The organism is Sodalis sp. dw_96 (genome assembly GCF_018449575.1).
Taxonomy (GTDB): domain Bacteria; phylum Pseudomonadota; class Gammaproteobacteria; order Enterobacterales; family Enterobacteriaceae; genus Acerihabitans.
The window spans coordinates 401,896-446,610 of the sequence record NZ_JAAVUT010000004.1; the positions used below are offsets into that span (position 1 = coordinate 401,896).

36 protein-coding genes (1 of these 36 only partly in view) are annotated in these 44,715 nt (G+C 54.1%); 21 read left to right on the top strand and 15 right to left on the bottom strand.

Features of this window, described 5'->3' with window-relative positions; translation table 11 throughout:
- The 3 genes in view from aaeB to aaeX are tightly spaced (at most 17 nt apart) and all read right to left on the bottom strand, a layout consistent with a single transcriptional unit that may run on beyond the window.
- On the bottom strand, nucleotides 1-1,387 hold the 5' portion of the coding sequence (gene aaeB, locus HB631_RS09550) for a p-hydroxybenzoic acid efflux pump subunit AaeB (protein ID WP_213990903.1). Its footprint begins 572 nt before the window's first position; 1,387 of the gene's 1,959 nt are visible here — the first part of the coding sequence; it begins with the start codon at nucleotides 1,385-1,387; its stop codon lies off the left edge, out of view.
- A gap of 17 nt (nucleotides 1,388-1,404) precedes the next feature.
- Nucleotides 1,405-2,337 (bottom strand): p-hydroxybenzoic acid efflux pump subunit AaeA, encoded by a 933-nt coding sequence (aaeA, locus tag HB631_RS09555; protein ID WP_213990904.1) that lies wholly within the window; start codon nucleotides 2,335-2,337, stop codon nucleotides 1,405-1,407.
- A 7-nt stretch (nucleotides 2,338-2,344) separates the two neighbouring features.
- Nucleotides 2,345-2,548 carry a p-hydroxybenzoic acid efflux pump operon protein AaeX gene (aaeX, locus tag HB631_RS09560; protein WP_213990905.1) on the bottom strand — a complete coding sequence of 68 codons (204 nt, stop codon included), beginning with the start codon at nucleotides 2,546-2,548 and terminating at the stop codon, nucleotides 2,345-2,347.
- Between the two features lie 351 nt (nucleotides 2,549-2,899).
- On the opposite strand from aaeX, the gene aaeR reads away from it, so the two are divergent.
- On the top strand, nucleotides 2,900-3,826 hold the full coding sequence (aaeR, locus tag HB631_RS09565; RefSeq protein WP_213990906.1) for an HTH-type transcriptional activator AaeR: 927 nt from the start codon (nucleotides 2,900-2,902) through the stop codon (nucleotides 3,824-3,826).
- Between the two features lie 519 nt (nucleotides 3,827-4,345).
- Here aaeR and tldD read toward each other — a convergent pair.
- The 8 genes from tldD to csrD all read right to left on the bottom strand — a co-directional run bounded on the left by tldD (nucleotide 4,346) and on the right by csrD (nucleotide 16,950).
- Nucleotides 4,346-5,791, bottom strand: a complete 1,446-nt coding sequence (gene tldD, locus HB631_RS09570; protein WP_213990907.1) for a metalloprotease TldD — start codon at nucleotides 5,789-5,791, stop codon at nucleotides 4,346-4,348.
- Between the two features lie 277 nt (nucleotides 5,792-6,068).
- Nucleotides 6,069-9,890 (bottom strand): AsmA2 domain-containing protein YhdP, encoded by a 3,822-nt coding sequence (gene yhdP / locus HB631_RS09575; protein ID WP_213990908.1) that lies wholly within the window; start codon nucleotides 9,888-9,890, stop codon nucleotides 6,069-6,071.
- A gap of 101 nt (nucleotides 9,891-9,991) precedes the next feature.
- Nucleotides 9,992-11,461: a ribonuclease G gene (gene rng / locus HB631_RS09580; RefSeq protein ID WP_213990909.1), complete on the bottom strand. Its 1,470-nt coding sequence runs from the start codon at nucleotides 11,459-11,461 to the stop codon at nucleotides 9,992-9,994.
- Between the two features lie 18 nt (nucleotides 11,462-11,479).
- The gene (locus HB631_RS09585) at nucleotides 11,480-12,055 is read right to left on the bottom strand and encodes a Maf family protein (RefSeq protein WP_213990910.1); all 576 of its coding nucleotides are present in this window, start codon (nucleotides 12,053-12,055) and stop codon (nucleotides 11,480-11,482) included.
- A gap of 8 nt (nucleotides 12,056-12,063) precedes the next feature.
- The gene (gene mreD, locus HB631_RS09590) at nucleotides 12,064-12,552 is read right to left on the bottom strand and encodes a rod shape-determining protein MreD (RefSeq protein WP_213990911.1); all 489 of its coding nucleotides are present in this window, start codon (nucleotides 12,550-12,552) and stop codon (nucleotides 12,064-12,066) included.
- Complete coding sequence (mreC, locus tag HB631_RS09595; RefSeq protein ID WP_213990912.1) at nucleotides 12,549-13,574, bottom strand: rod shape-determining protein MreC; 1,026 nt, start codon at nucleotides 13,572-13,574, stop codon at nucleotides 12,549-12,551. The genes mreD and mreC overlap by 4 nt, the downstream gene beginning before the upstream one ends.
- Before the next feature lie 94 nt (nucleotides 13,575-13,668).
- Complete coding sequence (gene mreB / locus HB631_RS09600; RefSeq protein ID WP_004385136.1) at nucleotides 13,669-14,712, bottom strand: rod shape-determining protein MreB; 1,044 nt, start codon at nucleotides 14,710-14,712, stop codon at nucleotides 13,669-13,671.
- Nucleotides 14,713-15,021: 309 nt separating this feature from the next.
- Nucleotides 15,022-16,950 (bottom strand): RNase E specificity factor CsrD, encoded by a 1,929-nt coding sequence (csrD, locus tag HB631_RS09605; RefSeq protein ID WP_213990913.1) that lies wholly within the window; start codon nucleotides 16,948-16,950, stop codon nucleotides 15,022-15,024.
- A 277-nt stretch (nucleotides 16,951-17,227) separates the two neighbouring features.
- Here csrD and msrP point away from each other — a divergent pair, with 277 nt between their 5' ends.
- The 11 genes from msrP (at nucleotide 17,228) to HB631_RS09660 (ending at nucleotide 26,686) form a co-directional block, all read left to right on the top strand.
- Nucleotides 17,228-18,229 (top strand): protein-methionine-sulfoxide reductase catalytic subunit MsrP, encoded by a 1,002-nt coding sequence (gene msrP / locus HB631_RS09610; protein WP_213990914.1) that lies wholly within the window; start codon nucleotides 17,228-17,230, stop codon nucleotides 18,227-18,229.
- Nucleotides 18,230-18,829: a protein-methionine-sulfoxide reductase heme-binding subunit MsrQ gene (gene msrQ, locus HB631_RS09615; protein ID WP_213990915.1), complete on the top strand. Its 600-nt coding sequence runs from the start codon at nucleotides 18,230-18,232 to the stop codon at nucleotides 18,827-18,829.
- A 241-nt stretch (nucleotides 18,830-19,070) separates the two neighbouring features.
- Complete coding sequence (aroQ, locus tag HB631_RS09620) at nucleotides 19,071-19,523, top strand: type II 3-dehydroquinate dehydratase (RefSeq protein ID WP_213990916.1); 453 nt, start codon at nucleotides 19,071-19,073, stop codon at nucleotides 19,521-19,523.
- A 20-nt stretch (nucleotides 19,524-19,543) separates the two neighbouring features.
- The gene (gene accB / locus HB631_RS09625) at nucleotides 19,544-20,008 is read left to right on the top strand and encodes an acetyl-CoA carboxylase biotin carboxyl carrier protein (protein ID WP_213990917.1); all 465 of its coding nucleotides are present in this window, start codon (nucleotides 19,544-19,546) and stop codon (nucleotides 20,006-20,008) included.
- Between the two features lie 11 nt (nucleotides 20,009-20,019).
- On the top strand, nucleotides 20,020-21,369 hold the full coding sequence (gene accC / locus HB631_RS09630) for an acetyl-CoA carboxylase biotin carboxylase subunit (protein WP_213990918.1): 1,350 nt from the start codon (nucleotides 20,020-20,022) through the stop codon (nucleotides 21,367-21,369).
- A 248-nt stretch (nucleotides 21,370-21,617) separates the two neighbouring features.
- On the top strand, nucleotides 21,618-21,860 hold the full coding sequence (locus HB631_RS09635) for a YhdT family protein (RefSeq protein WP_213990919.1): 243 nt from the start codon (nucleotides 21,618-21,620) through the stop codon (nucleotides 21,858-21,860).
- Nucleotides 21,850-23,295: a sodium/pantothenate symporter gene (gene panF, locus HB631_RS09640; protein WP_213990920.1), complete on the top strand. Its 1,446-nt coding sequence runs from the start codon at nucleotides 21,850-21,852 to the stop codon at nucleotides 23,293-23,295. The genes HB631_RS09635 and panF overlap by 11 nt, the downstream gene beginning before the upstream one ends.
- An 18-nt stretch (nucleotides 23,296-23,313) precedes the next feature.
- Nucleotides 23,314-24,198 carry a 50S ribosomal protein L11 methyltransferase gene (gene prmA / locus HB631_RS09645; protein WP_213990921.1) on the top strand — a complete coding sequence of 295 codons (885 nt, stop codon included), beginning with the start codon at nucleotides 23,314-23,316 and terminating at the stop codon, nucleotides 24,196-24,198.
- Nucleotides 24,199-24,647: 449 nt separating this feature from the next.
- Nucleotides 24,648-25,613: a tRNA dihydrouridine synthase DusB gene (dusB, locus tag HB631_RS09650; RefSeq protein ID WP_213990957.1), complete on the top strand. Its 966-nt coding sequence runs from the start codon at nucleotides 24,648-24,650 to the stop codon at nucleotides 25,611-25,613.
- Between the two features lie 23 nt (nucleotides 25,614-25,636).
- A complete protein-coding gene (gene fis / locus HB631_RS09655) occupies nucleotides 25,637-25,933 on the top strand; it encodes a DNA-binding transcriptional regulator Fis (RefSeq protein WP_132923611.1) in 297 nt (98 codons plus the stop codon).
- Nucleotides 25,934-26,011: 78 nt separating this feature from the next.
- Nucleotides 26,012-26,686 (top strand): MarC family NAAT transporter, encoded by a 675-nt coding sequence (locus tag HB631_RS09660; protein WP_213990922.1) that lies wholly within the window; start codon nucleotides 26,012-26,014, stop codon nucleotides 26,684-26,686.
- A 26-nt stretch (nucleotides 26,687-26,712) separates the two neighbouring features.
- Here HB631_RS09660 and HB631_RS09665 read toward each other — a convergent pair whose 3' ends face one another.
- Together HB631_RS09665 and cspE are read right to left on the bottom strand one after the other, a co-directional pair.
- Nucleotides 26,713-30,546 (bottom strand): DUF6543 domain-containing protein, encoded by a 3,834-nt coding sequence (locus tag HB631_RS09665; RefSeq protein ID WP_213990923.1) that lies wholly within the window; start codon nucleotides 30,544-30,546, stop codon nucleotides 26,713-26,715.
- 332 nt (nucleotides 30,547-30,878) lie between these two features.
- Entirely contained in the window at nucleotides 30,879-31,091 is a 213-nt protein-coding gene (cspE, locus tag HB631_RS09670; RefSeq protein ID WP_213990924.1) for a transcription antiterminator/RNA stability regulator CspE, read from the bottom strand.
- Between the two features lie 541 nt (nucleotides 31,092-31,632).
- Here cspE and HB631_RS09675 point away from each other — a divergent pair.
- The 4 genes from HB631_RS09675 to HB631_RS09690 all read left to right on the top strand — a co-directional run bounded on the left by HB631_RS09675 (nucleotide 31,633) and on the right by HB631_RS09690 (nucleotide 35,807).
- Nucleotides 31,633-32,658, top strand: a complete 1,026-nt coding sequence (locus HB631_RS09675; RefSeq protein WP_213990925.1) for an amino acid ABC transporter substrate-binding protein — start codon at nucleotides 31,633-31,635, stop codon at nucleotides 32,656-32,658.
- Nucleotides 32,659-32,736: 78 nt separating this feature from the next.
- Nucleotides 32,737-33,915 carry an amino acid ABC transporter permease gene (locus HB631_RS09680; protein ID WP_213990926.1) on the top strand — a complete coding sequence of 393 codons (1,179 nt, stop codon included), beginning with the start codon at nucleotides 32,737-32,739 and terminating at the stop codon, nucleotides 33,913-33,915.
- Nucleotides 33,916-33,930: 15 nt separating this feature from the next.
- Nucleotides 33,931-35,037 carry an amino acid ABC transporter permease gene (locus HB631_RS09685; protein WP_213990958.1) on the top strand — a complete coding sequence of 369 codons (1,107 nt, stop codon included), beginning with the start codon at nucleotides 33,931-33,933 and terminating at the stop codon, nucleotides 35,035-35,037.
- An 8-nt stretch (nucleotides 35,038-35,045) separates the two neighbouring features.
- A complete protein-coding gene (locus HB631_RS09690) occupies nucleotides 35,046-35,807 on the top strand; it encodes an amino acid ABC transporter ATP-binding protein (RefSeq protein ID WP_275955686.1) in 762 nt (253 codons plus the stop codon).
- 278 nt (nucleotides 35,808-36,085) lie between these two features.
- Here the strand turns inward: HB631_RS09690 and HB631_RS09695 are convergent, their stop codons facing one another.
- Nucleotides 36,086-37,258 carry an ROK family transcriptional regulator gene (locus HB631_RS09695; RefSeq protein ID WP_213990927.1) on the bottom strand — a complete coding sequence of 391 codons (1,173 nt, stop codon included), beginning with the start codon at nucleotides 37,256-37,258 and terminating at the stop codon, nucleotides 36,086-36,088.
- A 338-nt stretch (nucleotides 37,259-37,596) separates the two neighbouring features.
- Here HB631_RS09695 and HB631_RS09700 point away from each other — a divergent pair, with 338 nt between their 5' ends.
- Genes HB631_RS09700 through ugpC form a run of 5 tightly spaced genes read left to right on the top strand, consistent with a single transcriptional unit; the run spans nucleotide 37,597 to nucleotide 42,677 of the window.
- Entirely contained in the window at nucleotides 37,597-38,850 is a 1,254-nt protein-coding gene (locus HB631_RS09700) for an extracellular solute-binding protein (RefSeq protein ID WP_213990928.1), read from the top strand.
- Between the two features lie 10 nt (nucleotides 38,851-38,860).
- Nucleotides 38,861-39,763 (top strand): sugar ABC transporter permease, encoded by a 903-nt coding sequence (locus HB631_RS09705; protein ID WP_213990929.1) that lies wholly within the window; start codon nucleotides 38,861-38,863, stop codon nucleotides 39,761-39,763.
- On the top strand, nucleotides 39,760-40,599 hold the full coding sequence (locus HB631_RS09710) for a carbohydrate ABC transporter permease (RefSeq protein WP_213990930.1): 840 nt from the start codon (nucleotides 39,760-39,762) through the stop codon (nucleotides 40,597-40,599). Before HB631_RS09705 ends, HB631_RS09710 begins: the two co-directional genes overlap by 4 nt.
- Before the next feature lie 23 nt (nucleotides 40,600-40,622).
- On the top strand, nucleotides 40,623-41,573 hold the full coding sequence (locus HB631_RS09715) for a carbohydrate kinase family protein (protein WP_213990931.1): 951 nt from the start codon (nucleotides 40,623-40,625) through the stop codon (nucleotides 41,571-41,573).
- 3 nt (nucleotides 41,574-41,576) lie between these two features.
- The gene (gene ugpC / locus HB631_RS09720; protein WP_213990932.1) at nucleotides 41,577-42,677 is read left to right on the top strand and encodes a sn-glycerol-3-phosphate ABC transporter ATP-binding protein UgpC; all 1,101 of its coding nucleotides are present in this window, start codon (nucleotides 41,577-41,579) and stop codon (nucleotides 42,675-42,677) included.
- A 48-nt stretch (nucleotides 42,678-42,725) separates the two neighbouring features.
- On the opposite strand, the gene HB631_RS09725 is transcribed toward ugpC, so the two are convergent.
- Nucleotides 42,726-44,327: a hypothetical protein gene (locus HB631_RS09725; RefSeq protein ID WP_213990933.1), complete on the bottom strand. Its 1,602-nt coding sequence runs from the start codon at nucleotides 44,325-44,327 to the stop codon at nucleotides 42,726-42,728.
- Nucleotides 44,328-44,715: the final 388 nt, after the last annotated feature.

Sequence of the window (44,715 nt, forward strand, 5' to 3'; positions counted from 1 at the left end):
TACCCGCCATCAGGCCGATGGACCCCAGCACTTGTTTTTGTACCGCGAAACCGACAATAAACGTCAATACCCCCAGGGAAATAAACAGCAGCAGCAGGCTTTGCTGAGTCGCCGGCATGATATACATATAAAAAACAGCGCCGACCGGCAGCGCCGCCGTCATGCCGTAAAGCAAATCTTTACATACCATCATCGGATTAGGCGCCCGCATCGCCAGGGCGGTGATAACCGTAATCATCACCACAGCGCCGCTGCCCGATGACCAGCCGGTCCATAACCAGAACAGAAAGCCTATCGCGGTGGCGACAGCGGTTCGCAAACCATTGATCATCGCATGATGATGTTCCGCCGACGGCGCGGTGACAATAATCTGATCCTCCAGGATCTGCTCTTCTATTCCGCTGATGCGGGTATTGTTTTTAACCCCTTTCAGCAACAGCAGGAAACGCGTGGCGGTGCCGACCCAGGTATATAGCGTATGCGGGGTCCGTCTGGCAGGGGCATCGGCAATCACCTGACGCATCAGCTTCATGCGCTTATGAATATCCGCCACCGTCACCACCGGCTCGTTAAACAACAGCAGCAATTGGGTGTTGACGAATTCAGGGTGGGTTTGCAAAATCAGGAAGGTCTCGCAGGCCTGGGTAATCAGCGTCAGAGACAGGGTGTTAATGGCCCTCAGGCGCCGGTTACAGCGCGTCCAATGGGAGGACTCCATCATCAGATTACTGCGCATGCCGTCCAGGGCGGTGGTCCGCTTCACCAGTTCGCCCCAGGATTTATCGATATCCTCTCTCGGCGCGTTATTAAGGCACAGCAAAAGCAATTGATATTGATCCAGCAGCAGCTGATCCACCGCCCGATCAATATCCTGCTTGATGGACCGGGGGGAGAACAATATGTCCGCCAGGATAGCGCAGATGATGCCCAGCACTATCTCGCTGCAACGTTCGATAGCGAGTTGCGGCGCCGTCAGGGGTGCGGTCTGGATGCCGACAATGATAATCAGCGCGGTGTAGCCGGACAGCGCCAAGGCATAGGAGTTTTGTACCCGTACCAGGGAAGAATACCAGGTGCAGAGCCCCGCCCAGATGCAGCTCAGTAATAACATGACCACCGGTGCCCGGATGGTGGTGGTGATAATCACCAGCGCGCCGATGCAGCCGATAAAGGTCCCGACGATACGCAGCATGCCGCGATATTTAATAGCGCCGGCAAACGGTTCGCCGCCGGCGGCGAAGGCCGGTCCTCCCGCGACGATGGCCGCGGTCAACGCCGACCAGCGCGGGGTCACCAATTGGAAATGAAACCCGAGAAACAGCGCCAGCAGCACGGCGAAGGTCAATTTAATCGCGAATCGGCAGCGTATGAAAATAGGATAAAGCATGGTTATTAACCCTTCGCTTAGCCGAATTCCCGAAGACGACGTATCAATTGCATCATCGGCGATAACGTGGCGGGACGGCGGTCCTTAGTGCCGGTTATCACCACCGTCGCGGTGGTGCCTGTGGGGTAGAGATCTCCTTGCTGCTCATCAAGGCGTATTTTCACCGGCACACGCTGTGCCAGGCGCACCCACTCAAGGTTGGAATCCACCGTGGCCAACCCTTTACTGTCCGCTGCGGCGTTGGTGTTAGTCACCCCGGCGGCAATGCTGTCGACGGTGCCGTAAAACACCACGTTACTGCCCAAGGGGGTAATTTCCGCCCGATACCCCGGACGCACCCTTTCAAGCTTGGTCTCTTCCAAATAGGCCAACAGGTAAAACGAGTTTCGTTTCACCAGCGCCACCGACACCGTACCGCGGGTAATAAATTCACCGGTATGAACATTCAGATTGGTGATCCACCCCTCCGCCGGCGCGCGAATAGTGGTGCGATCCAAATCGATCTTCGCCAGATCCCGTGCGGCGACCGCTTTGGCCAGTTGATGGCTTACGGTGGTGAAGTCGTTATTGGACTGATCAATTAACTCCTGCGACATGGCATTGGTACCCAATCGCACCCGCCGCCCCGCTTCGCGGCGCTTCTCTGCCGCCAGCGCCTGATAATAATCCACGTCGGCCTGCGCTTCGTCCAATGCCTGCTGATAACGCGGCTGATCCACCACAAACAGAACCTGCCCTTTCTGCACCAGTTGATTATCGGTAACCCTAACGTCGGTGAGCAGCCCGCTGACATCCGGGGCTATCGCCACCACATCGGCGGTAAATTTAGCGTCTCTGGTCCAGGGCGACTCGGTATAAAACACCCAAGCACGGAAAATGGCGATGGCAGCGATCAGGACCAATACAAGCGTAATCGCGATTCTGATTATTTTTGTTACAACAGTTTTCACAGCGGCCTCAGACGAAAAGACAAGAAATCAAGTAGTACGTGCAGCAGTACAACGCGGTATTGAACAGGGCGGGATGCCAGACAAAATCATATATACCCGTGGGCTGTAGCAGTCGGCGCAACACAAAAAACAGCGCCATCGACACCAGTAGTTCAAAAAATACCGGCGGAAACGACAGGCCGAATATCACCATAACCGGGAGCAAACCCATTACTTTTTCCTTAACCTTTCCTTTTGATTGACTCCGGAGGTCCGACCGCATCTTGACCTGCCATGGGCAAAAACCCGTGCCACGGGACTTTTCACCCGCACTACACAAGGTTAGTCAAAAGCAGGAAATTTACCGATGGATATTTTAAATAGACTTAAACGGCCTTAATAGGTTGCGACAGAGGGGCAACAACGCATCCCAAATGTAACTGTTTATTAAAAGCTCATAAAAGTAATGAACGTACAGGGATGCCGCAGTGCGATCTGATGAACCGACAGGTATATAATAGTCCCTAAGGTAAAGGGTTTTCAACTTTATGTGATCTAAATCACTTTTAACTCAGAGTTAATAATGGAAAGACTTAATCGTATGCAGGTGTTTGCCAAGGTGGTGGAGGGGGGATCTTTTACCGCCGCCGCCAGACAGCTGCAAATGAGCGTGTCGTCCGTCAGCCAGACCGTGGCCAAGCTGGAAAGCGAGCTGCAGGTGAAATTGATGAACCGCAGCACCCGCAGTATCGGCCTGACGGAGGCCGGCAAGATTTATTACCAAGGTTGCCGCCGCATGCTGATTGAGTTTAACGAGGTGCATGAGCAGCTTTATGCCTTCAATAATACGCCCATAGGCACGCTTCGCATCGGCAGTTCATCCACCATGGCGCACAATGTCCTGGCCACCATGACCGCCGACATGCTGAAAGAGTATCCCGGTTTATCGGTTAATCTGGTCACCGGCATCCCGGCGCCGGATATCATTGCCGACGGACTTGATTTGGTGATACGGGTCGGGGCGCTCCATGATTCCAGCCTGTTTTCAAAACGGCTCGGCGCCATGCCGATGGTGGTGTGCGCCGCCAAAAGCTATCTCGCCGCCCACGGAACGCCGGAAAAGCCCGGCGACATGGTGAATTTTTCCTGGCTGGAATACGACGTCAGGCCGGACAGCGAATTTGAGCTTATCGCACCGGAAGGCATTACCCTGCATCTTGCGCCGCAGGGCCGTTTCGCCACTAACGATTCCCAAACCCTGGTCCGCTGGCTCACCGCCGGCGCCGGCATCGCTTATGTACCGATAATGTGGGTGCTGGATGAAATCAAGCAGGGCAACGTCGAAATTTTGTTTAACCGTTATCTTTCCGATCCCCGCCCGGTATATGCGGTCTATACCCAAAAGGATAAGCTGCCGCTGAAGGTTCAGGTGTGCATCAATTATTTGCAAGACTACTTCAAAAACGTGGCCACGGTATATCAGGCGTTCCGGCAGGATAATAATACTTGAATAGAGAAGCAATACCCTTTGTGAAGACGTTATCGAGCCTAAGATGCTTTACGGTTGCGCTTGTTGCCCGGAAGGCCTACTGGCAAAGGCTCGCCAACCTTGCCGAGAGTACCGGCCACCTTGATAGACGCAGACAGTCTTGCAGAGGAAATATAAACTCTATAACAGAAGGACTTGTGACTGAACACTGGCCTCGGCCCGCTATCACTGAACGTGCAGCGAGCCTGTTAAAGGGAGACCGTGCCAATGAGGTCGAATCGGGCATGGTTTTTCTGCCCGACTGAGTGCCTCATGGCTCGGTAGGCCCGCTATCACTGAACGTGCAGCGAGCCTGTTAAAGGGAGACCGTGCCAATGAGGTCGAATCGGGCATGCTTTTTCTGCCCGACCGAGTGCCTCATGGCTCGGTAGGCCCGCTATCACCGAACGTACAGCGAGCCGGTTAAAGGGAGAGCGAGCCAATGGCCGCCGGAGCACACAAAGCAGCCCAGGCCCGCTGCCCCCGGGCCAAACCCAAACCTCAGGCTGTGCCGCCCACGGTCAGCTTATCCAGCTTCAGCGTCGGTTGGCCGACGCCCACCGGCACGCTCTGCCCTTCCTTACCGCACACGCCGACGCCTTTATCCAGCGCCAGATCGTTACCCACCATGGAAATCTGCCGCATCGCCTCGATGCCTGAGCCGATAAGCGTCGCGCCTTTCACCGCGCTGGTGACCTTACCTTTTTCTATCAGATAGGCTTCCGAGGTGGAGAAGACAAATTTGCCTGAAGTAATGTCCACCTGGCCGCCGCCGAAATTCGGCGCATACAGCCCATATTCGACGCTGGCGATAATATCTTCCGGCGTCGACTGGCCGGCCAGCATATAGGTATTGGTCATACGCGGCATCGGCAAATGGGCATAGGATTCACGCCGGCCGTTTCCTGTGGGGGGAACCCCCATCAGCCGAGCGTTCAATTTATCCTGCATATAGCCCTTAAGAATGCCGTTTTCAATCAGCATGTTATATTGCCCCGGCACCCCTTCGTCATCAATGGCCAACGAGCCGCGCAAACCGGTCAGCGTGCCGTCGTCCACCACGGTACACAGCGGCGAGGCCACCAGCTTGCCCATTTGCCCGCTGAATACCGAACTGCCGCGACGGTTGAAATCGCCTTCCAGGCCATGACCCACCGCTTCGTGGAGCAATACGCCGGGCCAGCCGGCACCCAGCACCACCGGCATGGCGCCGGCGGGCGCCGAAATGGCGGAAAGATTCACCAGCGCGACGCGCACCGCTTCCCGCGCCCAATTGTCCGCGCGCACATCGCCGCCGTCGTCCGCCAGGAAAAAATCATAACCGAAACGACCGCCGCCGCCGCTGGAACCGCGTTCGCGTTTACCGTCCTGTTCAACCTGCACGCTGATGGATAACCGCACCAGCGGGCGCACATCCGCCGCCAGGGTGCCGTCGCTGGCGGCAACCAAAACCTGTTCATACACCCCCGACAGGCTGGCGTTGACTTCCTTCACGCGCGCATCGGCGGCCCGGGCAACCTGGTCCACCCGATGCAATAAGGCGATTTTTTCTTCTCGCGGCAAACTGTTCAGAGGGTCCAGCAACGGGTAAAGCTTTTTATAAGGCACTTCACCCAGGGTATGTACCCGACCGTTACCCTGGTCTTTGACAATGCTGCGCGCCGCGTTGACACTCAGTTCAAGGGCATTCAGCGTCAATTGGTCGGCATAAGCGAAGCCGGTTTTTTCACCGCTTACCGCCCGTACGCCCACCCCCTGATCAATATTGTAGGAACCGTCTTTGATGATGCCGTCTTCAATCATCCAGGCTTCATGATAGCTGGACTGGAAATAAAGGTCGGCGTAATCCAGGCGACGCTCCGTCATTTGACCCAAAAGGGTAAAGAGATCGTTGTGACTCAGGTTGTTGGCCGCGAGTAATTGCTCACTGACAAATGTCAGACTCATAGGTTTTCACTCTTATATATGATGGAATGGCCAGCAACGGCTGGAACGCTTTGCTACATGCCCTGCAGCTTGATATCTATTAGGTATAGACTGCGGCAATTCCCCGCCGACGTCAAATGGGTAAAACGATTTCAGTCATCGGTGGTTAGCAGCGCAACATACCCGCTAGATGTCGAGTAGCCGGCGGGCGCATCCGCGGCTTGAAAGATGCCGGGTATAGAACCGGATGCGCACAGGTTTACCCTATCCCGGGGGTCACCGCCCGGAAAACCACGGCCTATTGGGCTTTGGCGGCCGGCTGGCGCGGCTGGCGCAATACTTCCTGGATTTTCGGCTGGTCCAGGCTGCCGCTGATATGGTAGCGTATTACCGAAATTTTATTCCACAGCGGCCCCAGGACTTTACTGGCGGCAAAAACCGCCGCGCCAACCACCGGATTGATGGCAAAGGCGGTGGCGACCCCGACGGTGGCGGAGATTTCAGGCGCCACCACCGCTTCCATATCGATTTTCTGTACATTGAAATTCACGTCGCCGGACATGGCGATATCCGCCTCCAGCCCGTCCACCAGCAAATCATTTGTATGCAACACGCCCGATTTAAGCCAGGCGGTGCCTTTGATGGAGTCGAAGTAGAAACCTTTACCGAAGGTATCGCTGAAATCAAACTGCAGTTTACGCAGCAAGGCGTCAAAACTCACCAGGCGTAATAATCGTCCGGCCCGGCCGCTGCTGATATTATCAATCTTTCCTTTGCCCAGATTGGTGTGCAATACCCCGTTTAAGGTGGGGATATCCACATTCCAGGGGAATGACTGCCAGTGCAGATCGTAATCCACAGTAAACGGCGCGTCGCGTAGCGGCGTATCGATACCGAGATAATCATTGGCCACACCGATATCCTTGCCGCTGAGCTTGCCTTTCACATCGGTCTGGTTCTGCGCGCCGTGCCTTGACCAGGCGCCGGTGAGGGTCAGCCGGGACTTGCCGGTATCCACCACGCCGTTGGTCACCTCTAGGGAATCCTGGCGGGGAGTGATATCCGCCGCTACTCTCCCCAAATTTTGTCCCATTATCCAGCACTCTTGGCAGCGCAAGGCGATGGACGGCCAGTTGCTGAAGGAGTGTGCCGGATCGTCGCCGCTGAGCAGGCTATTCTGATCGTTATCGCCAGCGGTCGACGGCGTCTTCGGCCACAGCGGATTGTAATAAAGATATTGGATATCCGCTTGCCAAGGCCCCCGATCCGGTAGGGTCAGTTTCCCGTTGATTTCTTTGCCGCGGGCCACGACGGCGCTGCCGCCGGGAATATTGGCCCGGGTCAGCGCCAGGTCATGCCACTGCTGTCCCCCCAGGGTCAATAGCGGCGTATTGAGCGTAAGCGCATCGGGGAAACGGAATCGGCTGACCACCGCTTTGCCCTCCGATCGCGATTCCGGCGTCATCAGCGCCAGCCACTGCTCGCCGTCCAGGGAAGGCAAATTGAGCGTCAGGCTATCGTCGGCAGGCAATGGCGGCACTTTGCCGCCCGCCGCCGCCCAGGCGCCCCGTTTCAGGGTGACCTGTTTACCCATTAACCACTCGGTATTGAAGGTATTCTTGCCGGCGCTGCCGCTCAGGGTAAAACCGGACAGGGTGCCGCTGGCCTTTACCGCCAGTGGGAAGGGTTGTCCGTTGCGTTTATCCAGCGGAGGAGGTAAGTGACTACTCACATTTTTTAAATCGCCGCTGACGCCGATGTTGTAAGTGGGTTTACCCTTTAACGGCAGCGTCACCGCGATGGTGCCTTGCCAATCCGCCTGGCCGGAGAGCGCCTTACGGAACGGCGCCGGTAGGCCGGTCAGCCGTTCCATGGCCAAAACGCTTTGCAAACCGACATTGATATCATATCGCTCCGGCAATTCAAGGGTATTAAAACCAATATTAATGGGCTGACCCAGCCACTGCGCCTTCAAACCTTCGCTGTCCAGGTTGCCGTTGTGATAGCGGAATTGGCCGTTCAGGGCGCTCATGTTCATGCCCAGGGGTTTTATCAATAGGCTGTTATTGTTCAGAATCACATTGCCCGATGCGGTGACGGGCAAACCGTCAAGAGGAATATCGAGATGTAAGCCCCCACTAACATCCCCGCCGATTTGCAGTTGGTCCAGTGTCGCACCCAGGGATTTTTTGAGCGGCGTCTGATTGAAATAATCCCCCACCGCCTTGCCCGAGCCGGTGATATTCGCATCGATCAGCAGCAGTTCCTTGGAATAATCGGGGATGGCCGCCGCCACGTCGTGACCGGCGGCATCTCCCAATTGAGCCAGGGGCGCGTGCATGAACAGCCCGTCGTTGAGAAAATCAAGATCAATGGCCAGGTCCGGCAAATGCGGCCAGTCAGGTTCAAACTCATAATCGGCGTGACGCAGCGGTACCCATACCTCGAACTGACCGTCGTTATGTTTGAAAGGGAACTGCTTGGGATCGCCGGCGAACACCAGCGTGGCGTTATCCACCTGGCCGCCTTTCAGCGCGCCGGTCAGGTAATTCACCAGATGCGTGCCCATCAGGGGTTCGGGGAAATAACGCCAGGCCTGGGCCGCGTCGTACAGTCGGATGCCGGATAAGATATCCAGCCAGGGTTCGCCCTTGATCGGTTGGTGAAAATAAAAATCGCCGGTCATCCACAGCGCTTCGGCACGCAAATCCAGGTTCTTGCCCCACAAGGCCAGGCCTTGTTCATTATTCTGCCAATCAAGGGTGACCCGGGCTTTTTGCACCGCCAGCGGCGCGCGGAACATGTTCTGATATGGCAGGGTGCTGTTATCCAGCGCGACGTTAAGCTCCCCCTGCTCCAGGGTACCGGCCACCGAACCGGCCACATGATCCGCGCCTGGCAACAATTCCCATTGCCGCCAGGTCACATCGTGCCAACTCCCTTGAAAACGGATTTTTTCCGGGTTTTTAAGGGGAATATCCAGCGCCAGCGCCGAAAAGGTGCCCTTGGGCTGCAGATCCTGCCAGCGCGCGCGGAATGCCGGGGTGATAAACGACACCAGCGGCAGCAGCGGCGTGAAACGTTCCAGCATCACATCCTTGGCGCGCACCCGGATTTCGCCGGCCTGATCCGGCGTGAACAACCGGTTTTTTTCCGGCAGCCAAAACAGGGATAACGCGCCGGGAGCCCATGAGTCGCCGTCGGTGGCGATATTAAGGCGCGGAACGTCCAACTGCCACCCTTCCCCCTGCTGGCTCAGGTGCAAGGCCAGCCTCGATACATCAAGCCGGTGCTGGTCGCTCCCGTCCTGCCACTGTGCGGCGCCCTGGCTGAGAAAGACATCGCCGCCGGTGATATCCCCATGATCGAGGTCCAGCCAGGCGGCCAGACTGAAGTCGGCGCTTTTCAGCCCGGTCTGATCGCGCAGCCATTGGCTGAACCAGGGTTTTAGATCAATGTTGTCCGCCCGCAGATAGACTTTACCGTTATCCAGCAAGCCTTTCTCATCGTTAAGGTCCATGCGCAGTTGGATGGCGCCCTGCTGCGCCTCGACATTGGACAGGCTGATAAGCCCCTCCGCACGATGCCGCTGGAAGGTATTAAGCCAGGTGAGCTGCGGCACCGCCAGGGTGCTGCGTTCTCCTGAGGGAGTAAGGAAGGAAAGCTCGCTGTCGCGTAGGGTAAAATGGTCGAGCTGGCGTAAAAACAGGTCGGAGAACTGATCGGATTTGATCGGACTGCCCTGATGATCGCGGCCGAGCAAGGTAGAATTGAGATCCAGCCGCAGCCGGTAGAAAGTGACATCGCGGAATTGCCAGCGCCAATGCAACAGGGATTGCCAGACGTCCAGCGCCACCGTGACCCGCTGAATGCTCAGTTTCTCGCTGTCGGTGACGGATTCGATGCCGCCGATATCAAGGGTCGGGCCGAAGGACTGCCAACTGCCGTGCATATCGCGCACCTGAATATGGGTGCCGTAAACGGCATTGAGCCGCCCGAGGATTTGCGGTCGGAAAGTATCCAGATAGGGCATCGTCAGACGTAACCCGCTCACCGCTAACGCCACCAGGACAATCAGGGTTGCACATAGGGCCAGCAATATCCCCGGCAGTCGCTTCACGCCTTTCTCCTTGCTTCCCGTCGCTCTCCGCCCACGAAAAGAGTGTTATTTTTATACCCGAACCCGTTGCTGACATCAATAACGGCGGGACTAAATCATCACTACATCATCACTACATCAAACTGTTCCTGGCTGTAAAGCGGTTCAATCTGAACTTTCACCTGTTTTCCAACGAAAATTTCCACTTCCGCCAGCGCATGGGACTCATCGCTTTTCAGCGCATCCCCCACCGCCGGGGACGCGTAGACCAAAAACCGATCGGAATCGTATGCATGATGAACCCGGACAATCTCCCGCATAATTTCATAACAGACGGTCTCAATGGTTTTCACCGTACCGCGCCCATGACAGGTAGGACACTCGCTGCAAAGCACATGTTCAATACTTTCGCGGGTACGTTTACGGGTCATCTCCACCAGTCCCAGTTGCGAGAAGCCGTTGATGCCGGTTTTCACGCGATCCTTGCTTAACGCCTGTTCCAGGGAGTGCAACACCCGCCGCCGGTGTTCCTCATTATTCATATCGATAAAATCGATAATGATGATCCCCCCCAGATTACGCAATCGCAGCTGGCGCGCAACGGCCTGGGTCGCCTCGATATTGGTATTAAAAATGGTTTCATCGAGATTTCGATGGCCGACAAAAGCGCCGGTATTAATATCGATGGTGGTCATAGCCTCGGTCTGATCGATAATCAGATAACCGCCGGATTTCAACTCAACCTTACGCTCCAGGGAGCGCTGAATCTCGTTTTCCACATCATAAAGATCAAAAATAGGCTGCTTGCCGTTGTAGTGTTCAAGCTTATGGGTCATTTCCGGAATATATTCAGCGGTAAATTCCAGCAGCAAATCATAGGTCAGCCGGGAATCCACCCGGATACGATCCAGGGCCGCACCGGCAAAATCACGCAGTATCCGCTGCGCCAGCGCCAATTCACCATAGAGCATATATTTGCTTTGATCACGGCGCTTGCGTTCCATGACCTTGGTCCACAGGCGTTTAAGGAAGGCCGCATCCTGTGACAGCTCCTCTTCGCCGATACCCTCGGCGGCGGTGCGGATAATAAAACCGCCTTGTTCATCGCAATACTCCGCCACGGTACGTTTCAAGCGCTCGCGCTCTTCTTCGCTGTCGATGCGTTGCGACACCCCCACATGGGCCGCGCCGGGCATGAACACCAGGTAACGGGAGGGCAGGGTGATATCGGTGGTCAGGCGCGCGCCTTTGGTGCCGAGCGGGTCTTTCACTACCTGGACCATGATGTCCTGACCCTGTCTGACCAGTTCGGCGATATCCCGCACATGGAAATTTTTTTGTTCTTCACCGGCCACGCATTCGGTGTGCGGCATAATATCGGACGCGTGCAGAAACGCCGCCTTTTCCAGACCGATATCCACAAATGCCGCCTGCATTCCCGGCAGGACCCGACTGACACGGCCCTTGTAGATATTACCGACAATACCGCGCCGCGCTTCACGTTCAATATGAATTTCCTGCAGGATACCGCCGTCAATATAGGCGACCCGCGTCTCGGAAGGCGTGATATTAACCAGTAATTCAGCTGCCATGTTATCCTCGTACCTTGTTTAGTGCCATTTTAGTGCCATGAATCTACTGAGCAACTCTGAGGTTTCCACCAGTGGTAATCCCACCACGCCGTGATAGCTTCCATTGATAGCTCTGACAAATGCCCCTCCCAATCCCTGTATACCGTAGGCACCGGCTTTATCCATCGGTTCACCTGTTGCAATATAGCGATGAATATCCTGCTCCGACAACTGGCGGAAAGTGACCTCGGTCACGACGCTATGGCAAAGTTGATATTGCGCGTCCGCCAGGGCGACGGCGGTCATTACCCGGTGGCTCTCTCCGGACAGCGCGGACAACATCATGGCGGCGTCGGCCGCATCACGGGGTTTCTCCAAAATGCGATCGTTGAGTACCACAATCGTATCCGCCCCCAAGACCGGACGCGGTTCCGGCGCGATGGCCACCCCCGCCAGCGCTTTTTCCAACGCCAGTCGCCGCACGTAATCACCGGGCGGTTCCATCGGCAGCCGCTGCTCGACAATCGGCGCGGAAAGCACGTCGAACGGCACCCCCAGCAGGGTGAGCAGTTCCTTACGCCGTGGCGAACCGGACGCGAGATATATCGGGACCATTGTCGTCCTCATTGCACGGAAAATTGGCGACGGACTTTACGCATCAGCAAAAACAGCCAGGGCCACAATACGCCGTCCACCACGCTGCTCCAGAAAATTTCCGGCCGAAACGAAATATTAATCATCAGGAATTCGGCCCAAAATACAATGACATGCATGCTCAATGACAGTACCACCACAATAAGTGATTGCTGCCATAAGGCCATATTCCTGAATAATTGAAATTTGAAGGCCACCAGATAGGCCAGGATGCTTAACGCCAGTGCCCTGACGCCGAGAATAGAGCCCAGCACAAGGTCCATTACTAGTCCGAGCAGGAAACCGGTGCCGACGTTGACACGGTGCGGGATGGCCATGACCCAGTAAATCAGCACCAGGCTGACCCAGGAAGGCCGGAATAGATAAAGCTCATCCGGCCAAGGCATGATTTGTAAAATGATGGCTATCAAGAAAGAAAGCCAAATGACCCAACTACCGTTGCGGCGATAACGATTCATTGATTATCCCCGGTCGCCCGAGGCGCCGGCGTATTCAACGGCGCGGCCGGCGTATTCAACGGCGCGGCCGGCGTATTCAACGGCGCGGCCGGCGCAGGCCCCATGCTATCCTGAGACGGCAATACCTGCGGCATCATTTGCATCAGCCGTTCATTGGCTACCCGATGAACCTCGGCGGGAGGCAACGGCACTTCGCCCCGCGGATCGGCGCCCCATAACAGCAATAAATAGCGTAAACGCTGGAGCTGAGCGGTGGGCCTGGCCTGAATCACGGTATAGGCCCGCTGGGTATCCACTTTTACCGAAGAGACCACCGCCACCGGATATCCTTCGGGGAAACGTCCGCCGAGACCCGAGGTCACCAGCACGTCCCCCACCCGGATATCGGTATTGCCCGGCAGGTGTTCCAACTGCAGATCCTCAGTGCAGCCGTTACCGGCCACAATCACCCGGATATCGTTGCGCAGCACCTGTATAGGCAAGGCATGGGAGGCATCGCAAATCAACAGTACCCGGCTGGTAAGTTTACCGGCGGCCACCACCTGGCCCACTACGCCTTTATCGCTGATAACCGGCTGTCCCACATACACGCCGTTGTCCACGCCTTTATCAATCACCACCTGATCGCTGTAAGGATCGGTACTGGTGGAGATAACCTGCGTCACCATCTTTTGCTCGTCCTGGCGCAGCGGCGAACCCAGCAGCTCACGCAGACGGGCGTTTTCCTGCCGGTATTGCCCCAACAGCAACTGCTCGCTGTTTTTCAGCAGCAGCTCCTGGCGCAGGGCGTGGTTTTCCAGCTCCAGCTGATCCCGGGATGCCAGGGTTTGGAAAAGATTATCCAGAATCTTGCGCGGACCATTGGCCAGAAAATAGAACGGACTGACGGCGGTGTCCATATAGGCGCGTATCTGGACAAACGAACCGAGCCGACTGTCGGCGACAATCACCGCGATGGCAACCATGACAGCCAGGAACAAACGGAGTTGCAGAGAGGGTCCCCTGCTAAAAATCGGCTTCATAAGCTATGCATTTTCCTCAACAAAAAAGGGGGGCGCCGACCAGGATGAGTAATCTCAGCGTTCACCCGGCTGGTTCCCCCCTTTTCGAGGCAGGTTATTCTTCGCTGAACAAATCGCCGCCGTGCATGTCGATCATTTCCAATGCCTTGCCGCCGCCACGAGCGACACAGGTCAAAGGATCTTCCGCCACCACTACCGGTATGCCGGTTTCTTCCATCAGCAGACGGTCGAGATTTCTCAACAACGCGCCGCCGCCGGTCAACACCATGCCGCGTTCGGAAATATCGGACGCCAACTCCGGCGGACACTGTTCAAGGGCCACCATCACCGCGCTGACGATCCCGGTAAGGGGCTCCTGCAACGCCTCAAGGATCTCGTTGGAGTTCAGGGTAAAGCCCCGGGGAACCCCTTCGGCCAGATTTCGGCCGCGTACTTCGATTTCCCTGACTTCGTCTCCCGGATAGGCGGAGCCGATTTCATGCTTGATGCGTTCGGCGGTAGCCTCACCGATCAATGAACCGTAATTGCGGCGAACATAATTAATAATAGCTTCATCAAAGCGATCCCCGCCAATCCGCACTGAAGAGGAGTACACCACGCCGTTGAGTGAAATCACCGCCACTTCGGTGGTGCCGCCGCCGATATCCACCACCATCGATCCGGTGGCTTCGGAAACCGGCAGACCGGCGCCGATGGCCGCGGCCATGGGTTCTTCGATCAGGAATACTTCACGGGCACCCGCGCCCTGAGCTGACTCGCGGATAGCGCGGCGTTCAACCTGGGTAGCACCTACCGGAACGCAGACCAGCACCCGAGGACTCGGACGCATAAAGCTGTTGCTGTGAACTTGCTTGATAAAGTGTTGCAGCATTTTTTCGGTCACGAAGAAATCGGCAATCACACCATCCTTCATCGGACGGATTGCCGCAATATTGCCGGGAGTACGTCCCAGCATTTGTTTGGCTTCATGGCCGACGGCAGCAACGCTTTTAGGCGAGCCGGCGCGATCCTGTCGAATCGCGACGACGGAAGGTTCATTCAGGACAATGCCCTGTCCTTTTACATAAATCAGGGTATTGGCTGTACCCAGGTCGATGGACAAGTCGTTGGAAAACATGCCACGAAATTTTTTAAACATAACTGAAGGATAATCCTGCAAGCTGGGGCGAAAATAAAATCCGCCTACTTTACCAACCACGAGAAGCAGCGGCAAGGCGCTGCTTCAATGAAAATACGTCCCCGTTAACATTCCCACACACCGAATATATCCCTGACGCGGTTTCAAGCCAGGCTTCCCGTGAAATAAATTCTCCCGCTTGCGGTCAATGGTGATAACACCAAGCAGTAAATCCGACAGGTCACCTGATCCCAGGTAATGTAAGTGCCTACTAACCGTTTCGGTTAATGGGCGTATTGTACGTTAATTTTTCACGAACTTTTATACTAATCACGCATCATGACGTGAATATTTTTTTACCAACTCTTCCAAAGACACAATCGGCGCAAAAAAATCACCCTGCCCCCCCGCCACGGCATGATCCGTTAAGGTTTGCCATTCCGATTGCGTTTTGACGCCGGTGGCAAAAACTTGTGTCGGGGTACCGATGCAGGCCTCCGGCAGACTTTGCACAAACAGCTGGTTTTCCGATCGCCTGTGGATATCCCTGACCAGGCCGGGATGCAGCTTGATCATGGCGATGGGCACGGCCGTTATATACGCGGTGCTGACGATGGTCAAACCCGCCTGTACCACGGCAAGACGACAGCCCAATCCGGTTAACAAACGTAACGCCGGACGCAACGGCACCAAATATTGACACAGATCCGCCTCAACAAGTTCAAACATAATTTGCTGTCGCCGAGATTTTTCGCATTGCATCAGGGTATTGCGCAACCACACCAGGAATCCGTGCCGCAACAGCGACCCGGTGCTGATGGTGAACGCCAGCACGTGATCCGGCAATTGCGCCAACAGGGGGATAATCCGGCTCAACTGCTGACGATCGTACTGCTCAATCAGGCCCAATTGCTGAAGCACCGGCAAAAATTCGGCGGCGGCCACGGTCTGGCCGCCCTCGATAATGCGGTTAATCATCACCACATGATCGAGACAGCCCTCGCGGGTATAGGCCCCGCGGGCAAACAATTGCGGTCCGCCTTCTGATAATGTGCGCTCAAGCAGCGTGCGCCACTTGACATTACCGCGCACCGACTCGGGGGTCCGGCTATCGTAAACCGACCAGGTATTGCTCCCTTGCAAGACGGCTTCACGGGTAGCCCGCTCCACGGATTCCATCACCTCCACCGCCGTTTGTCCCTTACGGTAGCCGCAAATACCGATATTCAGTAAATCATCCCGCTGGCGTACCGGCAGCCCCGTCAGGGTATCCAGACCGCCGATTATCTGCGCCCCGAGGGACTCCGCCTCTTTCAGGGAGCAGTGGGGCAACAGCACCGCCAAATCGCCGTGAAAATAGCGCGCCAGAAGGGCATTGGGATAGCGCATGACAAATGTCGAGACCAGATTGATCAATGCGTGCAGCAATCCGTCGGTAGGCGGATTGCCGGACCGGTCTTCCATAATATCCGCGTCGGTGGATCGCAGCAGCATCACCACGCCATGGGCGCCCACTTCCTGATTTTCTTCCAACTGCAGCCCGAGCTGATTATCAAAAAACAGCCGGTTGCTCAGACCGGTTTTCGCATCCCGCGCGGCAAAAGCCCGGATAAGTATATCCACCCGGCTGCGCTGTTCACGGGCCTGAGCCAGATCGCTCAGCAAGCGGTCGATGGCGCTGCCGGTGAGGGAAGGCGGCTCACCGGCGCTTTCCCGTACGCTGTCCCGTTCGCCGTGAATGATACGTTTAGCCCGGTACTCCAGGGTCTCCTGGGGCTGGATTTGCCGTCGCAACCAGCTGAATCCCGCCAGAAGCGATAATACCGCCAGCACAATGGCGACACTCACCGGCGCCGTCACCTCAAGGGTATGGCCCTCGTTCAGCGGCGCGGCTCGATAGGAGAGGGTGACCAGCAGGTCGGGACGATGGGGCAACGTCAACCGGCGCTGCCGATAGCCGTAAGACGTCTCGGCGGGTTCGGCGGATAAGGGGAAACGATAGAGGACCTTATCGCCTTGCCGGATTTCCAACCCGCCGACGCCGGTGCTTGTTAACGCATAGGGCAGCCAATGGTCAAGGCCGGACAGCGGCTCGGTTAATAACGCCTGATCCAGCGACAAGGCCAGCGCCGCCATTTGGCGATCGGTGTGGTGCTGGTTGAGATAAAAAAAACTCAAGGCGCTGCTCGACAACATCAATAGCATCACCAGCGAGCACAACAAGGCCATCATTGCGGAGAGTTTGACGATTAATCGCATCCCTGTGCCCCGATAAAAGTCTGAGGTAAACCCGCGACCAGAAGAGTGAAAGCGCGCAAAGCCCTCTCGCGCCGCCGCCTGTGCCGCCGGTTACAAAACAAAGTGTATCGGTAGTTGCTTTAAATTGACATATTTTTACCCAATGCGTTCATAAATTATCCAAATCCCGCCTATGATAATGTTGCAAGTTAACCGCGCCTTTAACCGCAGCGGAACTGTACGATTTTTTTTGCACCATACTTATACGACCCCGCTGTTATATCCCCTGGAGCCTGTCATGACCCGTTACCGTGCATTACGCGACGCCGACGTTACCGCCGAGGAGGTCTTTTTCCAACGGCGGAAAGTATTGAAAGCCTTGGGGCTCACCGCCGCCACGCTAAGCCTGCCGTTCCAGGCCCGGGCGGATATCGCCTCCTGGATAAAACGCCACGAGCCGCCCAAGGCGCCGCCGGGCAAAGCCCTGACCTTTAGCCAACCGGCACAGTGGCACACCGGGCTGCCGTTAACGCCGGAGGATAAAGTCAGCGGCTACAACAACTTTTATGAATTCGGCATGGATAAATCCGACCCGTCCCATAATGCCGGCGGCTTGAAAACCGACGGCTGGAAGGTGCGTATCGACGGCGAGGTCATGAAACCCATTACGCTGGATATGGACGATATCTTCAAACGCTTTCCCCTGGAGGAACGGATTTACCGGATGCGCTGCGTGGAGGGCTGGTCGATGGTGGTGCCCTGGATAGGCTTTGAGCTGGGAAAACTGCTAAAACTGGCGGAACCCACCGGTCAGGCGCGTTTTGTGGCGTTCCAGACCCTGGACGATCCGGCGCAGCTGCCGGGAGAGAAGGACAGCCTCCTGGGAGGCGGCCTGGCCTATCCTTACGTGGAAGGGTTGCGGCTGGACGAAGCCATGAACCCGCTGGCGCTGATAACGGTGGGGGTTTACGGCAAAACCCTGCCGCCGCAGAACGGTGCGCCGATACGGTTGATTACTCCCTGGAAATACGGTTTCAAAGGCATAAAATCCATTGTCAGCATCCGACTGACCCACGATCAGCCCCCCACAACCTGGAATCTCGCGGCGCCGAACGAGTATGGCTTTTACGCCAACGTGAATCCCCATGTGGATCACCCGCGCTGGTCCCAGGCGACGGAACGGGTAATTGGTTCCGGCGGCATCCTGGATGTGAAACGCCAGCCGACCCTGTTGTTCAACGGCTATGCCAAACAGGTGGCGGGGCTGTATCGCGGACTTGACCTACGGGAGAACTTCTAAGTGCGGTTGACTCTCAAGCAAATCTTTTGGCTGAAAATCCTGCTGCACCTGGCGGCGTTTCTGCCGTTGGTCTGGCTGGTTTATGCGGTAATGCAGGGGGATTTCAGCGCCGATCCGGCCAAGGATATCCAGCATTTTACCGGCCGGACAGCGCTTAAACTGCTGCTGGCCTCGCTGCTGGTGACGCCGCTGGCCCGTTACGGCCGCCAGCCGTTGCTGATCCGCTGCCGCCGTCTGCTGGGCCTGTGGTGCTTTGCCTGGGTCACTCTGCATCTGCTCAGCTATGCGCTGCTGGAACTGGGCATCGACAATCTGGGCCTGCTGGGCAGCGAACTGGTGAGCCGGCCTTACCTGACGCTCGGCATTATCAGTTGGTTCATCTTATTGGCCTTGGCGGTGACTTCCACCCAGGGCGCCCAGCGCAAACTGAAGCGTCGCTGGCAAACGCTGCACAATTTGATCTATGTGGTGGCGATCCTCGCCCCGATTCATTACCTTTGGTCGGTAAAAATTCTCTCGCCGCAACCCCTGGTGTATGCCCTGGCGGCGGCGGTGCTTTTGGCCCTGCGTTACAAAAAATTTCGTCAATGGCGGTCATAAGACCGGAAGTTTTTATTTCTATCCCCGCTGAAAATGCGCTATCTTGCTCTCCACTTTGCAGTAGGTGCCAAGGTCAACTTCGCGGATAACGCCAGTATTTAGCGGCGAAAAGCCGCGATATCTTGGGAATGTATAAAGCCGCCGACATTCTGCGGCGAATTTTGCAGCAAAAAGATGACAAATTGATACCAGAAGGTTATTTTCTACCGGGTATCATCAATTAACGGGAGATAGCGGCACGATGGCGGACAAATTGCACATTTTGCTTCTTAACGGCCCCAATCTGAATTTGTTGGGGACGCGGGAGCCGGATAAATACGGACATACCACCCTTGCGGATATCGTCAGCAATCTCCAAGAGCTGGCGACGGAGCTTGACGTCCGGTTCAGCCACCTGCAATCCAACGCGGAACATGTCCTGATAGAGCGTATTCATCAGGCTCGCGGCAACACCGATTTCATCGTCATCAATCCCGCTGCGTTCACCCACACCAGCGTGGCCTTGCGTGACGCGCTGCTGGCGGTGAATATCCCGTTTATTGAAATCCATCTTTCCAATGTGCATGCGCGTGAGCCTTTCCGCCATCACTCCTATCTTTCCGATATCGCAGTCGGCGTAATTTGCGGCCTCGGTGCCGACGGTTATTATTTTGCTTTTCAGACGGCGGTTAAACGGCTGTCTGCATCCAATTAATTAGTGTATGGAACCCACTCATGGATATTCGTAAGATCAAGAAGCTGATTGAACTGGTTGAAGAATCCGGTATTTCAGAGCTGGAAATCTCCGAAGGCGAAGAATCGGTTCGTATCAGCCGCGCCCCGGCGATGCCCGCCTATCCGATGATGCAACAGGCGTATATTCCCGCCGCACAACAGCAGCCGGCACCGGTTGCCGCCCCCGTCGCCGCACCCGCGGCGGAAGCCGCCGTGCCCGCCACCATGAGCGGTCACCTGGTGCGCTCGCCGATGGTGGGCACCTTCTATCGCACACCGAGCCCGGACGCCAAACCTTTTGTGGAAGTCGGCCAGAAAGTCAACGTCGGCGACACATTATGCATTGTCGAAGCGATGAAAATGATGAACCAGATCGAATCCGATAAAGCCGGCGTTGTTAAAGCCATTTTGCTGGATAACGGTCAACCGGTTGAATTTGACGAGCCGCTGGTCGTCATCGAATAACGAGGCGCCACATGCTAGATAAAATAGTCATCGCCAACCGTGGTGAAATTGCGCTGCGCATTTTGCGCGCATGCAAGGAATTAGGCATCAAAACCGTGGCGGTACACTCCACGGCGGATCGGGATCTTAAACATGTCCTGCTGGCGGACGAAACCATTTGCATCGGGCCGCCGCCCTCCATAAAAAGCTATCTGAATATCCCGGCCATTATTTCAGCGGCGGAAATCACCGGCGCTGTGGCCATCCATCCGGGTTACGGCTTTTTGTCGGAAAACGCAGACTTCGCCGAACAGGTGGAACGCTCGGGATTTATCTTTATCGGTCCGCGCGCCGAGACCATTCGATTGATGGGCGATAAGGTTTCCGCCATCAGCGCCATGAAAAAAGCCGGTGTGCCCTGTGTGCCGGGCTCCGACGGACCGGTGGGCGACGATATGGAAAAAAACCGCGCCATCGCCAAACGCATCGGTTATCCGGTCATCATCAAAGCCTCCGGCGGCGGCGGCGGTCGCGGCATGCGCGTGGTGCGCAGCGACAATGAGCTGGATTCCTCCATCGTCATGACCCGTGCCGAAGCCAAGTCCTCTTTCAACAACGACATGGTCTACATGGAAAAATACCTGGAAAACCCTCGTCATATCGAGGTTCAGGTATTGGCTGACGGACAGGGCAACGCCATTTACCTGGCTGAGCGCGACTGCTCCATGCAGCGCCGTCACCAGAAGGTGGTGGAAGAAGCGCCTGCGCCGGGCATCACCGAAGCCATGCGCCGTTACATTGGCGAACGCTGTTCCAAAGCCTGCCGGGATATCGGCTACCGCGGCGCCGGCACCTTTGAGTTCCTGTATGAAAACGGCGAGTTTTTCTTTATCGAGATGAATACCCGTATTCAGGTGGAGCATCCGGTGACCGAAATGATTACCGGCATTGATCTTATCAAAGAGCAGCTGCGAGTGGCCGCCGGCCAACCGTTGTCCATCAAGCAGGAAGAGGTGGTGGTGCGCGGCCATGCGGTGGAATGCCGAATCAATGCCGAAGATCCCAACACTTTCATGCCTTGTCCCGGCAAGATCACCCGTTTTCACGCGCCGGGCGGTTTTGGCGTCCGTTGGGAATCGCATATTTACGGCGGTTATACCGTACCGCCGTATTACGATTCCATGATAGGCAAGCTGATTTGTTACGGCGAAAACCGCGACGTGGCTATCGCCAGGATGAAAAATGCCCTGGCCGAGCTGATTATCGACGGCATCAAGACCAATATCGATTTACAGCTTAGAATCATGAATGACGAAAACTTCCAGCATGGCGGCACCAATATCCACTATCTGGAGAAAAAGCTCGGCCTGCAGGAAAAATAACAGTCTTGACAGCGCTGGGGGTTAACAAGCCGGTCTGAATGTATTGACAAGCTATACGGGCGGGACAAGGCGCTAGATCGTAAACACGCCGTGAATCCATCCATGGAGGCTCGATCCGCGCCATCCATGGCGCGGACGGTTTACTCTTCTATCACCCTGCCCCGCCTTATTGACCACGAGCCAGTTCTTCAGCAATCTAGGGCCGGTTATTACCGGCCTATTTTTTGACTTCTATCGGCACAAAGATCATGGATAAACGATTTCCCCAGGCTCACCGCGAAGCCCGTTGGGCGTTCGGCCTGGCGGTGGCGTACCTGATTGCCTGGCTGCTGGCCGCCTATCTGCCGGACGACAAGCCGGGCATCACCGGCTTGCCCCACTGGTTCGAAATAGCCTGTTTATGGATGCCGCTGCTGTTCCTGGTGCTGTGCTTCCTCATGGTGCGCTTTATCTATCGCGATATCCCGCTGGAGGATAAAGATGCAAACTGAGATCCTTATCCCCCTGATTGCTTATCTGGCGCTGGTATTTATCCTCTCCGTCTACGCCTATCGCCGCCGCCAGAAAGGCGATTTCCTCACCGAATATTTCCTTGGCAACCGCTCCATGGGCGGTTTTGTGCTGGCGATGACCCTTACCGCCACCTATATCAGCGCCAGCTCGTTTATAGGCGGGCCCGGCGCCGCCTATAAATATGGCCTCGGCTGGGTGCTGCTGGCCATGATCCAGGTACCGACGGTCTGGCTCTCTTTGGGGGTGCTGGGAAAGAAATTCGCCATCCTGGCCCGGCGCTATAACGCGGTGACCCTGAACGATACGCTGTTGGCCCGTTATCACAGCCCGCTGCTGGTCTGGTTGGCCAGCATCAGCCTGCTGGTGGCGTTTATCGGCGCCATGACGGTCCAGTTTATCGGCGGCGCGCGCCTGCTGGAGACCGCGGCCGGCGTGCCCTATGATACCGGCCTGTTGATTTTCGGCGTCACCATCGCCCTCTATACCGCTTTTGGCGGCTTTCGCGCCAGCGTGCTCAACGATGCCTTCCAGGGGCTGGTGATGTTGCTGGGTACCTTTATTTTGCTGTTCAGCGTCATTCACGCCGCAGGAGGACTCTCCGCGGCGGTGACAAAACTTCACCACATTCAGCCGGCGCTCACCTCCCCCGCAGGGGTCGATCATATTCTGTCCCCGCCGTTCATGGCGTCGTTCTGGATCCTGGTCTGTTTCGGCGTGATCGGCCTGCCCCATACCGCCGTACGCTGTATGGCCTATCGCGACAGCAAAGCGGTGCACCGCGGCATTATCATCGGCACTCTGGTGATCGGCGTTTTAATGCTCGGCATGCACCTGGCGGGTGCGCTGGGACGGGCGATCCTCCCCGATCTGACCATCCCCGATCAGGTGATCCCGACCTTGATGATCACCGTGCTGCCGCCGCTGGTCGCCGGGATCTTCCTGGCGGCGCCGCTGGCGGCCATTATGTCTACCATCAATGCGCAACTGCTGCAATCCTCGGCGACGATCGTCAAGGATCTCTACCTGAGCTTGCGCCCTCAGCAGGCCGGCAACGAACGCCTGCTCAGCAGAATGTCCGGCATGATAACGCTTATTCTCGGCCTGTTGCTGCTGGTGGCCGCCTGGCGGCCGCCTGAAATGATCATCTGGCTGAACCTGTTGGCGTTCGGCGGACTTGAAGCGGTATTTCTCTGGCCGCTGGTGCTGGGTCTCTATTGGGAGCGCGCCAACGCCGCCGGTGCGCTAAGCTCGATGATTTGCGGCGGGGTCTGTTATGCCGTGCTGGCCACGATTAATCTGCAAATCGGCGGTTTCCATCCCATCGTGCCCTCTCTGCTGCTGAGCCTGCTGGCCTTTGTGGTGGGCAACAGATTCGGCGGCCACCGCCCCCAGGCGGAACCGGCCGGCCTTTAACTTTTTATCGGAGCAGCCATGCCCTGGATTCAACTTAAGATCAATACCACCGACGCCGACGCGGAAACCCTGAGCGACGCGCTTATGGAAAACGGCGCGGTCTCGGTCACCTTTCAGGATACCCACGACAACCCGGTTTTCGAGCCGCTGCCGGGCGAGACGCGTTTATGGGGCGATACCGATGTCATAGGGCTCTTTGAAGCCGACATCGATATGGCGGCGGTAATAGAGGCCCTGGCGGGCCATCCGCTGCTGGGAAAAGGTTTTGCCCACAAAATCGAACAGCTCGAAGATAAAGATTGGGAAAGGGAATGGATGGACAACTTTCATCCCATGCAATTCGGCCGCCGGTTATGGATTTGCCCGAGCTGGCGACCGGTACCCGATGCCGGCGCGGTAAACGTGATGCTGGATCCGGGTTTGGCCTTCGGAACCGGCACCCATCCCACCACCGCCCTCTGCCTGCAATGGCTGGACGGACTCGATCTCGCCGGCAAGACCGTTATCGATTTTGGCTGCGGTTCCGGTATTCTTGCCATCGCGGCGCTGAAACTGGGGGCATCCCACGCCATCGGTATCGATATCGACCCCCAGGCCATTCAGGCCAGTGGGGACAACGCCCGGCGCAACGGAGTGGAAGAGCGCCTTACCCTGTTTCTATCCCAGGATAAGCCAGACAGCCTGCGTGCCGACGTGGTCGTGGCGAATATCCTGGCCGGGCCGTTAAAAGAGCTGGCCCCGCTGCTCAGCGCCCTGCCGGAACAGGGCGGGCTCCTCGGCCTGTCAGGGATCCTCGCCAGCCAGGCGGAGGGGGTGGCGGCGGCCTATGCCGACGCGTTCCTGCTGGATCCGGTGGCGGAAAAAGACGAATGGTGCCGGATTACCGGCCGCCGCCGCAAATAAGACAATGACCATATACCCTAGATAATTCGAGTTGCAGTAAGGCGGCAACGCAGCGAATCCCCAGGAGCATATTCGTGTAAGTGACTGGGGTGAACGAGGACAAATCTGCCTGGAGCAGATTTGAACGCTGCTTGCAGCGGCCCCGCAGGGGCGAGGCCCATGGAAGGGCCGAGTATTGCCAACGCACCTGCAACTTGAAGTATGACGGGTATAACTCGTTCTGAACTTGCCGCGCCAGACATGACTAATTGGTGAAAAAAAATTGACCGCACAAAAGGTGTTTATATCTGTAACCGTATGTAATATAGGCAAAAATATCAATACCGGTCATCCAAAGAACATTTTCATTGATCTATAGCAGAGGATTGTTCAAAGTTTGGCCTTTCATCTGACGAAAAAAATGCGTAATATACGCGCCCTTGCGGACACAGTATGGTCACTCTTTGTCTATGCGTATTGGACAGCTTCAGCTCGCTAATTGCCTGATGGCCGCTCCGATGGCCGGTGTGACAGACCGTCCATTCAGAGCGCTTTGTCATGCAATGGGGGCCGGATTGACATTTTCCGAGATGCTTTCCTCTAATCCTGAGGTATGGCGCACGGATAAGTCACGTCTGCGTATGGTACATAGTGATGAGCCCGGTATCCGGGCCGTGCAGATTGCCGGGTGTGATCCTGCTGATATGGCTGCCGCCGCCGTCATTAACGTGGCGAACGGCGCACAGCTGATTGATATCAACATGGGTTGCCCCGCCAAAAAAGTGAACCGGAAAATGGCGGGTTCCGCCTTGCTGCAGTTTCCGGATCTGGTGAAACAGATCCTGTTAACCGTGGTAAGGGCGGTAGACGTGCCGGTAACGCTGAAAATACGCACGGGTTGGTCGCCGGAACACCGTAATTGTGTAGAAATTGCCCAATTGGCCGAAAATTGTGGTATACAGGCCATCACGATTCATGGCCGCACCCGCGCCTGTTTATTTAACGGCAACGCGGAGTACGACAGTATTCGGGCAGTTAAGCAGTCTGTCACCATTCCGGTTATCGCGAATGGCGACATCACTGACCCGCATAAAGCCAGAGCGGTATTGGACTACACCGGGGCCGACGCCCTGATGATAGGACGTGCCGCTCAGGGAAGACCCTGGATCTTCCGGGAAATCCAGCATTATCTGGAAACGGGGGAAACGCTGTCGCCGCTGCCGTTAGGCGAGGTTAAGCGTTTGTTGATAGAGCATGTACGGGAATTGCACGACTTTTACGGTCCAGGCAAGGGATTCCGCATTGCTCGTAAGCACGTCTCCTGGTACTTACAGGAGCATGTCCCTGACAACCAGTTTAGGCGCATATTCAACGCCATAGAGGATGCCGGCGAACAGCTGGAGGCGTTGGAGGCATATTTTGAAAATCTTGCGTAATTGAAAAAAGAGCTGACAGAACTATGTTCGAACAACGCGAAAATTCTGACGTACTGACCGTTTCCACCGTTAACTCTCAGGATCAGGTAACAAAAAAACCGCTGCGGGACTCGGTGAAACAAGCACTGAAGAACTATTTTGCTCAATTAAATGGTCAGGATGTTAATGATTTGTATGAGCTGGTATTGGCTGAGGTGGAACAGCCACTGTTGGACATGGTCATGCAATACACCCGCGGTAATCAAACCCGCGCGGCCCTGATGATGGGTATCAACCGTGGCACGCTGCGTAAGAAATTGAAAAAGTACGGTATGAATTGATATCGTAACTTAACTTATTAATAATAAAAGCGTTAACGGGAGACCGTTAGCGCTTTTTTAATAAGGAAATTTAATCATATGGGCGAATTATTCAGAGCGATAGGCCTAGGCCTGCTGGTGCTGCTGCCTCTGGCCAATCCCTTGACCACCGTGGCATTGTTCCTGGCCCTGGGCAAAAACATGAGCCAGGAAGAGCGTAAGCGGCAATCGCTCATGGCCTCGGTCTATGTCTTTATCATCATGATGACGGCGTATTATGCCGGCACGGTGGTGATGAATACCTTCGGCATCTCTATACCCGGCCTGCGCATAGCCGGCGGTCTTATTGTCGCGTTTATCGGTTTTCGCATGCTGTTCCCGCAGCAGAAAGAAGAGCCCGACGACGAGCCGCATAAACCGAGTGACGGGATTCACCACCATCCCGCCCCCAACATCGCCTTCGTCCCGCTGGCCATGCCCAGTACCGCGGGCCCCGGCACTATCGCCATGATTATCAGCTCAGTCTCCACCGTGAAAGACTCGGTGTATTTTTCACCCTGGGTGATAACCGTCGCGCCGGTGCTGATTTTTCTATGCGTAAGTCTCATCCTGTGGGGATGTCTGCTCAGCTCCGGCGCCATCATGCGCATGATAGGCGAAAGCGGCATCGAAGCGGTCTGCCGGGTGATGGGTTTTTTGCTGGTTTGTATGGGCGTGCAGTTTGTCATTAACGGTACGCTGGAAATCATTTCCAATTATCCGTTAAAACTCTGATTGGCTGGAATGCTACCCGTTAAACATCATGTCATCTTCCTGCCGGTGAAGATATCCTTGGCAGAGGGAGCGCTTTGGGCGCGGCTGACACCGACGATATAGACCGGGTTGCCCTTGATATCATCGGCTGGGGTAATACTGACCACTTTCAACGCTGTCATAGGCTTTATCAAAATATGATCGATTAGGAAACCGGTACCGGCAATTTTTTTAGGCACATTTTTATCGAATATAATAATAATCTGATCTCCCTTGGTTTTAGAAAATTGTTTAGTCCAGCTCTCTTTCCAGCCAATGCAGTTGCCGGGCAACGCGGAGGCTGACATAAACCCTTTATCAATTACAATATCCCCTTCCCTCACCGACTGGCCGTAAACGCCGGCGGGATATTCAACGGTTCGAAAGGCATAACTGTCAAAATCATGCATATTTTCATAATCTGACAGCAGTTCGGCCGCCTCTTCATCGGCATGCAGCGTTTCCTCGTTAATAGACCGGGTGCCGAATCGCAGCCAATCATTGATAAAATCGCTACCCGATTCGGTATACTCTTCCAAGGCGGGAGAATTAATCTGCTTTTCGGCCAAACTGCACAGCAAATTGGAATATTTTTCAATATACTCAGGTGAATTATTGAAGGTGGAATATTTCTTTTTGAGTAATCCCTGTATCAGTTGCACTTCACTCTTTAAACAGTCTATGCCCTCATTGGGAATGTCAAAATTAAGTCTTCGAATATTATTGAGACTTGAAGTATATTTATTTACTTCATATGAAGTTATTTCTTTTAAATTCACCCTGAGTCCCTTGATATCAGCAGTTCTGAAAAAAGTCTTATCCTTTACCAGGATAGCGATATCCGAGACATCCGCGGCATAAAAATTGATAGGGTAACCCCTGTTCTTTAACTGTACGGAAAATTTTACCGGAATGTCCTCAGCTTCCCAAAACGAGCTTATATTTAGCCCCAAGGGTTTATCAAGCCCGGCCAGCACAAAGTTTTCATTCATAAACAAATCGTTCGGCTTTAGTTTTAAAAAATCGCTTTTTTTCATTCTGCCATATTTAAATATCGTACACTGAGCTGGTTTTACCTTAGCTAAGGCGGAATGTATATTCTCTATTTGTCGGAAAATATCTGAATCGATAACCGCAGAACGATGCCTGATTGACATGCGCTGATGCAAAGCGTCGTTGACTTGCTGCATATTTTTGTATTGGTAGTCTGCCAGCGCTTGTTTCTCATAAACGTTAAGGGGCTGATTGACCCTCATTTTTAACAATTTAGGCTCGGAGAACGCCTGGCTGAACATCTCTCCAATACGCTCCATTCGAGTGACAATGTAAGACTGTCTTTGTTCGATGCTAAAGAAAACCCGAGCCAGCTTCACTTGACGCCAATGCATTCCGGGTTTGAATATAACAAAGCCATTACCCATTTCTCTGACAGGAAAAAAACTATTAGAAAAGAGAATAAACTTTTGATTGTTAGCTCTATCTATAAATAATTCTCCATCCTTGTCATATAAAATATTAGGTTCACGATTATCGTATAAGGGATTTGCTTCTAGATGCTTGGCCAGAATTCTTCTTACCTGAGGAGAAAATTGCGGCAGGCAAAGGCGGTTCCCCCATGTTCTGATAGACCTCACCACTTTGCAAGTATAGGGGGCCGATGGACGCCATTTTTTCAAATTGATCATCCGATATTGTTTCGACCTTTTATTGAACCAGATACCAAATTCGTTTTTTTTGCCAATAAAATAATAACCAGAATGCCCGGTTGGTCTCACTTGATAAATTTTACTACCTACCTTAATGTAGTGACTGCCTAAAGCATCATGCAGAATGCCAAACCTATTGGGCGCGGACAACTCAGATAAAGAAATATCCATCTCTTTAATATTTGAATGGGCAATCTTTGTTAACATCGTTTGATGAAAAGTTATCTCATGATTTATCTTACCGCCGGGGGGGTTTAATGTGCGTCCTTTAAAGGTAAAAACCTCTCCTGATGTTAAGCGCCCCGTTGAGCGTATATTAACCATCTCCTTTTTCACCTGCTCAGACACCGGAATATTTTCAAGCCTGAACTCCGCGCCTTCATTATAAACGATGGAAAACCTGCCTTCCAATAGCCCGCCCAAGGCAATCAGCGCCACGTTTACGCAATCGTCTAACACCAAATTCTGGGCCTCTTTTCTTTCTGGCTCATCATCTCCATTAACCATTTTATCAATGTCCAGACCCAAGGAAACAAAGGGAGTGACTGGGTTAGGCAAAAACATATTCATGATGGAAAAGTACTTGATAGCCATATCCCTTCGCACCTCTGCATTGGATTTTATCAGGCTGTCGGCATCGCTTAATGCCCGGTTTTTCTGTTGCATGACAATAAACCGGATCAGATCATCCTTGATTTCAATTCGTTTCCGCCAGATGTTGTCCAGGTATTTTTTTGCCCCGTCGGCTTCCCCGAACATCTCCAGCCAGCTGTCGATACCATCATAAAAATTTCCATTCTGCCTGTTATAAATTGAAAAATGGCTTGCCATAATATCCCGGTTCTTTTTTTTCCTGCAATTTGTTATAAACCATGTTTTCATTTCCTTCAGACTGTGAAAGTGGAAAATGCTCTTCGGCTCACCCGGTATATAGAGTACATAGTGTAATGAACTTTCAATAGCCAACACAATGATATCGGTAGCCGTATAACCATTGATATCAAATAAATATTTTTTTATAACTATTTTTTTATGAGGAATGATATTGAAAGCCTGCAAAAATAAGTCAGTATACTTTTCATTAGATCGGGTTAACCGACTAAGTGCTGAGAGGAATTGAGCCAAATAAACGTATTGAGGTATATCCGTCTGCCAATATTTATTCAATTTATTTATATATAAATTAAAAAAGTCCATCTCAATGATTATATTGGCAACGACAGAAGGCTTAATCGGCAGCTGATTCTCGCTGCCGAAAGATTCCGTGAGTGATGCGGAAACGTTATAAATCCCTGTCATTTGATCGACAACATCCAGGTTGTCCCGAGCGTCGGCGGAAAAGTTATTCAGCACGCACTCAGTCAGCGTAGTTGCCTCTATGGGCCTGGCGCTGTCGTGGCGCCACCCGGTAACCGATGCGGGATCATTTTCCGCCGACGTAAACCGATAAAAATAATGCTTATCGGGGTCGAGAGACAAACCGGTTTGTTTAAATAACGCTTTTTTAATTTCATCGGCCGCCACCTTATATAAATGAGGATACGTTTTTTTATAGACATCCAATATTGTTTTAATCGATCCCATTTTGCCCCATGGCATAAAACCCGCGGCCTTGGCAGAGTTTGGTCTTGGCCCCGGTTTTTTGTTTTTCTGGCCATCGATATCACTTTCATATTGTCGAGGTGCCGTATTATTTGCCTTTTTACTGCTTGATTTATGGACATCATGCTTGTTTTTATGCCGAACTTTGTTCCCGTTCATTATTATTCCGGCGTCCTTATTTAGGCTATAACGTGAGTGATTATGCTTAGGCACGGGTTCAATGACATCATTTTGGAAGTTAGTTATATCAATAAATCTTTTAGAAATAGGATGAGTGTCAGCTTTTTTTATTTTAAGTGCCTCTGGTATCCTGCCCGCCGGTAAAGAGGAGCCGTGGGATGCTCGGGTGACATTGGTAAGTAACAAAATAATATTCAGTAATAATGAAGCACGTTCATGTCTAGCCCGATTAGCGGGCATCTCAGTCAAACGGTTGATAAATGATTGCTGTTGTTTATGAAATATAAATCTTCCATTTTTTTGATTATTGTACAAACCGATCTGCTTTCTATAATTATTATTTGTTGTGCTCATTAATATTCACCAATATTAAAAACTAAAACTATTTTTAATTAAAGAAGTTTTTTATAATCTGAGGTGTAGGATGAATATTGATTAGAATTAATTTTTAAATTAATGTCAATGTTTAAAATATATCATATCTTATTATGTTATTTTATAATTGATCATTGCAAAAGGCAGATGAATCAGACTTGACTGGCCAAATGATTATGCCGATTTTTAGACAAAAAAAACCCCGACCGAAGTCAGGGTCTTAAATTTTGCTATCAGGTAACGGCTATGAGGTCACAGCTTACGGACTCAACGTCCGCCGCTGGCCAAGCGGGTACTGATAATAGCGAGACTTACAGCGCGACGACGTTCGCGGCAGACGGGCCTTTCTGGCCTTTTTCGATAGTGAATTCAACACGTTGACCTTCGTCTAACGTTTTGAAATCATTGCTCTGGATAGCGGAAAAATGTACGAATACATCTTTGCTGCCGTCTTCAGGGGTGATAAAACCAAAACCTTTACCAGCGTCAAACCACTTTACTACACCTTTCACTTTGTCAGACATAAATACTTCCTTCGTAATTATTTGTGCCACAGGGTGGCGAAAAAGGTCTGTTTATCAGGGATTACTTATGGTGGCACTTAAGAAGGAAATTCGTCGAAGAAGTGATGGTAGACTATCGCTTTTACTAGAACAACTTTACTAAAATGGCTTTCATAAATAGGTCTGCGTTACAAACCGTTGACACCATTAACTCATATTGACGCACGGGATGCAAGCGATATTCAATACTGCTATCAATAGTGCTCACAATTGTTGCCCTCAATCGGCGCATTGCGCAAAATGTGAACAACATTCCCACATAATGGAACTCGATGCCGTAAAATAGTGCATTGGCGCAGCCTTTGCACAAATATGGTGCGTAATTGCTCCATAAAGGGTTGTCCCTGTGTTCAAAACACCCGGGATGTCGCGTCAGACATGCAGTTGCCGAATTGGCATCCCCTTTGCTATGAGGATACTGGCGATATGCCATTGACAGGACAGATGCGCGGCAAAAGTGCATCAAACCATTAGCTTTATTTTCGGCCTCACAGGATGCTTTATGAAAAAAATTATGATTTCCGCGTTAGCTGCCGCAGCAACCCTCTTTGCGATAGCTAACCAGGCACATGCGGGCACGACTTTGGATGCGGTTAAGAAAAAAGGTTTTGTACAATGCGGTATCAGCGACGGTTTGCCGGGCTTTTCCTACGCCGACGCCAGCGGTAAATTTACCGGTGTCGATGTGGACGTTTGCCGGGCCGTTGCTTCCGCGGTGTTTGGTGATGACAGCAAAGTAAAATACACTCCCCTGACCGCCAAAGAGCGTTTCACCGCGTTGCAATCGGGTGAGGTGGATATTCTCTCCCGCAACACAACCTGGACCTCTTCCCGCGATGCGTCCATGGGCATCGTGTTTGCCGGCGTCAACTATTATGACGGCATCGGCTTTTTGACCAAAAAGAAAGCCGGGCTGAAAAGCGCCAAGGATCTTGATGGCGCAACTGTTTGTCTGCAGTCCGGTACCGATACCGAGCTGAATGTCGCCGATTACTTTAAAGCCAACAAAATGCAATATACCCCGCTGACATTCGACCGTTCCGATGAAACGGCCAAGGCGCTGGAATCCGGCCGCTGCGATACCCTGTCTTCCGACCAGTCGCAACTCTATGCGCTGCGCATCAAGCTGGGTAAACCCGATGATTATGTGGTCCTGCCTGAAGTGATCTCCAAAGAACCTTTAGGCCCGGTTGTTCGCCGCGGCGATGATGATTGGTTCGCCATTGTGAAATGGTCTCTGTACGCCATGCTGGACGCCGAAGAAATGGGCGTCAACTCCAAGAACGTCGACCAGCTGCTCGCCACCCCCACCAATCCGGATATGGCCCATCTGCTGGGTAAAGAAGGCAATTTCGGCGAACAGTTGAAACTGCCTAACGATTGGGCATACAAGATTGTTAAGCAAGTGGGTAACTATGGCGAAAGTTTTGAACGTAACGTCGGCCAGGGTAGCGAACTGAAAATCAAACGCGGCTTGAATGCCTTATGGAATCAGGGCGGTATCCAATACGCTCCGCCCGTGCGTTAAGTATAACTGTCAGCAGGCGGAAACACTGGCGCCATGCGCCAGTGTTTTTCCAACAGATTTTATTTCGGGGCTTTCCATATGCAACAACGCCAAACTGCTAAAGGCGCCTTTTCCTTGACAAACCCTGCGGTACGCGCCTGGGTTTATCAGATCCTCGCGGTCGTGGTGTTATTCTCTTTTGTTGGCTACATTCTGCACAATACCCTGACCAATTTGCGCCATCGCGGCATCACTTCCGGTTTTGGGTTTTTGAGCGACGCCGCCGGTTTCGGTATTATCCAACATCTGATTTCTTTCCAGGATGGCGATACTTACGGGCGAGTCTTTATTATCGGTTTGCTCAATACCCTGCTGGTTTCCGCGCTGGGGATCGTATTTGCGTCAATCCTCGGATTTTTCCTCGGGTTAGCGAGGCTGTCCGATAACTGGCTGTTACGCAAACTTTCCACCCTCTATGTCGAAACTTTCCGTAACATCCCGCTGCTGCTGCAAATATTTTTCTGGTATTTCGCCGTACTGCGCAATCTGCCCGGCCCACGCCAGTCCATCAGCGCCTTTAATTTGATTTTTCTCAGCAATCGCGGCCTGTATATGCCCACGCCGCTGGCCGGTCCCGGCGCCGTTCCCATGCTGTTCGCCGTGCTGATAGCCATTGCGGCCTCGCTGGTGCTCTACCGGATCAACCGCCGCCATCAGATGGCCACAGGCGGACTGCGGCGCAGCTGGCCGTGGATTATTATCCTGATCCTGGGCCTGCCTGTTCTGGCGCAGTTTATCTTCGGCGACGCCGTTCATTGGGATGTACCGGCCCTCAGCGGCTTTAATTTTCGCGGCGGCATGGCGTTGATCCCCGAACTGGCGGCCCTGACGCTGGCGTTGTCTATCTACACGTCGAGTTTTATCGCCGAGATCATCCGCGCCGGCATCCAGTCGGTTCCCTATGGTCAGCATGAAGCGGCCCGTTCACTGGGAATACCGACTCCCGTCACGTTGAATCAGGTCATTTTGCCGCAGGCGCTGCGGGTGATTATTCCGCCGCTCACCAGCCAGTATCTAAACATTGTAAAAAACTCCTCGCTGGCGGCCGCCATTGGTTACCCCGATATGGTGTCGCTGTTTGCCGGTACGGTATTGAACCAGACCGGGCAGGCAATCGAAACCATCGCCATCACCATGTCGGTCTATTTAATTATCAGCCTGTTGATTTCGTTTTTGATGAATCTTTATAACCGGCGTAAGGCATTGGTTGAACGCTAAGGGAAATCCATGACCATGACATTAACTCCCCATGAACCCGTAGCTACCCCGACGCGCAGCCGGCTGGGCCTTGCCCTGTTCTGGATACGGCAGAATCTGTTTTCCAGCGTCACCAACAGCATCCTGACATTGTTCTGTCTCTGGCTGCTCTGGGTGGTTATCCCGCCCTTATTGAACTGGTTGTTATTCCAGGCCAACTGGACCGGTACCAGCCGTAGTGATTGTACCAAAGACGGCGCCTGCTGGGTGTTTATCCACGCCCGCTTCGGCCAGTTTATGTACGGGCTGTACCCTATCGATCAGCGCTGGCGCATCAATCTTACCCTGGTGGTCGGGCTTCTGAGCCTGATACCGATCTTCTGGAAAGCCATGCCGCGCCGCGGTCGTTATATCACCTGCTGGGTGGTGGCGTTTCCTGTCTTTACCTGGGTTATGCTGTACGGCGGTTTTTTCGGCCTGACCCGGGTTGAAACCCGCCAGTGGGGCGGTTTGACGTTGACCCTGATTATCGCCTCGGTGGGCATCGCCGGCGCCTTGCCGCTGGGCGTGGTGCTGGCCCTTGGCCGTCGTTCGAAAATGCCGGTGGTGAAGTGGTTTTCGATTATTTTTATCGAATTGTGGCGCGGCGTACCGCTGATTACCGTCCTTTTCATGTCTTCGGTGATGCTGCCGCTGTTTCTGTCGGAAGGCACCAATATCGATAAGCTTATCCGCGCCCTGGTGGGGGTTATCATGTTCCAGTCCGCCTACGTGGCGGAAGTGGTGCGCGGCGGTTTGCAAGCGTTGCCGAAAGGGCAATATGAAGCGGCGGAATCCCTGGCCCTCGGTTATTGGAAAACACAGGGATTGGTCATTTTACCCCAAGCCTTGAAAATGGTTATTCCCAGCCTGGTAAACACCATCATTGAACTGTTCAAAGACACCAGTCTGGTGGTGATTATCGGCTTGTTTGATTTATTCAGTAGCGTCCAACAGGCCACGGTTGACCCGGCCTGGCTGGGAATGTCCACGGAAGGATATGTCTTTGCCGCGCTCGTCTACTGGATTTTTTGTTTTGGCATGTCCCGCTATAGCCAGCATTTGGAAAGGCGTTTTCATACCGGGCATTCTTCCACCCATTGAGGTAAACCATGAGCGACAATAACGCCAACCCAAATGAACGATTGATGATTACACTGGAAAACGTCAATAAATGGTTCGGCCAGTTCCACGTGCTGAAAGACATCAATCTGCAGGTAAAATCCGGCGAACGTATCGTGTTATGCGGTCCCTCAGGTTCAGGGAAGTCCACCACCATCAGATGCATCAATCATCTGGAAGAGCACCAGCAGGGGACTATTGTGGTGGACGGCACGTTACTGGACGACGACCTGCGCAATATTGAACGGGTGCGTACCGAAGTCGGCATGGTGTTCCAGCATTTTAATCTGTTTCCGCACCTGACGGTGCTGCAGAATTGCACACTGGCGCCTATCTGGGTGCGGAAAATGCCGAAAAAAGAGGCCGATGAGCTGGCCATGCATTATTTGCAGAGGGTACACATCGTTGAACACGCCAACAAGTTTCCCGGCCAGCTGTCCGGCGGTCAGCAGCAGCGGGTAGCCATAGCCCGTTCATTGTGCATGAAGCCGAAAATCATGCTGTTCGATGAGCCCACCTCGGCACTGGATCCGGAAATGGTGAAAGAAGTGCTGGATACCATGATAGGCTTGGCCAATGACGGTATGACCATGCTGTGCGTCACCCACGAAATGGGTTTTGCCCGCACGGTGGCCGACCGGGTGATCTTTATGGATCGCGGGGAGATCGTCGAAGAAGCCTCGCCGAACGAATTCTTTACCCAGCCAAAATCCGAGCGTACCCGCATGTTTCTGTCGCAGATACTTCATTAAGGTCGGCACTCAGCCCGTGGGTACGGACTGAGCTTATTGACAAAGTGCATGGTCGAGACAGGCTGCCAGATCCGTGAACCCTTCCCTGGGGGCTCGATCCGCGCGATTACGGCCACCATCCGTGGTAGCCGCCCTTCGGGCCAACGCCTTACGGCGTTGTTCCAAAACGCTCCGGGCGTTTTGGTCCCTGGCGCGGACGGTTTACTCTTCTAGCAGCCTGTCCCGACTTATTTGTCTCCGAGCCCGTTTGTCAGCCTTAACCCGCGCGTGCGGGCCTTTTATTTCAGCAGTACTTCATATTGCGGATTAAATTCGTCGAATATCGGCAAGGCCGCCGCTCCCAGCGCGGCGGTATCGGTGCCGGTCATGCCGATGCGCACCCGCTGTTCGTCACGATATTTACTGCGTACCGAACACAGCAGTGGGTGTAATCGCCGGACAATCTTTTCCACCAGCGGTTGCGGCATCTGTCCGCCGATGATCACCGTTTCGGCATCAAAAATACACTCGATGATATTGATACCCTGGCGAGTGGCGGGCAAAGCCGACTCAACCCAGCGGTCGAAACAGGCCTCGTCCACCCCCAGCAGATCCTCCGGCATGGCGGTCATCGGATCGAGCCCGCAGGCTTCATAGGCCGACTGCAGCGACAGATAGCGCTCCAGACAGCCATGGTTGCCGCAGGCGCAGGGGCGGCCATCCGGCTGTACCACCATATGGCCGATTTCGCCGGCGTTATGGGCATGCCCGGTATAAATATGGCCGTCGGTAAAGATGCCTGCGCCCAGGCCGGTTCCGATATACAGATAAATAAAGGAATCCAGCTGCTTGGCCACACCGTGAAAACGCTCGCCGATAGCCGCCACGGTAGCGTCGTTCTCCAGCGTGACCGGCAGACCGGTGGCCGCCGACAGCTCTGCCGCCACGTCGATATTTTCCCAGCCGTGCAGCGTTGTCGGTCCCTGGGAGGAGAGACCTTCCACCCCGAAAGGCCCCGGCATGACCACACCGATACCCAGTAATTTGCGCCAGTCGATCAGCGCCTGCGCTTTCATTTCCGTCAGCAATTGGTTAATCAATACCAGCGTTGCACCGGGCTGGGGCTTTCGCACCAAACAAAGGCGCCGGAAGCGGACGCTGCCGGTAAGATCCACCAGCACCACCAATAGGGTTTGATGATCGAGATGGATACCGATGGAGTAGGCGCTATCCGGGTTCAAGGTGATGGGCACCGCCGGTTGCCCCCGCCCCCCGACATGCCGCGGCAAATGAGATGACAGGATCCCCGCTTGCTGTAACTCAAGAACGATGTTGGACACCGTTTGCGGGGTCAGCGCCGTAAGACGCGCCAATTCCGCCCTGGTCAGTTCCCCCTGTAGACGGATGGCCTCTATCACCACCCGACGGTTATGGGCTCTGGCGTGTTCCAGATTGGTTCCTGAATTTCTCATGTTCTCCCTACCGCTCTTCACCCGTAGCGCCAGTATGTGCATATGCTTTATAGCAATCAAATTGATTTAATTATTCCGAGCGAACTTTCTCGGCACGCCATTTGCTTATCTCTATCCAAGAGATTTCGAGTTGCGGCAAGGCGGCGAGCTTGCGAACCCCAGGAGCTTAGATCACTCAGTGGCTGGGGTGGGCAGGCGCTGCCAACACAGTTGCAGCTCGAAAGATGAAGGGTATCGGCGACAAGGGTCACAAGACGAAGAGGTCCTTGTTGCTTTCGCCTATTAAAACAATCAAATTGATTTAATCCCTACCCCAACCCGCTGTTTCAGGAGACGTAATGAACATAAAAAAAATGTGCCCCGCCTTAACGCTTTGCGCGCTATCGGTCCTCTCGCTGGGACTGTCGGCGCAAGCCCTGGCCAAAACCCAAATCAGCGCGCTGTTTATGACCCAGGCCGCTTACAGTGAAAACGACATTCGCGCCATGACGGCCGATTTCACCAAACAGCACCCCGACATTGACGTCAATCTGGAATTCGTGCCTTACGAAGCGCTGCACGACAAGATCGTTGCGGCCCGGGGCGCGGGGAGCAACGGCTACGATGTGGTGCTGTTTGACGCCATCTGGCCGGCTGAATTCACTAAATTTGGTTTATTACAGGACGTGACGTCGCGCATTAACGGCGAAGACAGCAAAAAAATCTTCTCCGGCGCCATGAGCACCGTCACCTATAAAGACAAAATCTGGGGTCTGCCATGGATTCTGGATACCAAATATCTTTATTACAACAAAGCCATGCTCACCAAAGCCGGCATCACTACCCCGCCGCAAACCTGGGAGCAGGTGGAACAGCAGTCGGAAATTCTGAAACAAAAGGGAATCGTCAAATACCCGCTGGTCTGGAGCTGGTCCCAGGCGGAAGCGCTGATTTGTGATTACACCACCCTGGTGGCGGCTTTCGGCGGCGAATTCTCCCAGCAGGGTAAATTTAATTTTACCAATCCCGGCGCCCTGAAAGCCGTGACCTATATGAAAGAAACGCTGGATAAGGGACTTACCAATCCCAACTCGCGGGAATATCTGGAAGAGGACGTCCGTAAATCCTTCTCCAACGGCGATGCCGCCTTTGCGCTGAACTGGACCTATATGTACAACATGGCCAATGACCCGAAACAAAGCAAGGTGGCCGGGGATGTGGGTATTGTTCCGGCACCGGGCGGCAAGGCGGACGGGATTTCGGCGGTCAACGGCTCCATGGGACTGGGCATCGCCAAGGCCAGCCAGCATCCCGAACAGGCCTGGCAATACATCAGCTATATGACCTCGCAGCCGGTGCAGGACAAATATGCCAAACTGAGCCTGCCAATCTGGAAATCGTCTTATGACGATCCGAAAGTACAGCAAGGCCAGGAGCCGCTAATCGCCGCGGCCAAACAATCCCTGAACGTGATGCTTTCCAGGCCGGCAACCGACCAATATTCACAGCTCTCCAATATCCTGCAGCAAAACCTGCAGCAGGTATTGCAAAACCAGGTGACGCCGGAGGCCGGCATGGAGGTGGCAACCAAGGCTGCGGATCGTTTGCATTAAGGATCGCTTCATGCTCAGTTTGCCGCAACGTGAGCATCGTCAGGCATGGGTGCTGTTGGCGCCCATGCTATTGATGATGTTTTTACTGACCGCCTGGCCGCTGGCCCGCACCCTCTGGCTGAGTTTTACCGATGCCGCGCTAATCGGAGGCGGCGTGACGCCACAACCGGTAGGCTTCGACAATTATCTGTTTGCCCTGACCGACCCGGACTTCCTCGCCGCGCTGGCGCGCACGCTTTATTTCACCATCGTCTCAGTGGCCTTTGAAGGGGTGATAGGGGTATTGGTGGCGCTGCTGCTGAATCAAAAATTCTACGGCCGCGGCCTGCTAAGGGTACTGGTGATATTGCCCTGGGCGCTGCCCACCATCGTCAACGCCATGATGTGGCGGCTCAATTTCAACCCGGATTACGGCAGTATCAACGCCCTGCTGACCCAGGTCGGACTGATTGACCACTATCGCAGCTGGCTTGGTTCTCCCGATTCGGCAATGAATGCGGTGATGCTGGCCGACATATGGAAAAATTATCCTTTGGTGACGCTACTGACACTGGCCGCGCTGCAGTCCATTCCGGATGACTTATTCGAAGCGGCGCGCATTGACGGCGCTTCCGCCTGGCGACGTTTTCGCGCCATCACCTTCCCGGCCATTCTCGGCCCGCTGGGGGTGGCCCTGATATTGCGCACCATAGACGCGTTCAAGATTTTCGACATTATTTATGTGATGACCCGCGGTGGTCCAGTGGACAGCACCAAGACCTTGAGCTTTTTTGTCTATCAGGAATCTTTCAGCTATTTACGCGCCGGCAGCGGCGCCGCCTATGCCATATTGATGACTTTGCTCTGCGGAATCCTGATTGCTATTTACATGCTGATGATCGCGCGCCAGCGTCGAAGGGGAATCGAGCAATGAAGCGTTATATCAGGACGATACTCCGCTATGGCGCGGCGCTGGTGCTGGCGATTAGCATTCTCGCCCCTCTGCTGTGGCTGTTTTTAATGAGCGTAAGCTCATCGGCGGATTTGGCCCGGGTTCCCTTGGAGTGGATTCCGCGCCAATGGGACTTCAGCCGCTATGGCCGGCTGTTATCCCTCGAGCCGGGGCAGCCGGGAGCGCTGTTTTTGCACGCCCTGGCCAACAGTATTTTCACCGCCACCGGCGCCACCCTGATTTCATTGGCGCTGGCCATCCCGGCGGCGTTCAGTTTCTCCCGCTACCCGGGCCGCGACGGCTGGCTGATGGGCAGCCTGGCGATTTATATGGTGCCGCCGGTCGCTTTTGTGTTGCCGCTTTATTTTGTGCTGCAGCAGCTATCGCTGTTAAATACCCATTTGGGGCTGATTCTGGTGTATTGCTCGTTGATACTGCCGTTTCTCACCTGGATGCTGAAAAACCAGTTCGATGCCCTGCCGCTGGATATCGAGCAGGCGGCCCGCCTGGACGGGCTGCGCTTTTGGCAGGTTCTGCTGCGGATTACGCTGCCCCTGGCAAAACCGTCGCTGGCCGCCTCGGCGGTATTTGGCTGGCTGTTGGCCTGGGATGAATTTTTTTACGCCCTGCTGTTTACCAATAACATTCAGGCACAAACACTGCCGGTCACCATCGCGGGCTTTACCGCCGGCCGCGCCACCGACGACGGATTGGTGGCCGCCGTCGGTATTCTGGCTTCGGTTCCGCCGCTGTTCATCGCTATTTGGCTGCAAAAATTCCTGGTGAGCGGTTTGACCAGCGGCGGCAGCAAAGGTTAATAACAGGACGATATCAATAGACTATGAATACATCCGCCCCCGAGGCCACCTTATATGTGGCGGGCAATATCAATATTGACCTGATTATGGGTACGTTGCTTGAATGGCCCGCCCGCGGCACCGAGGCAATGCTTGAGCACAGCGCGCTGCGCCCCGGCGGGTCGGCGGGCAATTGCGTTCTCGCTTTGGCGGCGCTGGGCACCCGGCACCGTGCGGTAGCCAACCAGGGCAACGATCATTTTGCCCGCTGGCTGGCGGAGCATTTTGCCGACAGTGCGCCCTTTTGGCCGCGCTATGACTGTGAAACCTCGCTGACGGTGGGTTTCACCCATCCCGATAAAGAACGCACGTTTTTCAGTAACCAGGGACACATCGTGCGTCTGTCGCAACAGGATGTCTTGCGGCAATTGCCGCCGCAGGCGACGCCAGGCGATCTGGTACTGCTGTGCGGTACCTTTCTCTGCCTGCGGCTGTTCGATGAGTATCCCGAGCTGCTGGCGGTTCTCCAACGGCGCGGTTTTAAGGTGGCGGTGGATACCGGCTGGCCGCCTTCGGGCTGGAACAGCGAATTGCGGTGTCGGATCCATGGCTGGCTGAGCGAGTGCGATTATCTGCTGTTGAATGAGGTGGAGACCCTGGGGCTGGCAGATAATGACTCCCTGGCGGCGGCGGGTCACTCTCTGGCCCGACGACTTGCGCCGGGCGGTGCCTGTGTCATCAAGTGCGGCAGCCAGGGCGCGATGATCTGTGGCGGCCTTGAGGTTTTATCCTGCAGCGCGGAACCGGTACGGGTGGTGGATACCATCGGTGCCGGCGACAGCTTTAACGCCGGTTTCCTCAGTGCGCTGCTGTATGGTTATAACCGCCAACAGGCGCTCTATTGGGGAACGCGGGTCGCCGGACGGGCAATCAGCAGTTCGCCGCGCCAGTACCCTGACCGTGCCTCCCTTCACTCTTTTGCCGGGAAGGAGTAATCCATGGCGAGCGTAGAATTAGTCAAAGTCGCCAAACGTTATGGCAAAAATGCCGTGCTGCATCCGCTGGATCTGAAAATCCCGGACGGCAGCTTCACGGTACTGGTGGGACCTTCCGGCTGCGGTAAATCCACTTTATTGCGATTACTGGCCGGGCTGGATACGGTGTCCGACGGTGATATTTTTATCGACAGTCAGCAAATCAATAATCTCGACCCCGCGGATCGCGATATCGCCATGGTTTTCCAAAGTTATGCCCTATATCCCCATCTCACGGTGGCGGAGAACCTGGCGTTTCATATGCAGGTAAAAAAAGTGCCGCGCCAGGAGCAGACCACCAAGGTTCAGCAGGTGGCCCGCATGCTGGGTATCGAACCCTTGCTAAAACGTTTGCCGAAGGCCTTGTCCGGCGGCCAGCGCCAGCGTGTCGCCATGGGACGGGCCATGGTGCGTAATCCCCGGGTGTTCCTGTTTGACGAGCCCTTGTCCAACCTCGATGCCCAACTGCGTATGGAATTGCGGGCTGAGATCAAATCCCTGCATCAGCAGTTGAAAACCACCACGGTGTATGTTACTCACGATCAGGTCGAAGCCATGACCCTGGCGGACCAAATCGTGGTGATGAGGGAGGGCAGTATTGTCCAGCAGGGTCAACCGCTGGAGATTTACGACAGGCCGGTAAATACCTTTGTCGCGCGTTTTATCGGCTCGCCGCCCATGAACCTGCTGGACGGTCTGCCCGAGATTCGCAACGGCGTGCCGGGCGTGAAATGCGGCGAGCTGTGGTTCCCTTTGCCGCCGAAATGGCATGCCGCCGCACGGCGGCAGGGAAGCTCGCCGGTGACGCTGGGGATCCGCCCCCATGATTTCCTCCAGGTCGCCGCCGCCCCTCAACCGGCCGCCACGCTTCGCCTACAGGAAATCACCGGCGAAACCAGCTTGCTGCACGTGGACTGGGGCGGATTTCCGCTGCACGTCCAGTTCGCCGGCCGCTTAAATAACCCGCCGGGCCAGCCCTTATGGCTGGAGGTGAAACCGCAAAGCCTTCACCTGTTTGATGCCGCAGGCGGTCAGCGACTTATGGAAAGTAATGCCGGCGAGTGACATCGTGCCGGACGTTTCTTGCGTTCCGCCTGTCATGACCCGAGACTTTCAATCGATCTCGGGGAAAACAGCATTAACCCGCCTTGGCACAACGGTGCCGGTGCCCATGAAGTTTCGCACCGCGCTTACCTGCTTGCCGATAGCCGAAGCGGCATGTTTAAAGCGGCCACCAGAGCGATTATCCAACCCGGCATATAAGCCGCTGGCAATGCCGCCGGTATAGGCGCCAAACCACTCTCCAAGGCCAGGGTTGACATCGTCCATAGCTGTTCCATTTTTAACTTGCCTTGACCGTTGCGCATTAGACATCACGCTGCCGATACCGATGTCAACATGGTTATCAGGGGAAGATTCGCGGCCTTCCTTCCACAACTTATTGTTTTTGCCAAACCAACTTTGTTCCTTGGATTCGCCATTGTAATGCACCGTGCCCCTTCCTTGGGAAGAGGCCGGGACGACAGCGTCATTCAACCAAATCCGCCAATAGGCGTTAACAATCCCTGTTACGCAGCTTTCGTCATGTTTGCTTAGGTCGGCGCTGCAAGAAAGTCCATCATTTCCCCACGCGGAGCTTTCCTCTTGGGGCTGTGCCGGGAAGATATCGGGTAGCAAAAACCGCCAATAAGCATCAACAGCCGCCGTGGCTATTCCGGTGCCTTTTTCAGCCATCCTATCAACTCCTCTGCCAAAAATAGCGCCGTAGACTGCCCCGGTTCCAGCCATGTCACCTATTATTGAACTGCCTTCTATTACCCCATTAATTTTGGTCCCAACGTTCGCGCCAGCCATAGCTCCTGCACAACCTGCCTTTGTGACTTCAATGTCCTTTTGCCTTGCCAGCGTTTGCACCTTGGCAACGCTCACTCCCGCCGCATTAGCGCAGGCCATGTTGGTTTCGGCACATCCCTCGTTTTTAGCAGATCGGCTTTTATAAAAACTAAACTTAATTGCAAACCACATGGCTGTTGAGTCAGCGCCATTTAATTTCGCGGATATCCCCGCAATAAAGCCAGCAGCAACATTTTGTACCGACCTCACTTTATTAGATGCCCAAGAACCTATCAGAATTGCGCCCCAATCTTTTTTGTCGGCGTTACAAGTGCGCCACAAAACCCACAACACATACACAACGACACTCGCTAATATTAATGGCGGAAAAGATAAACCTAACGTTCCTGCCACCGCTATCCCTGTGAGCACAACCGTGGTTACTATCACAAAGGACACCGGGAGGACTTCCATTATTTTTTTTATGATAATCTTTATTTTGGCACTGGTGGGTTTATTAGGATTTTTCACTGCCGGGTCAGTTTTGACAATATTTACTGGCGCATTGGCTGGGATACACTTTGATGTTGCCGATTGCCAATCCGCTGAGCCGGCTCCAGCGCGTGGAGTGACAACGCTGAAAATAGGAATTTTGCCCCTCATATCAAGAGACACGGTCCTGGGGTTATCCATTTTACCTTGGACATTACTGCCGGGAGATCGGTTAGATGAGCCAACAAAACAGCCGGTAAATATAAGATCGCTATTTTCGACCGAAGTAATCCCCCCCCCTACGTCCCCACATCCTGATTTAGAGACATCACATAAATAATCGTGTGTTGTTTCGCAGTTACAGGTTCGGGATGATATTAAAGATGTCATGGCAGGTGCCCTCCTGATTTTTACCGTTATGATAATCAGGACTGGCAAAGAGGACTTTCATAAATCGACGATATGATAATTATTCGTAGACTATTTTTTATAAACCGTCGCCTGCGTTGCCGGTTGTCCTATTCTTCTCCAGAGCAGCGCATTGCGAGTTTCGATAGGGCACATGTCGGTTTGACAGATAGAAAAAAGCCCTCTGTTTTCACAGAGGGCTTCGTTCAATTGGATGCCTGGCAGTTGATGCCCGCCTGCGGCGGTCACCCTGCGGGCCGTCGCCTGCGGCTCCGTTCAACCGGCAAAGCCGGTTGTCCTACTCTCTGCTCGAGTAGCGAACTGCCTGTTCAACGCACATGAAAAAGCCCTCTGTTTTCACAGAGGGCTT

Bases quoted from the DNA above. Each gene is read 5' to 3' on its own strand.
- aaeX (WP_213990905.1), bottom strand. From the start codon at position 2,548: ATGGGTTTGCTCCCGGTTATGGTGATATTCGGCCTGTCGTTTCCGCCG.
- aaeR (WP_213990906.1), top strand. From the start codon at position 2,900: ATGGAAAGACTTAATCGTATGCAGGTGTTTGCCAAGGTGGTGGAGGGG.
- tldD (WP_213990907.1), bottom strand. From the start codon at position 5,791: ATGAGTCTGACATTTGTCAGTGAGCAATTACTCGCGGCCAACAACCTG.
- rng (WP_213990909.1), bottom strand. From the start codon at position 11,461: ATGGCAGCTGAATTACTGGTTAATATCACGCCTTCCGAGACGCGGGTC.
- HB631_RS09585 (WP_213990910.1), bottom strand. From the start codon at position 12,055: ATGGTCCCGATATATCTCGCGTCCGGTTCGCCACGGCGTAAGGAACTG.
- mreD (WP_213990911.1), bottom strand. From the start codon at position 12,552: ATGAATCGTTATCGCCGCAACGGTAGTTGGGTCATTTGGCTTTCTTTC.
- mreC (WP_213990912.1), bottom strand. From the start codon at position 13,574: ATGAAGCCGATTTTTAGCAGGGGACCCTCTCTGCAACTCCGTTTGTTC.
- mreB (WP_004385136.1), bottom strand. From the start codon at position 14,712: ATGTTTAAAAAATTTCGTGGCATGTTTTCCAACGACTTGTCCATCGAC.
- csrD (WP_213990913.1), bottom strand. From the start codon at position 16,950: ATGCGATTAATCGTCAAACTCTCCGCAATGATGGCCTTGTTGTGCTCG.
- msrP (WP_213990914.1), top strand. From the start codon at position 17,228: ATGACCCGTTACCGTGCATTACGCGACGCCGACGTTACCGCCGAGGAG.
- aroQ (WP_213990916.1), top strand. From the start codon at position 19,071: ATGGCGGACAAATTGCACATTTTGCTTCTTAACGGCCCCAATCTGAAT.
- accB (WP_213990917.1), top strand. From the start codon at position 19,544: ATGGATATTCGTAAGATCAAGAAGCTGATTGAACTGGTTGAAGAATCC.
- accC (WP_213990918.1), top strand. From the start codon at position 20,020: ATGCTAGATAAAATAGTCATCGCCAACCGTGGTGAAATTGCGCTGCGC.
- HB631_RS09635 (WP_213990919.1), top strand. From the start codon at position 21,618: ATGGATAAACGATTTCCCCAGGCTCACCGCGAAGCCCGTTGGGCGTTC.
- panF (WP_213990920.1), top strand. From the start codon at position 21,850: ATGCAAACTGAGATCCTTATCCCCCTGATTGCTTATCTGGCGCTGGTA.
- prmA (WP_213990921.1), top strand. From the start codon at position 23,314: ATGCCCTGGATTCAACTTAAGATCAATACCACCGACGCCGACGCGGAA.
- dusB (WP_213990957.1), top strand. From the start codon at position 24,648: ATGCGTATTGGACAGCTTCAGCTCGCTAATTGCCTGATGGCCGCTCCG.
- fis (WP_132923611.1), top strand. From the start codon at position 25,637: ATGTTCGAACAACGCGAAAATTCTGACGTACTGACCGTTTCCACCGTT.
- HB631_RS09660 (WP_213990922.1), top strand. From the start codon at position 26,012: ATGGGCGAATTATTCAGAGCGATAGGCCTAGGCCTGCTGGTGCTGCTG.
- HB631_RS09665 (WP_213990923.1), bottom strand. From the start codon at position 30,546: ATGAGCACAACAAATAATAATTATAGAAAGCAGATCGGTTTGTACAAT.
- cspE (WP_213990924.1), bottom strand. From the start codon at position 31,091: ATGTCTGACAAAGTGAAAGGTGTAGTAAAGTGGTTTGACGCTGGTAAA.
- HB631_RS09675 (WP_213990925.1), top strand. From the start codon at position 31,633: ATGAAAAAAATTATGATTTCCGCGTTAGCTGCCGCAGCAACCCTCTTT.
- HB631_RS09680 (WP_213990926.1), top strand. From the start codon at position 32,737: ATGCAACAACGCCAAACTGCTAAAGGCGCCTTTTCCTTGACAAACCCT.
- HB631_RS09685 (WP_213990958.1), top strand. From the start codon at position 33,931: ATGACATTAACTCCCCATGAACCCGTAGCTACCCCGACGCGCAGCCGG.
- HB631_RS09690 (WP_275955686.1), top strand. From the start codon at position 35,046: ATGAGCGACAATAACGCCAACCCAAATGAACGATTGATGATTACACTG.
- HB631_RS09695 (WP_213990927.1), bottom strand. From the start codon at position 37,258: ATGAGAAATTCAGGAACCAATCTGGAACACGCCAGAGCCCATAACCGT.
- HB631_RS09700 (WP_213990928.1), top strand. From the start codon at position 37,597: ATGAACATAAAAAAAATGTGCCCCGCCTTAACGCTTTGCGCGCTATCG.
- HB631_RS09705 (WP_213990929.1), top strand. From the start codon at position 38,861: ATGCTCAGTTTGCCGCAACGTGAGCATCGTCAGGCATGGGTGCTGTTG.
- HB631_RS09710 (WP_213990930.1), top strand. From the start codon at position 39,760: ATGAAGCGTTATATCAGGACGATACTCCGCTATGGCGCGGCGCTGGTG.
- HB631_RS09715 (WP_213990931.1), top strand. From the start codon at position 40,623: ATGAATACATCCGCCCCCGAGGCCACCTTATATGTGGCGGGCAATATC.
- ugpC (WP_213990932.1), top strand. From the start codon at position 41,577: ATGGCGAGCGTAGAATTAGTCAAAGTCGCCAAACGTTATGGCAAAAAT.
- HB631_RS09725 (WP_213990933.1), bottom strand. From the start codon at position 44,327: ATGACATCTTTAATATCATCCCGAACCTGTAACTGCGAAACAACACAC.